Consider the following 47,307-nt stretch of genomic DNA (forward strand, 5'->3'; position numbering starts at 1 on the left):
GCGATAGGGCTCCTGCTCATCCTCGCCTATTCATTTTTCAAGTTCGGCTGGGCATATCGGCTTTTCAACTATGCAACAATCGTGATGGGCAGTGTGCCAGACACTTCTGGTCCCGAGGATGCTGTAGCCGTTGAACGGGCAGATCGTGCAGCGCGCTTGGTTACATTGGCTGGACGGCATTTCAGCCGAGGTCAGGCAAGTCTGTTTTTTTCGGTGGGGTATCTGGGCTGGTACGGAGGGCCAACCGTGTTTGTGCTGGCTACTTTGTTCATTGCAATCGTGCTCATACGGCGCCAGTTCTTCTCAAAAGCGCGCGACGCGTTCCTTTGATATCTCCACCTGGGAAAGCACAAAGCAAATCTGGAACAGGCGAGCGCCCGACACTAAGAACGGGCGCTTCCAATCTTCACTGATCGCAGTGCGCACCGAAGGCATCCCACGCCAATCGTCCGGCCTCTGAATGACACTCATGCCCACGCCCCGGGGCCGTGTAAACCGGTTGCGGCTCGTCGAAACCTTTCAAATAGTACGAGCCCAACGCACCCGCATGGCAATCGACAATATCGGCAAACTCCTCGGACGTCAGGATATCGCGATTGAGATCCTTCGAAAGCCCCGCAATGCGTGATGCCTTGTTGACGGTCGGGCCCACGACCGTGAAGTCCAATCTCGTTTCACCGCCAACATTGCCATAAAAAACATCCCCCGCGTGCAAGCCCATTCCAATACGAAGGGCCGGCAATGTTGGGCATGTTTCCTGATTGGCCTGCTTGATTCCTTCCATGGTTTCGCGCGCCGTAAGCAAAGCGCGGCGCGCGGCGCTTTGAGCCTCCTCAGGAGTGCTGTAAGGAAATACCGCCAATACTTCATCGCCAATAAACTTCAAAACCTCACCTTGATTGCGTTCCACCGCTTCTGACATGGCTCCGAAGTAAGCGTTGAGAAGTTCGATAATGCCGTGGCTGGGCAAATGGTTGGAAAGCTGTGTGAAGCCACGCAAATCGGCAAAGCCAACAACGGCAGAAATCGTCTCCCCGTCTCCGCGTTTGATGTCACCACTGAGAACCTTGGCACCAGCGCGCGCGCCAACGTAGGTATTCAGAACGGTTTCTGCTTTCTCTTTCAGAGTATGCGTTTCGCAAATCATGCTCAGAGGTTGGGAGATTGTCTCCAACGCTGCGATATCCGCATGGACAAACCCATCCACGGCACGTGTAGCAACGCTTAATGTGCCCGGTGTCGCTTCCGTGAAGACAAGGGGCAAGGCGATGTAGTCAGTAAACCCACCAGCCCGCAAATCCTTTATAATATCAAATTCTCCGGCTCTGGGGGCTGAGCCGATACGCACACGAACGGCCTGTTCAGTGTCATGGACAACCTTCAGGGGGCTGGCAAGATACTGGCGTTCCAAGTCAGGGCTACCGCGATAGGAACGCAACTCAATACCCGTTGCTGGGGTCCAGTTAATGCTTTTTGCCCGCAACGAGGGATGCAAGACCGGTATGCTGACCATCAAGCGGTCAATATCCATGCCGGCCGACCGCAAACGATCAACCAGCTCATGGACCACCTGACTTAGCGCCGGATAGAACCTTGCTCTCTCATAGAGCCAACTGACGATATCCGCCGAAAGAACTGCTCCATGCATGGACATGTCAGACTCCGAATTGCGTGTGCACATAAATACCCCACTGCTTACGAATGAAACGCCGCAGTGCTGTTGTGAGGCTGACTGTTTCTTTTTGGTTTTGCTGATGTCAGGGCGCCCCAAAGACAAGACCATAGCGCCTGTGGCACCATCGGCAAAACCAGCAAACTGACCTTAGGTCTAGATAGCTAGCCAGCTACAGGTAGTTAGTGCCAGGCCGTACCCGATACAAGAGCAAAGTATCGCTCCACGCTCCCCCAATCGAGTGCTGATGCAGTCAGGCAACAAAAAAGCGGCCGCAAAACGACGGCCGCTTTAATGAAACATCAAAAATGGATTGCCCTAGGAGACTTCGCTGGAGTGATTGACCACCTTACCAACGAGGCCGTACTCGATACCCTCATCTGGGCTCATCCAGTAATCGCGATCCGTGTCTTTCTCGATACGTTCAATCGGTTGTCCTGTGGCTTCCGAGAAGATCTTGTTCAAACGATCTCTCATGCGCAGGATCTCTTTGGCCTGAATCTCAATATCCGTCGCCATGCCGCCGGCACCGCCGGACGGTTGGTGCAACAAGAACCGGGTATTTGGCGTACAGAAGCGACGTTCTTTCGGTACCGAGACGTAGATCAATGCACCAGCACTGGCGACCCAACCCATGCCAAGAATACGCACTTCCGGTCCTATGAATCGGATCGTATCGTGAATCATGTCGCCGGATTCCACGTGCCCGCCCGGAGACGACACGATCACGGTAATCGGGTCATTGGATACCTGAGCAAGAGCAAGCAAGCGTGAACATACGTCCTGCGCTAGTTCCTGAGTAATCTGGCCTGTGATCAGGACGGTACGTGCATCAAAAAGATGCTTGTCCACCTGGATGGACTTTTCGGATTTCGTCTTGTCGCCGTTCTCTTCATCCAAGTGATGAGGCTTCGGAGAGGAATAGTCCGTCATACGAGTGACTTGCTCCCTTGAATCAATGTGCCGCGACAGGCGGCGTGTCTATTGAATGTATTCTTAGAAGATGGAAACAAACCTCGCAAACATCAAACGCTGAATCCATCGCTTAGTCCCTGTGAAAATATGGAGTGGGTGCCGGCTTTCAACAACCCCTGCCCCAAACCGGCATGAAGAAGACCGTCAACAAGAGAAAACAACCTGTCATTAGGGGACAATTAACCTACAACTAGGTTTTACCGATGAACGATTTGCAAAGAAACTTGCCCTATGAATGTATTAAGCAGTTTTAGCTAAAAACTTATTCGTTTCCGCATAGATTGTGAGCATCCCAAGACCAGAGTGGCAAGAGCGTGACAGATCACCCCCGAGGCAGCGACAACCAACAACCTGCGGCCCCTCAAGGATCAGTGATGAAGGGCGGCAAGCGCATTCCCCATGGCAAGATACCAGAGAGGGATGCGGCGATCCTGTCCAAGATCGAGATGCCACTGTATCTGCTCGATCTGGAAAATATCTGTATTGTCTGGGCCAATCCTCGTGGACTGGAGTTCATGAAGGAGGATCTCGATACATTCGAGAATCACTCTTGTTTGCCTTTGCCTGCACCCTTTTCAGATCCGGCGCACATTCATCGATTGCGAAACTACCTTTTGGCCAATCCCGACACGTCCGATCGCCGGGAGTCGGTGACAGTGGTCATTGATGGTCAGCCAACCAGCATCACTTGCGTTATGGCCGAACAGCCAATGCAGGACGGACGATTGGGGCTATTGGTTCAGATTACCTCGATTACCACGACGGACGTTTCTCAGCTCCGAATTGCTCAGGCGCTGCTTTTCACGAACTCCATGATCTCGATGTACAAAGAAAATGGAGAGCTGATCTATGAAAACCCGATGAGCCGACTTCATAGGCCCAAGCGTGCGGCAGACCTGCCTGATCGGTTTTGCAACGACAGAGATTACAATGCCATTCGGGAAGCTCTGAAAACACGTCTGCAAACGAACCTCGTCTGCTTGATGAAAGCTGCCGAAGGTCATCGCTGGCACGACGTGACAGCCAGACGAGGTCATGATCCGGTAACGGGTGAACGAACAATTCTGGTCAGCGCCATCGATGTGACCCAACGATTGGAAGCCGAGCACAAGGTGCGCTACCTCGCTCACCACGACACCCTGACAGGATTGCCCAATCGCACGCATCTGGAAATCGCAATCAACCGTCTTTTGGATGAATCCGAGCTGAACGAGACCACTGGTGCCATGCTGTTCATTGATCTTGATCGGTTCAAGACCATCAACGACACGCTGGGGCATTTGGTAGGCGACGAACTGTTGGTGCAGGTGGCCAAACGTCTGGATGCCATTGGCCGTGATCTGGGCTTTGTCGCACGATTGGGCGGCGACGAATTTGTGCTACTGCTCTCCAACTTTCCAGATCAGGATCTCGTGGAAGAGGTTGCGGAGCATCTGCGCACGGATCTTTCGCGTCCCTATGAAGTGCGCGGTCACAACTTGCAGATCACACTCTCTGTCGGCGTTGCACTCTACCCACAGCACGGGAGAGATCTCGACACGCTGATGCGCAAAGCAGATCTTGCCATGTACCGCGCCAAGGATCTCGGCCGGGACCAGTTTTGCTTCTTCAATACACGCATGGCGGAAGACGCCGAGGAACGCTTGAAGGTCGAGAATGCCCTTCGTAAAGCCTTGGATAATGATGAGTTCGAACTTCATTATCAGCCCCGTCTGGATGTCAAGACCAATCGCATTTCCGGTGCGGAGAGCTTGTTGCGCTGGCACCATCCATCACGCGGACTGATCTCGGCTGGTGCCTTCATCGACGTGGCAGAAGAGACCGGACTTATCACAACCATTGGCGACTGGGTGGCCGAACAGGCCATGTGCCAACAGCGGAAGTGGGAAGATGAGGGCTACCCTTTGACACTTTCCGTGAATCTGTCAGCAGCCCAGTTCAAGCGCGAAAAGCTACCTGAACGACTGATTTCGCTCTCAGCGCGCCATAACGTAAACCCCGCCCGTATCAAATTCGAAATCACGGAAAGCTTGCTGCTCAAGGAAGCCCCCCTGACGTTGCGCCAACTGAACACTTTGCGCAACGCCAACTTCCACCTTGAAATTGATGATTTTGGCACGGGATACTCTAATCTTGGCTACTTGCAGCGCTACCCCGTCTCTGCGCTGAAGATTGATCGATCCTTCATCAGTGATCAGAAGCGCTGGCCCATCATGCAGATGATCACGCAAATGGGGCGCCTCATGAACCTTTCGATCGTCGCGGAGGGAATTGAGACACTTGATCAGCTGGCACAGGTCCGATCGATTAACTGTCACGAGTATCAAGGTTTCTTGTATTCGCCGGCCGTTAGCGCCAATGATTTTGAGCACTTGCTCGAACAGGAACGCGCAGGATCACGGCGCACATACGCGCTGGCCTCAGACTAGTACATGGTGATTTGTTCAGGCACCGCCATCCGCCTTTAGGGAGTTGATAGCAGCAACAGCTTCATCGGCCATCTCTTCAGGCACGAACACGTGGTCATGATAGTAACCGGCGACAACATTGGCCGGAATACCCTGCTGCGCAAGCTTAGATGAAATGGCGGCCGTCAAACCAACGGCCTCCAAAGAAGAATGGACTGATAAACGGATATGGCGAAAGGCCGGTTCCGTTGGCGCGCCTGCAACGCCGGCATGCTCCACGGACAGAATGGCCGTCAACTGGTCGCCTTCCTGGAAAGTACCAATAGGCTGAAAGTCGAGCACATCCGCCAGCTTGGCACCCGGAAACACCGCAAACACATAGGCCTGCGGTTCAAGGATCGCCTCGATACGGCTGAGGATGACACCGAGGTCTCGAAGAGCTCCGTCCCGATTGATAGGCATCAATAATCCTCCCAGAAAGCGTCGCCTTGCCTAAAGGTGCAAGCCAGATTTGCACGCCATCGTGAACAACCCCGTCGCAACAGGTAGTTTACCGCCCTCTTCCGTGCATTCAACATCCGTCTGCACGACACATAATGTTCGGCCCGGTTTCAGCACTCGCCCGGTCGCACATATTAGAGAGCCTCGACCGGGATTGAGAAAATTCAACTTGAACTCAACCGTCAGAACCCCAACGTCCTCAGGCATCAACGATAGCGCCGCCCATCCGGCAGCAACATCAGCCAGTGTCGCAATGGCACCCCCGTGGAAAAAACCATGCTGTTGAAGCACGCCATCAGTTCTTGGCATCTGAAGCTGTACCACACCAGGCTCGACTGACCTCAGCCTGGCCCCGATCAGGCTCATCATGGGCTGCGCGGTAAAACTTTGCTCGACGCGTGCTTTCCAACCACCGAACTTCGGCTCGAACCCTGCCATAAACACTCCTCTCCCCCTTCAAATAGTGATCAGAGAGCCTATAGCGCCGTTTTCCGAATGTCTGTTGGCCTTCAGTAGGCCAACCTAAAACGGCAGGCCAAACCACCACGCTGCAAGGAACAAGAAGGAGAAAAAGCCGACAACATCTGTGATCATGGTAACAAAAACGGACGATGCCAATGCCGGGTCCACTCCCAGCCGGTTCAATGTCATGGGCACCAAGAGACCGAACAACGCCGAGCACACGGTATTCAGCAATACCGCAGTGGCAATCACCACACCCAGTTCTGGATTGGCAAACCAGGTGGCGGCGATGATACCGATCAGAATACCCAGACCAATACCGTTCATCAGGCCCACCAACAACTCGCGGCGCAAGACACGCCATAAATTGCGTTTATTCAAGTCCTGAGTCGCAATGGCCCGCACGGTCACGGCCATGGTTTGGGTTCCCGAATTCCCCCCCATCGAGGCTACGATTGGCATCAAGACCGCAAGAGCGACCATCACATCAATGGTGTTTTCAAACATCGAGATAACGGTCGCCGCCAGTAGGGCCGTAAACACGTTCACCACAAGCCAAGTGATACGCGAACGGGCGGTTTCGAAAACGCTGTCAGAGATTTCCTCATCGCCGACACCAGCAAGACCCATCATGTCTTCTTCAGCTTCTTCCTGAATAACGTCCACAATGTCGTCAACGGTGATGATACCCACCAGCCGATCCGCATCATCGGTCACAGCAAGTGAGACCAGGTTGTACCGCTCGAATTTACGCGCTACCGCTTCCTGGTCTTCGTTGACACGCACCAGATGCCGCGTTTCCTCCATGATCTTGGAGATTTTCTTGCTGCGCTTTGTCGCCAAGAGCTTGTCCAGCGACACAGCACCCAACAGTCGGAAACCGGGATCAACGACATAAATCTCATAGAACCGTTCCGGCAGATCCGTTGCGCTGCGCAGGTAATCAATCACCTGCCCCACAGTCCAGAACGGAGGTAATGCAATAAAGTCCGTCTGAACAAGGCGGCCTGCGGTATCCTCAGGATACTCAAGAGCGCGGCGCAACTGCGAGCTTTCAACAGACGGCAGCTCCGCAAGAATCATGTCCTGCTCGGCCTGCTCCATATCCTCAAGAATGAAGACGGCGTCGTCTGATTCCAGTTCGCCGATACCCTGCGCAACGGCATCCGGTGGCAAATCCTCCAGAAGCTGGAGACGCACCGGCTCGTCCATTTCGGTCAGAGCGGTATAGTCAAACCCCTCGCCAAGCAGCTGAACCAGCGCAACTCTGTCTTCGCGGGACAGAGTTTCGATCAGTTCACCGGAATCGGCAGCGTGCAAATCGCCCGCAAGTTCCTGCACATGCTCGGCATCGTTGGCCTTAACGGCAGTTTCAACCGCCTGAATCCAGTCAGCGTTCAGATGCCCGTTTTCGTCTCGTACCGCCAAATCTGTTGGAGCCGCCGCATCTGTCTCTTTCATCGTGTTTTCGACCAAGGGACCTCCTGACACCGGCAAACCGGTCTGACAGCAGTTAGGGGTAACGGATCCAGCACTCAGCAAGGTACGGCAAAACAACCATATTCCAAACTGAACACAACCTCTGCACAGTCGAATGACTGGCAATAAAGATCAACAGTTTAAGCGAAGAAGGGCGGCAAAACGAACCGCAGCCTGTATAATTATGGAGTTTGAAAAGCAAAAATCCCCGGCTCTTGTCAGAGCTCGGGGATTTTGGTGCGGCCGAGAAGACTCGAACTTCCACGGGTTTTACCCCACAGCGACCTCAACGCTGCGCGTCTACCAATTCCGCCACGGCCGCTAAACTGTGGCTCGGCAGGTCAGCGGTGCTGCCCTCGCCGTCGGTGAGCGGTGTATAGCCAACTGCTATGTACCGCGCAAGGGCTTCGTCACAAGATATTCACAACAAGCCCGCTTTTTATGTGTTTGCCCGCTGAACCAACGAGAGTTTTCCACCAGAGTGAGCGACAGCTAACGATCAAATCCGATCGTCGGTCCGAGCGGGGCGTACTTCCGGCGGTCTTTTCAATATCTTGGTGATCTTGATGCCAACCTTGTCACCCACCAGAGTAACCTGTCCCTTGGCCACAGGCATCTTGTTAGCGAGGATCTCAACCTCATCTTCCTCGGTCGCATTCAACTCGATCACGGCTCCGCGCCCCATGCGCAGAAGCTGATGAACCGGCATTTCCGACCGACCCAGCACGACGGAGATATCCACTGCGATCTTATCAAAGGTGGTCATTCGTGTAATCCAAGCCTAAATAGGAGCCGCGCATCCTTCATGCACGATGCCCGCACACTAATGGATTTTTGCGGGTACCGCCACGTGGGAATCAACGTGTTCCAGAACTGACAAAACAAGTGGGCACCATGGCAGACCGGCAAACCCTTACAACTGACTTTCACCCAAGCCCCGATACCCCACCGGTTGAGTGGGCGATCGATGACGGCCTCGTGGCCTATGAAGATGCAATTGCCGAGATGGAAGCCCGCGTAGCTGCCATTGCCCGTGGTGAAGCCCGCGAACGGGTCTGGCTTTTGGAACACCCGCCCCTTTACACCGCTGGTACATCTGCAGATCCTAAAGACCTGCTCATGGCTGATCGTTTCCCCGTCTATGAAACGGGGCGCGGCGGACAATACACTTACCATGGCCCGGGACAACGGGTTGCCTACGTCATGCTGGACCTCAAGCGCCGAACTCAAGATGTAAGAGCCTACGTAGCCGCACTGGAAGAGTGGATCATTTCCTCTCTATGGGACTATCATGTTCGCGGCGAGCGCCGCGAAGACCGTGTGGGTGTGTGGGTTCGACGCCCCGACAAGGGAGCGGATGTGGAGGACAAAATCGCTGCCATTGGCATCCGCTTGCGCAAATGGATCACTTTTCACGGTATCAGCTTCAATGTTGACCCGACCCTGGACCACTTTTCCGGCATCGTGCCCTGTGGCATCCAGAAGCACGGCGTTACCAGTCTGGTGGATTTGGGTTTGCCCGTTACCATGGAAGAAAATGACAGCGTTTTACAGAGCCAATTCGAACGCCTTTTTGGCCCCGTCGAACGCGTGGGCTCAACCGGATTGGCAAAGCCCTACAACTCAGAAGAGACAGCCTAAAACGCGACCTTGAACGGCCCCTCATGGACAGGGGCCGGCCCTACCCGCTCAATCGCCGTTACAGAGGCGAAGGCGGGACCGTCCTTGGCTACGTCCAACAGTGCATCGACACGATCCTCTTCTCCCGAGACCTCTGCCTCTACCCGGCCGTCGGAAAGATTTCGCACCCACCCGGAAACACGCAGGCTATTTGCTGTCTGCTGAAACCAATGGCGGTAACCGACACCCTGTACCCGGCCGGAAATCATCACACGTACACTGGTCATGAGCAGGCCTCCTCTGTTCATTTCGCTCAGCAGATCACAAAACTGTCCCGGTCAAGTCTAGCCATACCGGGACAGCCGGATCAACAGTCAGCCGGTCTTGCGTTCAGCCTGAACAATGAACAGTGATGCGCCAATGATCAGAGCAGCGCCGAGCCACAGGTTGCCCGGCGGCACCCATCCGAAAACGATGAATCCGCAAAGTACATTCAAAGGCAGCTTCAGGTGATCGAACGGCTGCAAGTACGCAGCATCGGTGCGTGCATAGGCCATCGCCAAGGTGCTATTGGCTACAGCACCGAGCAGACCTGCGGCAATAACGAGCCACCACGCCATGGCCGTACCCGGCAGCTCAAATCCAGCACCCAGAGCCAACAGAAGGTTGATAGGCGACAAGAACAACAAGAGATACAGCGTGACCGATTGCGGGCTTTCTTCCTCTTCCAGCTTTTTCATGCACAGGATTGAGCTGCCCCACAACACGGCAGCTGCAACCGGCAACAAGGCGCCCCAAACAAATGCCTCCGACCAAGGTGCCAGAATGATCATCCCGCCTATGAAGCCAAGAAGCGTTGCTCCCCATCGTCTGGAGGTGACACGCTCACCAAGCACCAATGCGGCCCCGATCGTCACAAAAAAGGGCGAGGTCATTAAAAGAGCAATCGCTTGCCATATCGGCACGGGATAGGCCAGAGCAGCAACCCATAATTGCACGCCCAGCGCGGCCAGTCCGACGCGAAGGATGTGCAGGCCGAGCCGTCTGGTTTTCAACCCGGAGAACCCGATCCGCCAAACGACTGGCGCCATGGCCACGAGAGAAACGAAATACTGCCAAAACGTGGCACTTGGCGACGCCAGGCCCAACGTCATGGTGAGGTACTGAATGGAAACATTCGAAAGCGCAAAACCAACACCGGCAAACACCATCCAGAACGCACCGGTAAGAGCAGCCTTGCTATTGGAAACAATTGTGGCGTCAGTCATTTGTACCAACTCCACAGATCTGGCTCGTCGCCAGCAATGAATTCAAACTGCATGATCACTGATCCAATTTGTCAAAAGACATTCAAAATTGAATCAGGACGAGTCCTTCCTCGGCTCTCCTTCAAGGAACAACCAAGACAGGTTTTTCTCTTTCATCCGGACTATGACCGTCGGTTCCGGAATCGCACCGGATCTGCTGACCTGCCGCTTGCACGACAGCGCTCGTGGACTAGAGCCGCGACCCATTACCACCGGTGGGGACTTTCACCCCGCCCTGAGAATCAGTTGCCCCGTCAGAGCGGGGCAACCTTAAGCACAGTTTTACCAGCAGGTTTCGAGGAGTGCGAGCTGTTTTTTAGTATCACTGAAAGCTATTGACGCCGACTTTCCCACCCCTTGAGTTCCTCAATGTAGGTTTTTGGAAAGCCCCAATGCGTGGCGCCTACCATCACGTCATGCCATATCTTGGCATGCGGTGACCCAGTGCGGGCCGTCTGACTGAAGTAGACCAAAGCGTTTCGGGTCACCGGACCGCTTCGAACTGGCAGGAAAACCTTGTGCTGTGCTTTGCGAAACAGCGCTTCAGCCCCATCAATTGTGGCCACGTGGCCAATGCGCACATCCCATAACACGCCATGAACACGCGAACCGGGCGCCTGCACCATTGAGGTTGTCCCTTCGCTGGTAACGATGAACCGATAGCCCTCCATGAATGCCGGACCGATCGCTTTTCCGCCAGGGCAGCGCTTCTCCATGCCGTCCGGGTTCATAAGCTGACCATATGCAAAGTAAAGTGCCATATTGTTCCTCCAGCCATACGCTACAGCGTTGCGTCACATCAGGCTTAGGCAGCTTCCTGCATCAATTCAGCCAGCTTTGCAGCCAGTTCATCAGGTGTCTGAACCACAGCAAGTGCCCCATGGGCAATCAGTTCTTCTTGGGAACCATGCCCCCACAGAACACCAACCCCAGTAGCGCCGTTCTGACGCGCTGCGTTCATGTCATACATTCGATCGCCAATCATCACGACATCGGAAACCCTTAGGCCTTCCTGCTTGACCAGATGAGCGAGCAGGTCAACCTTGTTGTTGAACGTTCCATCGGCTTCGGCGCCGTACACCTTGGAGAAAAAACCGCTCAAACCAAAATGCTCGATCACGATTTCGGCAACCGGCCTGAGCTTGGACGTACACACAAAAAGTTGCGCGCCGGTATTTTTCAATTGCTCAAGCACCGCCGGAATACCGTCGTAAAGATAGTTTTCATAGAGCCCTTCGACCCGATATCGTTCACGATAAAGACGCACAGCCTCGGCCAGCAAGGCAGGATCCTGCGTTTTCATAAGCAACGAAAAACTGTCTTCCAAGGGAGGCCCAATTGCAAAACGCAGGTCATCTGCTGCCGGCACATCATAGCCCAGCCCCTCAAGCGCATATTGAATGCTTTTGGTAATGCCGACGAATGGCTCCGTCAGCGTGCCATCAAGATCAAAAAGATAGGTATGCACAGCGCCCTCATGCAGGGTGCCGCCCGCACCCTGTCTATTCGAATTCCATTATCACCGCATCCACGGCCAGACTGTCGCCCGGCGCGGCCTTGATGGCACTTACCACACAATCACGTTCGGCGCGAAGCACGTTTTCCATCTTCATGGCTTCTACCACGGCCAGTTGTTCACCCACCTTCACCTCTTGTCCCGCAACCACATCAATGGAAACCACCAGTCCCGGCATGGGACAAAGCAACATTTTTGATGTATCTGGTTGCAGCTTCTCGGGCATCAACTTGTCCAGTTCTGCAAGACGTGGTGGAAGCACCACAACCTCGCATGAGTACCCTGACCAGTCCAGGCGATAGCCGTTGAGGATACGCCGAACCTGAACAGAGATCGTCTCGTCTGCATAGGTTCCCCGCCAGACGAGGTCGCCGGGCACCCAGTCGGACCGCACCGCGACCAACTCAGTCACCTCCCCCACACGAATATCCATGTCGATGGGCGTCGTTGGCATCCCATTGGCGAGTTCGACCGGAATGAGTTCCTTGTCGATCCGCACGACCCAATGGGGGCGAGTAATCCCTGAGTGCGGACGTAAACGCCCCGGAAGATGGTCCAGCCTTTCGCGTTCGATCAAATGCATCGACAACGCCACTGACGCCATGACCGCTTGGGCCGCCTCATCAGGCTTGACCGGCGCAAAGCCCTCCGGAAACTCGTCATTAATAAAGCTCGTGGAAAGGGCGCCAGAACGCCACCGGTCGTGCTTCATCAAAGCTGCCAAAAACGGCACGTTGTGTTGAATGCCGTCGACCAAAAACTCGTCCAAAGCCTTGCTCATGGCGTCAATGGCGATCTCGCGCGTGGGCGCGTGAGTAACCAGTTTCGCAATCATGGGGTCGTAAAACATCGAGATTTCAGAGCCTTCGACCACCCCTGTGTCATTGCGGATGGTGACAGCCCCATACGTGCCTTCTTGTGGAGGGCGATATCGGGTTAGCCGACCTATGGAAGGCAAAAAGTTCCGGAAAGGGTCTTCGGCATAGATACGGCTCTCAACCGCCCACCCCTTAAGCGCAACATCTTTTTGGGCAAGTTGCAGCTGTTCTCCCGCCGCCACACGGATCATCTGCTCAACAAGGTCAACGCCCGTGACCAACTCAGTAACCGGGTGCTCAACCTGCAGCCGGGTATTCATTTCAAGAAAGAAGAAACTTTTGTCCTGTCCAGCGACAAACTCGACTGTGCCGGCGCTGTCGTAGTCCACCGCCTGGGCCAGCGCAACGGCCTGTTCGCCCATCTTGCGACGGGTTTCTTCATCCAGAAGTGGTGATGGTGCTTCTTCGATTACTTTCTGGTTTCGGCGCTGAATGGAGCACTCCCGCTCCCCCAAGTAAATGACGTTGCCATGTTTGTCGCCAAGCACCTGAATCTCGATATGGCGAGGGTTTTCAATGAATTTTTCAATGAAAATGCGATCATCACCAAACGAGCTGGCAGCCTCAGAGCGCGCACGGGAGAACCCATCGGCCGCTTCTTCGGCCGTCCATGCGATACGCATGCCCTTGCCACCACCGCCAGCGGAAGCCTTGATCATGACCGGAAAGCCGATGTCTTGGGAAATACGCACCGCTTCCTCTGGTGTCTCTATCAAGCCCATGTATCCCGGCACCGTTGAGACCCCGGCTTCGGCAGCAAACTTCTTCGAGGTGATCTTGTCACCCATCGCCTCGATGGCCTGAGGATTTGGCCCGATGAACGTAATCCCCGCCTCCTTGAGGGCGTGAGAAAAAGCCGGCCGTTCCGACAGGAACCCGTATCCGGGATGAACAGCTTCAGCCCCGGTTTGCTGACAGGCCTCAATGATTTTCTCGATCACCAGATACGATTCCGAGGCAGCCTCAGGACCGATGTGAACGGCCTCGTCTGCCAGTTCAACGTGAAGGGAATCCTTGTCGGCCTCGGAGTATACCGCAACCGTTTTGATACCCATCGCTTTGGCGGACCGTATGACCCGAACTGCGATTTCGCCCCGATTTGCGATGAGAATTTTTTTAAACATTGAACGCATTCCCCCCTAGGACTCCTCTCCCAGCCCTAAACTATTCACTGGGTTGTATGCGGGGATCTACCTAAGCGCAACCTCGCAAAAGGGTGGAGATACCTTACGTTATCCTCTTGTTTTTCCTCAACAGCGCGCCTTTGCCCTGTTCAGCGCCCCTGTTCCGGGCATACCATGAAGGGAAACCGACCGTAGATCAGCGACCCACAACTGTATAGGACACCCCATGGACGCGATTCATCTTGAAGACCTCTCGTTCTTTGGCTTTCACGGTCTGTATGAAGAAGAGGCGAAACTGGGCCAGCGTTTCATTGTGGACCTCACCTGCTGGGCCGACCTTGGCGAAGCCTGTATCAGTGACCGTTATGAGGACACGATTTGCTACGGCACATTGGCCAAGACCGTCGAAGAAGTGGTAACCAAGACCCGTTTTCATCTCATTGAACGGCTCGCTGCCGCAATTTGTGAGGCCGTCTTTCAGCAAGACACCAAAATCCAACGCATTCGAGTGCGGCTGCGCAAGCCCAGCGCACCAGTGCCAGTGCATTCCGGCCATTTCAGCGTGGAGATCACAAGAGACCGGGTTGATATGCCCTCTCCGGCAAAGTTAACCGGCATGCGTCAGTTGACCAGCGATTGAAAGTAAACGGCGGCAGGGCTTCCAACCTCTTGAGCCGCTAGGAACTCACAAGGCACTAGTCTTCACGACGTTGTGTTCAAAACCCTGGCCAGAGAATGCGGACAAACCCGTGCAAGTGCCCTACCGTTGAAACCAACGAGGGACTAGCCGCGCTTTTTCATCAGTGGCGCATTCAGGAAACCCTTGTGGCTGATCTGGAGAAAAGGAAATGGCAAAAGCTCACATCCTCGGCCTGTGCAGTATCACACTGGTGGCTTCATTTCTTGCCACACCAGCATGGGCACGGCCCGACACAAGAACGATGACATGCCAGCAAGCCCGGGCCATGCTTAACCAGCAAGGGGCCGTGGTTTTTACAACGGGTGACCGCCTGTTCGACCGTTACGTTCGAGACCGCCGTTTCTGCCAGTTTGATGAAGCCCTGAAATCCGCTTGGGTGCCGACCAAGGACAACCCTCAATGCCGTATCGGCTATCGCTGTGTGCGTCCCTACAACTTCAGCATTTTTGATGACTAGGACAAAGCCGCGACAATAACGTTTCGCGACTTTGTCGATGCGCTAAAGAGGGATGTTGTCGTGTTTACGCCACGGGGTTTCCTGTTGCTTGTGGCGCAGCATGGCCAGAGCCCGAGAGATGCGCATGCGCGTCGCATGGGGCATGATCACTTCATCAATGTAACCGCGCTCCGCAGCAACGAACGGATTGGCAAAGCGATCTTCATAGTCTTTGGTTCGCGCGGCAATCTTCTGCGTGTCCCCAAGCTCTGAGCGATAAAGGATCTCCACCGCTCCCTTGGCACCCATCACCGCGATTTCAGCCGAAGGCCACGCGTAATTGATATCTCCGCGCACATGTTTGGAGCTCATCACATCATAAGCACCGCCATAGGCCTTGCGGGTAATCACCGTTATCTTGGGTACCGTTGCTTCGCCATAAGCAAACAGGAGCTTGGCTCCATGCTTGATCAACCCCCCGTATTCTTGCGCCGTGCCCGGCAGGAAACCCGGCACGTCAACGAACGTGACAATCGGAATGCCGAAACAATCACAGAAACGCACAAAACGTGCGGCCTTACGGCTGGCATCACTATCCAGAACACCCGCCAGAACCATGGGCTGATTGCCGATAATGCCAACTGTCCGGCCCTCAACACGACCAAAACCAACAACAATGTTTTTGGCAAAGCTTTCCTGAATCTCGAAGAAATCCCCCTCATCCACGGTTTTGGCGATGAGTTCCTTCATGTCATAGGGCTTGTTGGGATTATCAGGCACCAAGCTGTCCAAACTCATGTCCAGGCGAGCCGGGTCATCATAGACATCCAGTTCAGGCAATGGCGCTTGATTGTTCATGGGCAAAAAATCGACCACCCGCCTCACTTGCAGCAACGCTTCAACATCATTGTCATATGCGCCATCCGCAATGGAAGACTTAGTGGTGTGAATGGACGCGCCGCCCAATTGTTCCGCGGTCACGGTCTCATTGGTTACTGTTTTGACAACGTCCGGCCCCGTAACGAACATGTAGGACGTGTCGCGCACCATGAAAATGAAATCCGTCATCGCCGGACTGTAAACATCGCCCCCGGCGCACGGCCCCATAATTACCGAGATCTGCGGAATGACCCCTGAGGCCTGTGTATTGCGCCAGAACACCTCACCATAACCACCCAGCGCTGCAACGCCCTCTTGAATGCGGGCACCACCGGCATCGAAAATCCCAATGATCGGCGCTCTGTTCTGGAGCGCCATATCTTGAATTTTCATGATCTTCTTGGCGTGGGTTTCGGACAACGATCCGCCAAAAACCGTAAAGTCCTTCGAGAACACGTAGACTGTGCGCCCGTTGATCGTGCCACATCCAATGACGACTCCGTCACCGGGATAGTGCATCTCATCCATGCCAAAGTCGGTACAGCGATGCTGAACGAACATGTCGTATTCTTCGAATGAGCCCTCGTCGAGCAGCACTTCGATGCGTTCGCGCGCAGTAAGCTTTCCGCGCGCGTGTTGGGCCTCGATGCGCCGCTGTCCACCTCCCATGGCAGCCTCGCCGCGGCGTTTTTGAAGTTCCGCAAGTACTTCTTTCATGGATCCACCCAGCTCCCAAAAATATCACAGTGGTCTTAGCACGATGTACGTGGAAACAGCTAGTAATCCGTTGGTTCAACAGCCGCTGACGTTGCGGCGAGAGCACAGTTAGCGAGGCAAAGGAAACAAAAAAGGCGCCAGAGATGGCGCCAAGTTTGCAGTCAACTGATAGTGCGTAGTTTATTCGGCTTGATCCGCAGATCCAGAGTTCACGTGGGTGTAGGCCTCCGCCCCAAGCTTATCCATAAGCTCGAGTTGTGTTTCCAGAAAATCGCAGTGGCCTTCTTCGTCCGCAAGCACTTCTTCGAACAAGCGCATGGAAACATAGTCGCCTTCCGCTTCGCAGATTTCACGGGACTCAGCATAATACGCAACAGCTTCCTGTTCGCCCGCCAAATCGCCTTCCAGCACTTCACGAACCGATGTGCCAACATGCAACTTGCCAACCTCTTGAAGGTTAGGTTGGCCACCGAGAAACAGAATACGTTCGATGAAGCGTTCGGCGTGGCCACGTTCTTCCACCGACTCTTCCATTTCCTTGGCAGCCAGCTTGGTCACACCCCAATCCTCCAGCAACTTGCCATGCACCAGGTACTGGTTGATCGCCCCAAGTTCCATCTTCAGGGCTGTGTTGAGACGTTCAATGACCTTGGCATTGTTCTTCATGAGAAACCCTCTGTAACTTCACATCTCGGACAAGGTGTTTTCCGAGTTTCATAATTGGTTTGCAACGCTAAATAGGACTTTCACATAAGTCGACGCTTCAAATCAACGCAGTTTTATGATGTGTCCCCGCCAGCAAGAACGATCACAAACCAGCATCTTCCAGCAGGACCTCGTCGCCCTTCACCAATCTGTACGGTAATGATTTACCCCGCGGATCAACAAGAATGATGAGGGCAAGTTCCTCGGGATCAAGCGTTTCGATAGCCAGCCCCTCACCCTCCGGCACAAAAAAGGCATCAAGACCATATGAAAGTTGTAAAGATGGGGCACCGCTATCAGTCCCACGAACGCGGTCTACCGTGCCTTGGATCCAGAGTTCGCCATCCTCACCGGGTGGATTTGCTGCAATCAACACCGGCTTGGCAACTAGTCCATCTTCTGACTTGGACAGTTGCACCCAGACTGGATCCCCGACTTTGAGGCCTTCCGGCCATGACCCTGTCAAATCATCAGGGCGGATCGTGGTGATGGCCAGGTTCAAGATCACATAGTCCCCTCTGAACAGATCGCGAGGGTCTACGGGACGCAGGGCCAGACGGACAGGCTCACCTGCCATATGAACACTCAACCGATCAATCAACGGTGTCATAATCAACGCAACGAGTATGAGGCCCAAAGCTCCAAATCGGATCATTCTCTTAAATCTCTCGGTGTTCATGACTGGACCTCCCTTGCTGCCGCAAGTCTTGCTTTCTTGCGCCGCAACGCGCGCGCCGTGATCAAGCCAACGGCGATAAGAACCACGCCGCACACCAGGAAGAACAAAGACTGCCCAAGAAGGCTGCCAATGGTCTCGTAAAGCAGCCATAGCGAATTCCCGCTCAACGCTGCTATGCCAAGCAACAGCCAACCAGTTCGTTCTTCGTGAACACCTACCAAAAGGATCAAGAGAGCCACGCCAAGCGCGGCGACCGCCGTGAGTATCTCGGCATTTGGCACAGCGGCAAGCCAGACACCTGCCAAGGAGATGCAACTGATCGCCAGATGAAACCCGCTCACACGGCGCTGCCCCAGCCAATCCACAATGGCAACCAGCACAACACCAACTGCAGCTACGAACGCAATTGTCATCATCGGGGTTGAAATGAGCGCACCCCAATACTCAGCCAAATAACCCGCAATGCCAGCCCTCAGATAACTTGGTGTATCCAGGAAGGCTTCACCAGGCGCCACCATGCGCACATAGGTGAGAAAGCCCAAAAGAATGAGACCGGCGCTTTGCGCTGTCTGGCCAAAACCAATCACGCCCCAACTCATATGCCTCACCCGAACGCCGAGCACCTGAAGCAAGTTCCCGCCCAAAAGCAGAACAACACCGATAAAACCAAAGCTTTCAAGCAAAAAGAACCCTTCATTGGCCCCCTTTAGCTCAGTCAATCCGCGCACAAAAAACGCCAAACCAGTGACGATGAACAGCCATCGCCCCAACAGGTTGGGCCGTACGATTATCTGCCAAAGGGAAATTGGTAGTGTGGCAAGGGCTGCCCAAAGAACCCAGCCCGTCGGCATCGCATCAACCAAAAGCCAGAGCAAGATGACAAGAGCGGCCAGCATCGCCGCGCGGCTTCGCCCCAGAACAGCAATGCCCAGCGCCCCGAGCAGAGACAGACCCAAGCCACCCTGCCAGTCTCGTGGCAGGTTGTATATTTGTCCAACAAGCGCCAACGCGCTAAAAAAGACGAGGGCTGTGACCAGTCCCATCAAATCTGCCAGCAGGCCCCAGCCTCGGCGTTCGCAAAAAAACATGCCGCCAACGCCTACAAGTACGAGGGCCAACACACCAATGAGTTTGGTCGGCCGCGGAATCACTCCCCAATTTGCCGCAATAAACGCAACAACCGCGAGTGCGAGTGCAATCCCGCCCACACCAATGACCACCAAGGGCAACAGGTGAGACTTGGATACCCTATCATCCATTTCCACTTCAATGGCGCGCAAACCCTCTGCGCTCACCCACCCGTTTTGATGCCAGCGCGGCAGATCCTGCACCAGCTTTTGCCGATATAACCGTATAAGCATCTTTGGGGTTCTTTTCCCTTATCCGTCCGTTGTCACGCAAAATCTATCAAGTGAAAAAACATCTGCCGTTTTCAGCCAAACAAAAAAAGGCGCAGCAACCAGCCGCGCCTTCCCATGAGGATCCTGCGTTGTAGTTACCTTAGGCTTCTACCTGAACTTCAGGCTTGTTAAGAATAAGGCAAGCCGCCGAATACTCTTCATTCTTGTACTTGCGCACCCGCTGCGCTTCGCTGTCTTGGCCCCATTGTTCGATGTTCCAGTCCTCATCAACATGAGCGAAGTCCCAAACATCGTCCTCCGAAAAGGCCCGGTGAGCCACTGCCAAGGCCAGAATAGCCGAACCGCTGATACTTGTGATGGTATGCAATGCCGACAATTCAAGAGGAGTGAACTGGTTCAGACCTTCGCGAATATTTGCCTGCAAGGCTTCACTTTGCGGTTTGTGAACGAGCCCGGTTGTCAGTTCGAACCTGCCGTCGAACATATCCTCAGCCCAGGCGAGAACGGGATCCCACGCAGCTTGTTGGCGCGCCACTAACTCCTGTGGAGCTTCTGCACGGTAACAAAGATAGTCGTTACCAGCATAGCGAGCCACTTCGTCCGCCACATCAGAGAACCGATCAGCCACCGCATCGATTGCGGAATGGGAAATGCGGGTGAGCGGCATTGTTGCCGGATCAATATGTTTTTCCTGCAGTTCCCATTCGGCAGCCACGGCCTCCGCCAGATACTCCTCGTCAAACACAAGCGTTTTGCGTGTCGGTGTTTTGATCGTCCGCCCATCGAGCAGTACACCAAAGCGTCCTTCCACCTCGCCTACGCTGACCTGTTCATAAAACCGCTTGGGCAACTCGCGCCGCGACAGTTTCTGCGCACTTTCGACCGGATCCACCGGCCCTTTGGCCATGTCCTCTTCAATCTGTTCGAAAATATCCCGCATCAAGCAATTTCCTTATTCCAGCCCAGCACCTCTTCCAATGCCGGGATCAACTCTGGAAACCCGTCAACCACCCGCCGCGCACCAGCACGGCGCAGCTCCTGCGGGACATGGTACCCCCAAGTGACCCCAATGCCATGCACACCGGCATTGCGGGCCATTTCCATGTCAAACGACGTGTCCCCAATCATGACGGTGCGCTTAGGATCCGCGCCCGTCTCACTCATGGCTTGCAAAAGCATGCCAGGATGTGGTTTCGACGGCGCCTTGTCTGCCGTCTGAACCGTAATGAACTTTCCATGCAGATCATGCACCTCCACCATGTGCGCGACACCGCGGGAGTGTTTGCCCGTGGCGACACCCAGAAGCACATCATCGCGCCTGCTTAGCGTGTCCAGCACTTCGCGCGTACCCGGATAAAGCGGATCATGATCAAGAGCGGCAATACGGCGGGAAACCTTCGCGGACCTGTAGGCCTCACACATCCTAGGCACCAGATCTGCGTTTTCCCGGCCCACCAGCTGCAAGAAAGCCGGCTCCAGGGACAGCCCGACAATGGAGAGCGCAGTCTGGCGGTCTGGCATTTTCAGCCCCACAGCCTCAAAGCCCACTTCCAACCCGTGCAAGATGGTATGCTGACTGTCGACCAGCGTGCCATCACAATCAAAAACCACCAGATACATGGATGTGCTCTATCCTTTGTTGCCCGCAGAGCCCCTATCGGGTTATTGCGGCTCGGCAATCTCCGGGTCGTACTCGCTGACGTCAAACCCGAGTAAGTTCCAGGTTTGTTGCATGTGCGGCGGCAAGGGCGCCGAAACGTCGATCATCCCTGTGCCGGATGGATGCGGTATCACGATCCGCCGAGCCAGAAGGTGCAACTTGTTCTGGATGCCACCGGGTAAATCCCAGTTCATGATGTTGAAGTATTTGCTATCGCCAATGATCGGATGACGAATATGGGCTGTGTGGGCCCGAAGTTGGTGTGTGCGACCTGTGACGGGCTTCAGCGTGACCCAGGCTAGTTTTTGCCCTGATTGCTCCACCACGTTGTAAAGGCTGACGGCATGTTGTGCCTCGTCTTCGCCATGGCGGGCAATGCGCATGCGTTCGTCTTCTTCGCTACGCGCAAGAAATGTAGAAATTCGGCCCTGCCGCGGCTTTGGCACCCCTGCAACAACCGCCCAGTAAATCTTCTGCGTGTTGCGATGCCGGAAGGATTTGGTCAGTTCCTGTGCGGCTTTGCGTGTACGCGCCACCAGGATTATGCCAGAGGTGTCTCGGTCCAGTCGATGGACCAGACGCGGCTTGTTTCCCTTGCGATCCGTAAAGGCATCCAGCATGCCATCCAAATGCCGTTTAAGACCCGAGCCTCCCTGAACTGCCAGCCCTGCCGGCTTGTTCAGAACCATGACATCCTTGTCTTCATAGAGCATCATCTGCTCAATGGCGGCCTTGTCGTCGGCAATCAATTTGCTGGACCGCGGCTTTGCATTGGGCCGGTCATCCGCAGCCACTTCAACCGAGATGGGAGGAACACGGATCATCTGCCCGCTGACAATCCGGGTAGAGCTTTCTGCCCGCTTGCCATCCACACGCACCTGTCCTGTGCGCAACAGCTTTTGTAACCGGCCAAATCCCAAATCAGGGAAGTGCGACTTGAACCAGCGGTCCAGACGCATGCCGTCTTCATCTTTGTCGACTTTGATTGTTTGAATGCCACTCATGGGCTGGAGTTCCGGTCTGTTCACTTGGACGGGCCGGTCAGCACAGATGCAAGGCCACGTTCTCTTTGTTCATTTGGCTTCCATGTGACAGCCCCGGCCTCCGAATGCAAGGGTTAGACACTAAAACACCGTAAAAACATGATGAAACTGCCGTTTAGTCACATATGAAAGGCCGCATCAAGGTACAGCCCTTTCCTACCCTAAGCCAGAACCTGGCGTGCAAGCGCCAGCCCCCCAAACAATGCTCCAATGGATAGTACTACGGACACCAGCGCGTAGGTCACCGCAAGCCACATCTCCCCTCGCTCCCAAATAACAGCCACATCAAGTGAGAAGCTGGAAAACGTTGTGAACCCGCCCAAAAACCCGGTAGCGATCAATAACCGCAGTTCAGTTGAGCCTTGCAACTTTTGAGCTAGCAACTCGATGAACAGTCCCATAATCAGGGAGCCCAGAACGTTGACCGTCAAAGTTCCCCACGGAAACGAAGGCCCCATCAACCTGAGTCCGGCCAGAGAAATAAGGTGACGGCAAACGGCGCCTGCCCCGCCACCTGCGGCTACGAGTAGAAGATGCATCATGGATCCGGATATCTCTGCTGATCACTTTGTAGTTTCGAGTAATCCCCCACATCAGTGGATACAAGCAAAAACTGGCTACTTGCGTGGAAGAACTTAACCGCACCGAGAACGGGAGAAGCTTCTAAACATCCAGAGATGATAGCGACCTTTGGCCAACTTCAGCCTCAATCAAACGGATATCGATCAGACTACGAAGGTCGACAATCAAATCCTGGTCTGCCTTCAACTGATCTTCTTCTTCGTCCAAAATGGACTCGAACAAACCACGGAGCTGACTGTTGGCAAAGCCCACGGCGTTGTTGTCGCTCACCACGTTTGCGAGCAAGCTGGCAAGTCGCTCGGCAGCATTCAACCGCCCCCAAAGATAGTCATGCTCACGCCAACTGCGGTTGAAAAATGCGCCGAATGTCTGCAATTGCGCCCCCTTCAACGCCGTTCCCTCCGGTTTCAGAACGCCGGGGTCTTTGGGACTTATGCGACTGACAGACACCTCCCCCAGTTCAGTGTGGTCAAGGGTTTGCTGAATGGGCAACATGACCGCATCATAAAAGGGAAAGCCTAGATATGCTCTCAGGAGCGGCCGATCCGGAAACCTTGAAGACAGCTCGCTATCCGCTGTGCAGATCACCTCATCGGTAAGATGGTCGAGGTCGATCAATCCCATCCTCTCCTGCAGCAGAATGATGACAGTCTCCATCCTTGCTCTGTCTCTATTCAAGATATCCATGGGTCCACAAGCCTCACGCGTTTCCCGCCCATAGAACTGGCGGCTCCAGCGATACTGCAAATAGGTAATGATCTCATAGAGCCGCCCCTTCAAATGCCCGAGCCGTTCCACTGTACCGGTATCCAGTCGCTCGTCGGCATAGAGGCTGTTGACCTTGCGAATTACAGATCGCAAACATCTGATGCGGTAATCTACATCGAGATAAAGGGGATTCACGGACCCGTCTTCACTGGAGCTTGGAACAAATGCCTCACGAACATCTGGCATGAGAGGTCGGATTGCCTGTTCCAGCCGTTCTGTCGCTCTTGGTTGATTATCATTTGCACCCAGCCGCTTCACCAGCTTTGCAATACGGTTCACCAAACGACTCAACCGTACTTGGGCGTAGCCCGGGTGGACAAAACCTGAATGTTGACGAGCCATTTCCATGGCCCCTTCCCGCGCTCGCCTGACCTGTTCGGCTGGGGGGTGCCGTGGGTCCATTACGGCCAAAAGAGCATGCACTTCGCGATCTACATCCGGCTGAACGGAACCAATAACTTCGCGCAACCGACGGCTACGAGCATTCATCCGTTCAATTTCCTTCAGATTGTCACCTACCGGTTCGTTACGCGGGATATAAGCTAGTGACGCCAGAATGCTGCGAAAGAAACCGGGCGGTGAGAACTCTGCCGTGTCGCCGTTGGCGGGCTCTCCGGGAATTGGATCAACATACAATAACCGGCGCACCACTTCCCGAGAGGCAGCCCTTTCGTCAATGCTGTCGATAATCGGTTGAAACGGTTTGTTCATGACCACGCTACCATCAATGAACAAGCGAGGTTCTCCCGTGTCCAATGGGCCCTGTAAAACCTCTTGCACAAATCGTTCGCGATCCGGCCACTGCAAGTTGAGTTCTTCAACCACTGCGGCTACTTCTTCAATTGAGGCAGGTGGAAACGCGCCCGGGAAAGAGGCCGTAGCCCTTGCTGCGAAAACATTGCTTGCGGCGCAATCTGCGCTCAATTGAGATTTCAAGCCCTCAACGCCGTCATTGCGCGCGGAAAAACGAACCATTCGGCGATGCTCGATTTCCTCTAGCCGCACCTGATGGTAGAGCGGAACGGCATGTTTTTTACCAAAATAGTCGGTCAGAGTAACGAACAACTCCAGCTTCTGCCCAACGGGGATCAAAGTATTTCCCTGATCGCATGCATCCATCGCCTGACAGGCTTCAAGCATCCAACGAGAAAAACGCTCTCCCGAGAACGGAGGTTTGAACCAGCGAGAGGACATGAACCAATGCAATTTGCGGCGCGCCTCGGTCGATCCGGGGTCCTGGTCCAGAACCAAGCCCAATGCCCGGCCAACAACCGGAGCAACAAGTCGCTTCACCCAACGGCTCGCGCCATGTGGCGGACGGGCCAACTCCGTCACATCTGCCTTTTCCAGCCAGAACGCGCGATGCGGATCCAATGGCAGGTCATGGGCAAGCGCCCGCGCCAGCATGATGCCATTGATGCCCCCTGCCGATGTGCCGGAAATGGCATCAATCACAACCCGCAGATCGAGTTCTGCCCGCAAGTCCCGCAATAAACGAAAGTAGTGAACGGCCGATCCGGTGAGCCCCTGCTCAACTTGTGCCAGGTCGGCACCAGAGCTCAGCGCCTTGTCCAGCGCTCGGGATGCACGCTGCAACCCAAGTAATTCTCTGGTCACACCATGCATGTAGATGGCCAGAGACACCCCGCCATAAAGAACGACAGCCAGCCTGAGTTCAACCTGTCGCATACACGCACCCTCATGTTGGACGTAAAGTGTGCGGGCGAAGGCCATCACAAGGCAACCACGACAATGGGCGGTCAGCTGTCTCCTGCTTTGTGTCGTTCCTGCCTCAGCCGCTCCCAATAGGACAAACGCTTGCGAATTTCCCGTTCGAAACCCCGCTCTGGAGGATCATAATAGCGCTGTCGGCCCATTTTTTCCGGGAAAAAATCCTGGCCTGAGAAACCGTCCGGGGCATCATGATCATACTGATACCCTTCGTTGTAACCCATTTCCTTCATCATCTTGGTAGGTGCATTCAGAATGTGTTTCGGCGGCACCAACGATCCATTGGATTCTGCAGCCTTTCGGGCTGCCTTGTAGGCGACATAGACGCCATTGGACTTTGGGGCTGTCGCCAGATACACACAGGCTTGCGCCAGAGCCAGTTCGCCTTCTGGAGATCCCAGCATCTGATAGGCATCACGAGCTGCATTTGCCTGTACGACAGCGTTGGGATCAGCCAGCCCAATATCCTCTACAGCCATACGCACGAGGCGACGGGCAATGTACATGGGGTCTTCTCCGCCATCGAGCATTCGGCACATCCAGTAGAGAGCTGCATCGGCGTCAGATCCACGCACAGATTTGTGCAAGGCTGAAATCAGATTGTAATGACCGTCCTTGGTCTTGTCATAGATTGGTGCGCGCCGTTGGACGATCTCCGTCAGACGAGTGCTATCAAACACCTCGTCCTCACTTGCTGTACGCCAGACATCCTCCGCCAATGTCAGCGCTGAGCGGCCATCTCCATCAGCCATGCCAATCAAAGTTTGGCGAGCCCCTTCATCAAGCGGCAGTGGTCTGTCCATTTCCTTTTCGGCCCGAACCAGCAAGTCTTCCAGTGCATCTGCATCCAGACTCTCAAAGACAAGTACATGAGCACGTGACAACAGCGCCGCATTCAACTCGAAACTGGGGTTCTCAGTCGTCGCTCCGACCAAAGTGATGGTGCCGTCTTCCATCACCGGCAAGAAACTGTCCAGTTGGGCGCGATTGAACCGGTGAATCTCATCAACAAACAAGAGGGTGCCACGACCTGAAATCCGTCGCGCACGTGCCGCCTCGAAGCACTTCTTCAGATCCGCAACACCCGAAAAAATCGCGGAGATCTGCTCAAACGCGAGCTCGGTTTCATGAGCCAACAGCCGTGCCATGGTGGTCTTTCCGGTGCCTGGAGGCCCCCAAAAAATCAAGGAACCCAGAGACCCCGAGCGCAGCATGCGTGTAAGGATACCATCTTCGCCGATCAGATGCTGCTGACCAACGACTTCACTGAGACGGGCAGGTCGCAACCGGTCTGCCAACGGACGATTACCGCTCTGATCCAGACCGGCGGAAGAAAACAGATCACTCATATCGAGACTTTTAGCAAAAACAGAAAAGGACCGGCACCTGATTGCCGGTCCTTCCCCAAATTAGCCCCGAACGGATAGTCGGCGCAACTTTCCATCTCGTTGTATTTCAATCAACCATCGGCGTGGACGCTCTCTGGACACCCTTTGCAGGAACTGTGCACTCTCAATCTCGACGCCGTTCACAGCCACAACGATATCACCACGCCGAAGGCCGACGTATTGCGCTGCCGAACCATTCTCAACTTGCGAGATAATAACGCCCTCATACTCATCGCGAACCCGAAGTTCTTCAGCCACCGCTGGAGAGAGGTTCATCACGGTTGCGCCGGCAAATGGAGAACGGCCACCAATCTGGCGCATATCCCGTGGCACTGTTTCCGGCGCTTCCTGCAGCGCGATTGTCAGCGCCACCTCTTCCTGTCCCCGCAGAACACGGAGGGTCGCGCTCGATCCAATTTCCCGCGTTGCAAGGCGATAACCAAACGAATTGGGATCATTGATCTCATTCTCACCCACAGCAACAATGAGATCACCTACTTCAAGGCCCGCCTGCTCCGCCGGGCTGTCCGGGAATATGCGCGTCACCAAAACGCCACGCGGTCGATCCAGTCCAAGCCCCATGGCGATATCACTGCTTACAGGCTGCAAGCTGGCGCCAATCCACGGCCGGCGCACATAGTCCCCATCACCCGCAGCGCTCGCCACGACTTTCACCATGTTGGCAGGAATTGCGAACCCAATCCCGTTGGAGCCACCCGAGCGAGAGAAAATGGCTGTATTAATCCCCACAAGATTGCCATGCACATCAATCAACGCACCACCTGAGTTGCCAGGATTGATGGCAGCATCCGTCTGAATGAAGAACTGATAGTCCGAGACCCCAACCTGTGTGCGCGCAACTGCCGAAACGATGCCTTGCGTAACGGTCTGGCCAACGCCAAACGGATTACCGATGGCGAGCACGAGATCTCCCACCTCCAGTTCGTCCGAGTTGGCAAACGAAACATGCGGAAAGTCCTCATCCGGCGCATCAATCTTTAAAACCGCCAAATCCGTTCGCTCATCTTTCAGCACAATCTCCGCATCAAACTCGCGGCGATCAGCAAGCGCGACCCGCACCTCGTCTGCATTCTCAATAACGTGGTTATTGGTGATGATAATACCTTGTCCCGAGATTATGACACCAGAGCCCAGAGAACTCTGCACACGCCGTTGGGTTCTTGGCTCCCCGAAAGCTCGATCACCAAAGAACCGGCGAAAAAACGGATCGTCAAAGAACGGGGAAATCCGCTGCCGCCGCTCCACCGTCCGACTTGCGTAGACATTGACAACAGCCGGCGCGACCTTCTTGACCAAGGGTGCAAAGGACAGCTGAATTTCCGCGTTGTTTGAGGGAATTTGATCTGCAGCATGAACGGGAGGCGTTCCGCCCACAACCGAGCCGACAAGCACACCTGTAACAAACAGGGCTCCGGCGAAATAAGCTCTGAAATCAATCATGATGTTACCCTGAAATTATCTTGATCCGTCAATGGATCAGGCAAACGCACTGTCACAGATAAGAAGGCAATGTGGTCATGAAAAGGCCGATCACCGGTTGTGGAAAGCAATTCCGGTAATCGGCCTCACCGAAGGATATCAACCCTAAGGGTTTATGCATGGACAATACAGCAGCGTTGAAGTCAGCCTGCCTTTGTTTCCCTCAAATATCCATCAACCAACTCGGTCACCCGGTGAGCGCGCTGTTCCAGATGAGAAATGGCTTGCCGCACCTCCTCAACACCCTCACCGGTGGTCACAGCCATATCGCTGACCTTGTTAATAGCTTGAGCCACTTCCGAGGAGCCGCCTGTGACTTGCTGAATGTTTTGCGAAATCTCTCCAGTGGTCTTGGCCTGTTCCTCAATGGCACTGGTCACGGCAGCAGCTACCTCATTCATCTCGCCAATCACCTGAATCACCTCATGGATCGCGCCGACTGCCGCTCGTGTTTCAGATTGAACTGCTTGAATCTGGCTGCTGATTTCTTCTGTTGCCTTGCCGGTCTGGTTGGCCAGTTCCTTGACCTCGGAAGCAACAACCGCAAACCCCTTCCCGGCCTCACCAGCGCGCGCCGCCTCGATGGTTGCATTCAGCGCAAGCAGGTTGGTTTGCTCGGCAATATCGCTGATGAGCGATACAACCTCATTGATGCGCCCCGCAGCGGTTTCCAATCCATTGATAGTAGTCTGGGCCTGTAGCGCCTTGTCACCTGCCTCCTCGGAAATACGGTTGGATCTTGCCAGGTCCCGATCTATTTCCTGAACCGTGGCAGTAAGTTCCTCGGTCGCGCCGGCAACGGCCTGCAGGCCCTGCAATGACTGGTCAGAGGCGGCCGCCGCAGTTTGCGCTTCGCTGGCTGTTTGCTCAGATACGCTTGTCATCTGGTTCGATGCGCTTTCCAACTGACGCAAGGCGGCGTTCACATCGGCAATCACAGCAGTCACATTGTTGTCGAAAGCGGCGTTCAGATGCACCAGCCGCTCTGCCGTTTCGCGCTGTTGCGCCCTGTCAGCCTCCTGATCCGCCGCAAGTTGGCGTTCGCGCCGAAGGCCGTCCTGAAAGGCATCCACATTACGGGCAATGTCTCCAATTTCATCACGGCGATGTGTGCCGGGCACGCGTGTATCCAACTTGCCCGCACGAATGCGGGTAATCGCAGATGACAGGTGAGCCAAAGGCCGGGAAATGTACAAGGCAACAGCCAAGGCGGCCCCAAGAACCAATACCAGAACGCTCACGGCAACCGTAAGTATGGAATAAAGTACGTTCGAAGACGCTGCACTCACTTCGGCACGGCTGATTTCCGTTGCAACGACCGCAGGCTGTCCAAACAGGTCGATAGGTGCCAACTGATAAGCTTTGCTATCAGTGTAAAGGGTTTGAGAGCCAGAGCGTTCATCGCCAATGCTGAGATCAAGCCCCCCAAACGGCTGCAGCAGCGGCGCACTAGGGGCTCTTACCGGCTTGGAAAGCAAAAGCCCCTTGTCATCCAGAAGATAGCCCTGCGCACTCTCCCCAATCAACAATGGTTGGCCCAGAATTTCGTTGAAGAAGGAATGCGTGATCCGCAACATCACGACACCGCTCAGTTCCACACTGCCAAAGCCTTCCGTGTAAACCGGCGTTGCAACAAACTGGCTGGGAACACCCCCTGCAGGTCCATAGGCTGCAAATTCGGATGACAACACCTGACCCGGCGCTGCCTCCAATGCCGCGGTGTAGAGGTCAGGAACAGGCGTGGTCTCGAACACCTTATCCTCAACTGACAGCAAAAAATCTCCGGACTTGGTTACGCTGTAGAGCACCAAACCATCCAGGTCGAAAAACAGCATATCCGCATAGCCGCCAGTCTGCCATTGTGCAAAGAAATCGCCGTGTATGCCCTCATGTTTCGAGCCATAAAGGTTGTCCGCACCCTTCATGACCTCGGCCCGCTCTGCAGGGCTATCGCTTGTGTTGTGATATGCGTCTCTGATTTCGCCGGGATCCCCTGACAACTCAACCGCCAATGGCAATTCCGCAACCAGTTGTTTCATGGTGGCGCCGCTTGCCATGGCTTGCAAGTCCGTCTGCGTATCCGTCACAACCCGTTGCAATTGCCTCGCGGTATTTTGAGAGGTCAGCGTCAATTGTACTTCGGCACCATGGCGCAAGCCCGTCTCTGCCTCACGCAACGCAAAGTAGCCTACAGAGCCACTCGCCAGAACACCAAGACAGATCACAATCGTCGGGATGATGACCCGAAGCGAAAACCCTTTGGCAGTTTTGCCCTCTGCAAACGCACCGTCGTTCGTACTACGCACAATTCCCTCCGTAATTCAGCGGAGGACAGTGTGCTCTGGAACTTGTTAAATAGAGGGTAAAGGGTGACTACTACTTATGGTTTAGTATAGACCAACTGAGCCGCTCCAAATTAAAAAGGCCAGAGCACCGAACGATGCTCTGGCCTTCTGTTTTTAGTTCCGGCGTTTCAACGAGAACGCGGCCGGATCAGAGTTGTGCAGCAACTTTGCGGACTGGTATCAAGCAGCCCTGATATCGTTCAAGTAGTTTTCGACCAGCACACGCAGTGCATCCGATTGTTCCGCCAGATGCGTGGAGGCCGAAAGCACATTGCCCGCTTCCGTCCCGGTGTCGCCCGCAATGGAGCTCACCTTGGTGATCGCTTGTGTAACTTCGGTAGAACCGGCAGTCACCTGCTGGATATTACCGGAAATGTCAGTTGCCGTAGCAGCCTGTTCCTCGACCGCACCCGCAATAGCTGTCGCTACTTCGTTGATAGTACCGATCACCTGAGAGATTTCCTTGATGGCCATAACGGCTTTTTCAGTTTCAGACTGAACCGCCTGAATCTGGACACCGATCTCACCAGTAGCCTGTCCGGTCTGGTTCGCCAGCCCCTTCACTTCCGCTGCAACAACAGCAAACCCTTTGCCAGCTTCGCCGGCACGGGCAGCCTCAATCGTCGCATTCAACGCCAGCAGATTGGTCTGATCAGCAATGTCGTTAATAATCGAAACGACTTCACCAATCCGCTGGGCCGCCTCCATCAGGCCTGTCACAGAGCCTTCTGCATTCACGGCCATCTCGGCCGCCTGAGCAGAAATGTCCGCCGACCGTCTCACTTCACGGTCGATTTCACCAACTGTTGCAGACAGTTCTTCTGCAGCACCTGCGACGGCTTGCAGGTTCACCAACGACTGTTCAGAGGCTGAGGATACAGTTTGCGCTTCGGCATTGGTCCGTTCGGACATGCTGGCCATGGAATTGGCGGTCGTCTGCAAGGTAGACCCGGCATCGCGAACCGAACCAAGGATCTGACGTACACTTTCATCAAACTTGTGCGTCAGCTCGTCAACATATCGGCCACGCTCAATGCGTTCCTGCTGGGTCCGTGCTTGCTCGGCATCAAGCTCCCGTGCCCGTTTCAGGCCGTCTCGGAAGTTCAACACTGCACGACCAATGTCACCAATCTCGTCTTTGCGAGCTGCCTCTTGCACATCGATCTCCAAATCCCCTTCTTCGATCTTCTGGATCGTACGACCCAGATTGCCAAGGGGGGAAGAAATCTGCCGCGCAAAGAAATAGCCAACAATTGCAATTGCGACTAGGACACCAATAGAGCTCCAGAAGACAGAGGAAGCCAACTGATAAACACCCGCCAGCGCCTCATCAACGCTCGCCTCGGCAACAACAATTGCATGCTTGTCAGATGCTTCCAATGGTGCTCCGACCATGAACTTGCCATCTGCCTGTATGAAGCGATCTACAAGACCTTTCTGGTTGTCGTTCCCGTCATGAAGAACCTTGAGAACATCGGCAGACAATGTTTCCTTCAGCGCTGTCGGCTCAGCAGAAAGCGGCTTGTTGGAAAGGACGACACCTTGGTCCGAAACCAGATAAGACTGACCAGTCTCACCAAGGCCGTTCCGATCCGCTAACACGGAATCAAAGAAATCGACATTCAAACGGATGACCACAACGCCTTCCCGACTTGCACCCGCCATGCCATGCAAGAACACCGGTGTTGCGATGAACAGAGAAGGTTCTCCTCCGGCGAGGTCATAAGCCGCATACGAACTCATGATGACCGAACCGTCTTCGGCCTCCGCAGCTTTGCGATACACCTCACCCAACCCGCTCTTGTTAATCTCCGGGTTGTTGATGCTTTCGAATAGCTCGGCCGATTTTGTGACAGTGTAGAGGATCTCGCCGTCATTATTGAAAACGAGAATGTCCGCATAACCACCATTCTGGTAGTTCGTTACGAAATCCCCATGCACATTCGCGTGACGCCAGGAATACATGGTGGAGTTGCCATCGCCATTGACGGCCAGCCGATCTTCTACCGTGGATCCGTCAGGACGATAAAACTCAAGAACCTCGGCACGGTCCTCCCCCACATTCCGATAGGCTGTCTGCAAGTCTGTCATTGCAGTCTGCATCGCCGTACCGGTTGCGATCCGCTTGATATCCGCCCGAATTTGCGTCAATCGCATGTCGAGCAAGTTTCGGCGGGACTCAGCCAGCAATTTCAATTCGCCCTGCTGCGCCTCCGTCAGCGACGCCTGGCCACTATTGTAAGCCAGGAAACCGATGACAAGACTTGAGACAATCGCAAGACCCACCATCACAATTGGCAGACGGAAACCGATTTTATAAAATCTATTCTGACGTGTTGAGCCGCCAGATCCGCTCGTTTTTGCAGTATTCTCCCGCATAGCTATGCCCCACTGTAATACATGGGTCAAAAGTACGAGGTTGACCTTAACTGAAGCTTAAATCCCAGTTTAATTTGATAAATCGCTACACCTTAGAGCTGCACATCCGCCATCCAACAGACACACAAGGTTGGCGAACGTAGGCGCATGCCTCTTTCCGACGCGAAAGCCTTCTCACAAAAACACTCACTCAGGCAGCCCAAAAAACAAAAAACGCCCCCGGTCAACGACCGGGGGCGTCTTTAAAAGCTGTTTGTTGAGGCTATTAAGCCGCGTTTTCTGCAGCTTCTTCAGCTTCAACACGTGCGCGGTCGCCCGCACCACGTGCTTCAACATCGCGATCAACAAACTCAATCACGGCCATTGGTGCACTGTCACCATGGCGGAAGCCTGCCTTAAGAACGCGGGTGTAGCCACCCTCACGATCCTTGTAGCGCTCTGCCAGAGTTTCGAACAGCTTGCGAACCATGACAACGTCGCGAACCTGAGAGATCGCCTGACGACGTGCGTGCAGGTCGCCCCGCTTGCCGAGGGTGATGAGTTTATCTGCAATTGGACGCAGCTCTTTTGCCTTCGGAAGCGTCGTAACGATTTGCTCATGCTGGATGAGCGCAGCAGCCATGTTGGCAAACATTGCCTTGCGGTGGCTTGACGTCCGATTGAGCTTGCGGCCGGATTTTCCGTGGCGCATGGCCCTCTCCTTCAATTAACTACGCAGCGGTCGCAACGGACCACTTGGGGCACAAAGCCCCGTTTAGCTTAATACTGGTGGTCTTCGTAGCGCTTGGCGAGCTCATCGATATTTTCAGGCGGCCAATTGGCCACTTCCATACCGAGGTGCAGACCCATCTGCGCCAGAACTTCTTTGATCTCATTCAGAGACTTACGACCGAAGTTCGGTGTGCGAAGCATTTCTGCTTCAGTCTTCTGGATCAGATCACCAATATAGACGATATTGTCGTTCTTCAGGCAGTTCGCAGAACGAACAGACAATTCAAGCTCATCAACCTTCTTGAGCAGAGCCGGGTTAAATGCCAGTTCTGCAACGGTTTCTTCCTGAACTTCACGAGTTGGCTCTTCAAAGTTCACAAAGATCGACAGCTGATCCTGCAGAATTCGAGCCGCATACGCGATCGCATCTTCAGGAACAACGGAGCCGTCCGTTTCTACAGTCAGTGTAAGCTTGTCATAGTCCAGAACCTGCCCTTCACGGGTGTTCTCGACCTTGTAGCTCACCTTCTTGACCGGAGAATAAAGGCTGTCCACCGGAATAAGGCCAATCGGCGCATCTTCCGGGCGGTTTGCTGCCGCAGCAACATAGCCCTTACCTGTGTTTGCCGTGAACTCGATGCGCACTTCAGCGCCCTCGTCCAGGTTACACAGCAAGAGATCCGGGTTCAGAACTTCAACATCACCAACGGTCTCGATATCGCCAGCATATACAGCACCTGGCCCTTGCTTGCGCAGAACCATGCGCTTTGGACCCTCATTGTCCATACGCAGAGCGATTTCCTTGATGTTCAGAATGATGTCAGTCACATCTTCACGTACACCAGGAATGGAGGAGAACTCGTGCAGCACGCCATCGATCTGGATCGCGGTAACCGCAGCACCTTGAAGCGAGCTGAGGAGAATACGACGCAGAGCGTTGCCCAGGGTGAGGCCATAACCACGCTCAAGAGGCTCTGCAACAACAGAGGCCTTGAAACGCGGATCATCACCCGGACGCACGTCCAGCTTGGTTGGTTTGATCAGTTCTTGCCAGTTTTTCTGAATTGTCACGTTCTAATCCCTTCGGCTTTCTCGTTGGTCATGCCTGAAAGGCAGCCAACCATCCTTTGCCATGGGTTGAAAACATGCCCGACGAAATGTCAGACGCGGCGACGCTTGCGCGGACGGCAACCGTTGTGCGGGATCGGCGTAACGTCGCGAATGGACGTAATGACGAAACCACCGGCCTGCAGAGCACGCAGAGCAGATTCACGACCGGAACCAGGACCACGAACTTCGACCTCAAGGGTGCGCATGCCGTGTTCGGCAGCCTTGCGACCAGCGTCTTCGGCTGCGACCTGTGCGGCGTATGGGGTAGACTTACGAGACCCCTTGAAGCCGAGCGCGCCAGCAGACGACCAAGAGATCGCATTGCCCTGAGCATCGGTAATGGTGATCATGGTGTTGTTGAACGTAGAGTTCACATGCGCGATGCCGGAAGTAATATTCTTCCGCTCGCGGCGACGCACACGCGTCGAATCCTTAGCCATTCTTTTTTCCTTCGATATCTACACCGCCGTAATCGCCGGCGGCTCCACCTGACAAACGCCGGTGAAATTACTTCTTCTTACCAGCGATCGCCTTTGCAGGACCCTTACGGGTACGTGCATTCGTGTGGGTGCGCTGACCGCGAACCGGCAGGCCACGACGGTGACGAAGACCGCGGTAGCAACCAAGGTCCATCAGACGCTTGATGTTCATCGCTGTTTCACGACGCAAGTCACCTTCAACCAGGTATTCTGCATCGATCGTTTCACGGATCTTCAGGACTTCTGCGTCCGAAAGTTCATTGACGCGAGTATGAGCAGCAATGCCGACCTTCTCGAGGATCTGCTGCGCAAACTTCGGGCCAATACCGTGAATGTACTGCAGCGCAACCAGAGTGCGCTTGTTCGTCGGAATGTTGACGCCAGCAATACGAGCCACGTTATTTCTCCTTTACGAGGGAACGACCATCGTACCCTCTATCCTTCTGTACGGCCGCTCGCGAGCGAGACAACCGGTTACAGCACTAATGTTAACCTTGGTATATCCAAGGAAAACCGGCGCAAATCGAAACAGTATCGATGTGCGCCGGCTTTTACTGTATTCCAAAGGACAGCGCAAGCGCCGCCTTGAAATTCCGCAGATTATTCCGCTGTCAAAGCAGCATCGATCTGGGAAGCAACTTCATCGACGGACTGCATGCCGTCAACTTTCTTGAGCATACCGCGGGCCTCGTAGTACGCGACCAAAGGTGCAGTCTGCTCATTGTAAACCGCCAACCGCTTCTTAAGCGCATCAGCGTTGTCGTCGGAACGCACTTCCGCGCTCTCACGAGCCCGTTTTTCAATGCGCTCCAACAGGATTGCTTCATCGACTTCAAGCTGAACAACGCCGTCCAGCTTGAGCGCCTTTTCTTCAAGCAGGTCACCCAAAGCATCAGCCTGGGCAATGGTCCGTGGGAAGCCGTCCAGAATGAACCCATTGGCGCAATCCGGCTCTTCAATACGTTCCGAGATGATTTTGCAGATCACGTCATCGGAGACCAGCTCACCGCGGTCAAGAATACCCTTGACCTGAAGACCCACTTCACTCTCCGCTGCGACAGCCGCCCGCAGCATGTCACCGGTGGAAAGCTGGACAATACCATGCTTTTCAACCAGCCGTGCTGCCTGCGTGCCTTTCCCCGCACCCGGAGGGCCCAACAGAATAAGCCTCATTTACGTTTCCCCCTCAACTTTGTCTTCTTCACGAGCCCTTCGTACTGATGCGCCAGCAGATGCCCTTGAACCTGTGAGACAGTGTCCATTGTTACGCTAACGACAATCAAGAGGGAAGTACCACCAAAATAGAACGGCACACCCGTAGCTGAGATGAGGAACTCTGGAAGCAGGCAAATGAGCGTGATGTAAATTGCGCCTACCACCGTGATGCGTGTCAGAACGTGGTCAATATACTGTGCAGTCCGTTCGCCCGGACGAATGCCCGGAATGAAACCACCATGCTTCTTCAGGTTGTCCGCTGTATCCGTCGGATTGAAAACAATCGCGGTATAGAAGAAACAGAAGAAGATGATAAGGCCCGCGTACAGAACCATGTAAGCTGGCTGACCATGACCCAAGAGGGCTGTAATGGTCGTCAGCCACTCGTTGCCACCGGAAGCATCCGCGCTTTGAAAGCTCGAAAGCGTCGCTGGAACGAGAAGAAGAGAGGACGCAAAAATCGGAGGAATCACACCGGCGGTGTTCAGCTTGAGCGGAAGGAACGAGGTGTTCCCTTCGTAAAGCTTGTTACCGTGCTGCCGCCGCGGATACTGGATCAGAAGCCGGCGCTGCGCCCGCTCCATGAATACAATAATTCCGATGACGACAACCGAGAGGATGATCACTGCCAGAATGATTGGCGTTGCAAGAGCGCCCTGACGACCAAGCTCCAAAGTAGAAGCGATCGCAGACGGCAAACCTGCAACAATGCCCGCAAAAATGATAAGAGAGATACCATTACCGACGCCGCGAGAGGTGATTTGCTCACCCAGCCACATCAGGAACATGGTACCGCCAACAAGCGTGATAACTGCGGAAATGCGGAAGAACATACCCGGATCGATCACCACATTGGCAGATTCAAGCCCCACGGAAATACCGTAGGCTTGGAAGGTCGCCAGGATGACCGTACCGTAACGGGTATACTGGTTCATCTTTTTCCGCCCGCTCTCCCCTTCCTTCTTCATCTGTTCCAATGAAGGAACAACCGAGGTCATCAGCTGGATGATAATGGAAGCAGAGATGTACGGCATGATGCCGAGGGCGAAAATTGCCATACGTTCAACGGCACCGCCGGAGAACATATTGAACAGGCCAATGATGCCAGACTGGGCCTGACCAAAGGCCTGCGCCAGCGCTTCAGGATCAATACCAGGCAACGGAATATAAGTACCGAACCGGTACACCAAAAGCGCACCTAGCGTAAACCAGATCCGCTTCTTCAGTTCCTCAGCCTTGGCAAAGGCAGAAAAGTTAAGATTTGAAGCAAGTTGCTCGGCAGCAGATGCCATTCCGCGCTCCGGTCAGTTTGGATACACCAAAAAAAAGAGCAAGGCCTATTCGGCCTTTGCTCCCTTGATTACGACCTTGCCGCCTGCTTTTTCAACTGCTTCAACAGCAGTCTTGGAAGCGCCGGCAATTTCGAAAGTCACAGCAGCTTTCAGCTCGCCATCGCCCAAGAGACGGACACCGTCCCGAACGCGCTTGACAACGCCTGCTGCCTTGAGTGTCTCAACTGTAACCGGTGCGGAAGCGTCGAGCTTGCCCGCGTCGATTGCAGTTTGTACACGTCCCAAGGACACAACATTGAAGTCCTTAGCAAAGATGTTCGTGAAGCCGCGCTTTGGAAGACGACGATGCAATGGCATCTGACCACCTTCAAAGCCCTTGATGGCTACACCCGAACGGGACTTCTGACCTTTGACACCACGGCCGCCAGTCTTACCCTTGCCGGAACCGATACCACGACCAACGCGGACACGGTCCTTAACAGCTCCAGGATTGTCCCGGATTTCGTTAAGTTTCATTTGTTTTACTCCCGGCTCACGTTACGCTTCGTCGACGACGCGAACGAGATGCTTCACCTTACGGATCATGCCGCGCACTTCAGGAGTATCCTTCAGGGTGCGACGACGATGCATCTTGTTCAGTCCCAGACCAATCAGCGTGGCACGCTGATCCGCAGGACGGCGCAGCGGGCTGCCGATCTGTTCGACCGTTACGGTCTTTTCAGTATTCGCCATGACATTAACCCTTGTTCATGTCTAGAACGGTCCAAACCGGGGGATCAACCCTCGGACGGAGCCGCTGCCGCATCGTCGGTGTCGCGACGACGAGCCTGAATGGTGGATACCTTAAGGCCGCGACGTGCCGCAACAGAACGCGGGCTGTCTTCCTTTTTCAGTGCTTCGAACGTAGCGCGTACCATGTTGTACGGGTTCGAAGTACCAGTTGATTTCGCAACCACGTCCTGAACGCCAAGCGTCTCGAACACAGCACGCATCGGACCACCTGCGATGATACCAGTACCCGCAGGTGCTGCACGCATCATGACCTTGCCTGCGCCATGACGGCCTTCGACGTCGTGGTGAAGGGTGCGACCTTCACGAAGTGGTACCCGGATCATTGTCCGCTTCGCAGCTTCCGTTGCCTTGCGGATTGCTTCAGGTACTTCGCGGGCTTTGCCGTGACCAAAGCCTACGCGGCCCTTCTGGTCTCCAACAACAACCAATGCTGCAAAGCCAAAGCGACGACCGCCCTTGACCACTTTTGCAACGCGGTTGATGTGAACGAGCTTATCGACAAATTCGCTGTCGCGCTCTTCGCGATCCCGGTTGTCCTGTCTCGCCATATTTTCGTCTTCCGTTCTCTTTCTTTGCACCGTGAGATGCAGATCAGAAATTCAGTCCGCCTTCACGAGCAGCATCTGCCAGGGCCTTTACACGGCCGTGGTACAGATAACCGCCACGATCAAACACGACGTCCTTAACACCAGCAGCAATTGCGCGCTCTGCGAGCAGCTTGCCTACGACTTCAGCCGCGGACTTGTTGCCACCGTTCGCCAAGGTGCCTCGTACATCTTTATCAAGCGAAGACGCCGCACACAGGGTGAAGCCCTTTGTGTCGTCGATGATCTGAGCGTAGATCTGCTTGGACGAGCGGAAAACGGACAGACGAGGACGCCCATTCGCTACCTTTTTGATCGAACGGCGGACGCGAGCGCGACGACGTTCGAAAGAATTGTTCGCCATGGTCGGTTCCGTTACTTCTTTTTGCCTTCCTTACGGACGATGTATTCGTCCGCGTACCGAATACCCTTGCCCTTGTAGGGCTCAGGCGGACGATATTCGCGAATGTTCGCGGCTACCTGTCCGATCTGCTGCTTATCGATGCCGCTGATTACGACTTCGGTAGGCTTAGGGCAAACGATGTTGATCCCCTCAGGAATGTCAAACTTGACATCATGAGAGAAACCGAGGGCCAAGTTAAGGGTCTTGCCCTGAACCTGAGCACGGTAACCAACACCCTGGATTTCCAGTTTTCTTTCGAAACCGGAGGTCACACCAGTGATAAGGTTAGCGATCATGGTGCGGCACATACCCCACATTGAACGCGCTGCCTTAGTCTGGTTGCGCGGATCAACGCGGATGCCATCATCAGTCATCTCGACCAGAACAAGGTCATTGGCCACGAAGGAGAGTTCCCCCTTCGGGCCTTTGACCGCTACTTCCTGGCCGTTGATCGTTGCCGTTACCCCGCTAGGCACGGGGACTGGCCTTTTGCCAATTCGAGACATAGGATCAACCTGTCAGTTATTATATTGTACGTAGTGGCAGTGCCGCATCAGAAGACGCGGCACAAAACCTCACCACCCACGTTCTTGTCGCGGGCTTCATGGTCTGCCATCACACCCTGAGGTGTGGACAGAATAGATACACCCAGACCGTTAGCAACGTGCGGGATGTTCTTGACTGAGGAATACACGCGACGACCTGGACGGGATACGCGCTCAATCGTGCGGATCACCGGCTCGCCGTCAAAGTATTTCAGTTCGATTTCGAGTTCGGACTTGCCGTTGTCATAGGACACAGCGGTATAGCCACGGATATAACCTTCCGAAGCCAATACGTCCAGTACCCGTGCGCGCAATTTTGAAGCAGGTGTTGCCACCTTGCTCTTGCGACGCATCTGTGCATTACGAATGCGTGTCAGCATATCGCCGACTGGATCGGAAATCGACATAACAGTAACTCCTTACCAGCTCGACTTCACGAGACCCGGGATCTTGCCCAGGGAACCCAGCTCACGCAGCGCAATGCGCGACATTTTGAGCTTGCGGTAATAACCGCGTGGGCGACCAGAGACTTCACACCGGTTGCGTACTCGTGTTGGCGCGGAATTGCGCGGCAGCTCTGCAAGCTGCAAACGCGCATTAAACCGCTCTTCCAGAGACAGGCTTTCGTCTTTGGCCTTTGCCTTCAACTCAGCGCGCTTAGCAGCGTACTTTGCTACAAGACGCTCGCGCCGCTTGTTTTTCTCGACCGCGCTTTTCTTCGCCATCGTCTGTCCTCGTTCCTTTCCCGTATACCGCTATTATTTGCGGAACGGGAAGTTGAACGCGCGCAGCAGTTCACGCGCTTCGTCATCGGTTTGTGCCGTGGTGCAAACCACGATGTCCATACCCCGCATGGCATCGACCTTATCGTAGTCGATTTCAGGGAATACGATGTGCTCCTTCAGACCCATGGCATAGTTGCCACGCCCATCAAAGCTCTTCGGATTCAGACCGCGGAAGTCACGTACGCGCGGCAGCGCGATGGTGATGAGACGGTCGAGGAATTCGAACATCTGGTTACGACGAAGGGTTACCTTAGCACCGAGCGGCATGCCTTCACGAACCTTGAAGGTCGCGATAGACTTCGTCGCACGGGTAATAACCGCTTTCTGACCAGCAATCAAGCTCAACTCTTCTGCTGCAGAGCGAGCCTTCTTGCTGTCACCGACAGCTTCTCCAACACCCATGTTCAGAACGATCTTCTCAAGAGAAGGGATCATCATTGGGTTGGAGTAGTTGAACTTCTCCTGGAGCTGACCACGCACTACGTCAGAGTAGTGCGTTTTCAGCCGTGGGATGTAATTAGCGTCAGCCATCAATCACATCTCCCGAACGCTTGGCGATACGTACAGTAACGCCATCTTCGTTAGTCTTGAAACCGACGCGCGTCGGCTTGCCATCCTTAGGATCAGCGATGGCAATGTTGGACAGCTGGATGGGAGCTTCCTTGGAAACGATACCCCCCTCGCTCTGCTGGGTCTGGCGTTGGTGACGACGCACCACATTAACGCCACGCACGACAGCGCGATCTTCCTTTGGGAGGATCTGGATAACTTCCCCAGTCTTGCCCTTGTCACGACCGGCGATTACGACGACCTTGTCGCCCTTTTTAATCTTCGCAGGCATCAGAGCACCTCCGGCGCAAGCGAAATGATCTTCATGTGATTTTTGCCACGCAGTTCACGAGGAACTGGGCCAAAAATACGAGTTCCGATCGGTTCTTTGTTGTTGTTGATCAGCACGGCCGCATTGCGGTCGAAACGGATCACGCTGCCATCGGCGCGGCGGATATCCTTAGCCGTGCGCACGACGACTGCTTTCATCACATCGCCCTTTTTAACACGGCCCCGAGGGATCGCTTCCTTGACGGACACCACGATGATGTCGCCAACAGCTGCGTATTTCCGCTTGGAACCGCCGAGCACTTTGATGCACTGGACACGACGTGCGCCGGAATTATCGGCCACATCGAGGTTAGTTTGCATCTGAATCATGACTCGTCGCCTTGTTCTTTTCTCAGCGTCCTATGAAGGAACACCGGATGCGTCAATCAGCTTGCTGCTTCCTCGGAAACAACAACCCAACTCTTATTCTTCGAGATCGGAGCACATTCTTGAATGAGCACTTTATCGCCGACCTTGTAAGAATTATTTTCGTCGTGTGCACGATACTTCTTCGTACGGCGCACAGTTTTCTTCAACAGTGGGTGCGTAAAGCGACGCTCCACTCTCACCGTCACTGTCTTGTCATTCGCATCGCTAACAACGACGCCCTGCAAAATACGCTTTGGCATCACTGTGCTCCTTATGCGTTATCAGACACGCGCATTTCGCGCATAATTGTCTGAATCCGCGCGATGTCCCGGCGAACCTGGCGAACACGTGCGGTGTTTTCGAGCTGACCGGTCGCCCGCTGAAAGCGCAGGTTGAACTGCTCTTTCTTCAAGCTTTCCAGCTCCTCGCGGAGCTGGTCGACCGTCTTGGCTCTTACGTCACTAGCCTTCATGGCCTATTCCTCTCGACTGTCCGATCACTCGCCGATGCGCTGCACGAAGCGGCACTTAATCGGGAGTTTGGCGGCTGCCAGACGCATCGCTTCGCGAGCAACTTCTTCCGACACACCATCAATCTCAAACATGATCCGGCCAGGCTTGACCTTACACGCCCAGTATTCCGGGCTACCCTTACCTTTACCCATACGAACTTCGGCCGGCTTGGAAGAGACCGGAACGTCTGGGAAAATACGGATCCACACACGACCTGCACGTTTCATGTGACGGGTCATAGCACGACGAGCCGCTTCAATCTGCCGAGCGGTAACCCGCTCTGGCTCCTGTGCTTTCAGACCGAAAGCACCGAAATTGAGCTCATAGCCACCCTTGGCCTTGCCATGGATGCGGCCCTTGTGCTGCTTGCGGAACTTAGTTCGCTTTGGCTGCAGCATCGTAACTCTCTCGCTTCTCTAATCTGTCACGGAGACCGTGCAGCAATTAAGCTGCACGTTCCCGGCGACCGCCGCCCTGGCGTTCGTTCTTGCCACCGCCTTCGGTCGCACGACGTTCGGAGGCCATTGGGTCATGATCAAGGATCTCGCCCTTGAACACCCAAACCTTCACGCCGCAAGCGCCATAAGCGGTATGCGCGGTTGCAGTACCGTAGTCGATATCCGCACGCAGCGTGTGCAGCGGAACCCGACCTTCGCGATACCATTCAATGCGCGCGATTTCCGCACCACCAAGACGACCGGAGCAGTTGATCCGGATGCCCTGGGCACCAAGACGCATAGCGGACTGAACCGCACGCTTCATGGCACGACGGAAAGCAACACGACGTTCCAGCTGCTGAGCAATGGAAGCTGCAACCAGCTGCGCGTCCGTTTCCGGCTTGCGCACTTCAACGATGTTGAGGTGCACTTCGGAATTGGTCATGGAGGACAGCTTCTTGCGAAGACGCTCGATGTCTGCACCCTTCTTGCCGATTACCACACCCGGACGACCGGAATGAATGGTGACACGACACTTCTTGTGCGGACGCTCGATGACGACCTTGGAAACTGCCGCCTGCTTCAATTCCTTCAGCAGGTATTCGCGAATGCGGAAATCTTCATGCAGAAGATCACCGTACTCATTCTTGTTAGCAAACCAACGAGAATCCCAGGTCCGGTTGATGCCAAGACGAAGGCCGATTGGGTTAATTTTCTGTCCCATCAGGCGGTCTCCTCAACTTCACGGACAACGATAGTCAGGTTGGAGAACGGCTTCTGGATCCGCCCTACCCGACCACGGGCACGTGGCTGGAAGCGCTTCATCACAAGCGCCTTGCCAACATAAGCCTCGGCGACGACAAGATTGTCGACGTCGAGATCATGATTGTTTTCCGCGTTTGCAACGGCAGACATCAAGGTCTTCTTGACGTCGCCGGCAATGCGCTTGCGAGAAAAGGTCAGATCAGCAAGTGCCGAGCTAACTTTTTTACCGCGGATCGATGCTGCAACGAGGTTGAGCTTCTGCGGGGAAACCCGCAGCATGCGGCATACTGCCTGTGCCTCGTTGTCGGCGAGCGTCCGCTCACGCTTCTGCTTGCCCATCGTTATTTCCTCTTCGCCTTTTTGTCAGCGCCATGACCATAGTAGGTACGAGTCGGTGAGAACTCACCGAGCTTGTGACCAACCATCTCTTCGCTGATCAAAACAGGAATGTGCTTCTGACCGTTGTAGACGCCGAAGGTCAGCCCCACGAAGTTCGGAAGAATGGTGGAACGGCGGCTCCAGGTCTTGATGACCTCGTTACGGCCGGACTCACGAACCTTTTCCGCTTTCTTCAGGAGGTAACCGTCGACAAACGGGCCTTTCCAGATCGAACGTGTCACGATCCGTCCCTCTTACTTCTTACGCGCATGACGCGAGCGAACGATAAACTTATCGGTTGCTTTATTGCGACGTGTGCGCTTGCCTTTGGTCGGCTTGCCCCATGGGGTAACCGGATGACGTCCGCCGGAGGTACGACCTTCACCACCACCGTGAGGGTGATCGATCGGGTTCATCGCAACACCGCGAACATGTGGACGGCGACCAAGCCAACGGGACCGACCAGCCTTGCCGTGGTTGACGTTTGCGTGGTCAGCGTTGGAAACCGCACCGATCGTAGCCATGCAGGTACCGAGAACACGGCGCTGCTCGCCAGACAGAAGGCGGACAACGGTGTAACCGGAGTCACGACCAACAACCTGAGCATAAGCACCGGCTGAACGCGCAATCTGCGCACCCTTGCCTGGCTTCAGCTCGATGTTGTGCACAACAGTACCGACCGGAATGGAAGCCAGCGGCATAGCATTGCCCGGCTTTACGTCCACAGCCTTGCCAGCCACAATCTTGTCCCCAGCAGCAAGACGCTGCGGAGCGAGAATGTAAGCCTGTTCACCGTCGGCATAAGTAACCAGAGCGATAAACGCGGTACGGTTCGGGTCGTACTCAAGGCGCTCTACCGTACCGACGACGTCGAACTTGCGACGCTTGAAGTCGATGATGCGGTAGGTGCGCTTGTGACCACCACCAATGTTGTTTGCGGTCTTGCGGCCGGTGTTGTTACGACCGCCGGACTTGGTCAGGCCTTCGGTCAACTTCTTGACCGGCTTGCCCTTCCACAGACCTGTACGGTCAACCTGGATCAGCTGACGACGGCCAGGTGATGTGGGATTAAATGTCTTTAGTGCCATTTTTTCCTACCTCGCCCTTAGAGACCCGTCGTCACATCGATGGACTGTCCGTCCTCGAGCGTGACCACAGCCTTTTTGAAGTCGCTCTGACGACCGAGGATACCGCGGAAACGCTTGGTCTTGCCCTTACGAACAAGAGTGTTTACCGCTTTGACCTTGACGCCAAACAGAGACTCCACAGCAGCCTTGATCTCAGGCTTTGTAGCAGTCAATGCGACCTTGAAAACGACCTTGTTCTCTTCAGAAGCAAACGTTGCCTTCTCGGTAATCACCGGAGAAACGATCGTGTCGTAGTGAACAATCTTGCTCATTAGAAACGTTCCTCCAGAGCAGCAACTGCAGCCTTGGTCAGAACCAGCGTGTCACGACGCAGAATGTCGTAAACGTTGATACCCTGAACCGGCAGCACATCCACATTCGGGATGTTGCGTGATGCCAAACCGAAGTTTGCATCGACTTCAGAGCCGTCCACCACCAGGGCGTTGGACAGACCCAGACCGGAAAGCTGAGCTTTCAGTGCCTTGGTCTTGGCTTCAGATGCCTTTGCTTCTTCAAGTACAATCAGGTTGCCAGCAGCTGCCTTAGCAGACAGAGCATGCTTCAGGCCCAGAGCACGTACCTTCTTGGGCAGCTCATGCGCATGAGAGCGCACTTCCGGACCAAACGCACGACCGCCACCGCGAAACTGCGGAACCTTGCGGTTACCATGACGAGCGCCGCCAGAGCCTTTCTGACGAACAAACTTCTTCGTGGTGCCGCTGACTTCAGAACGACCCAGGGTCTTGTGCGTACCAGCCTGGCGTTTCGCCAGCTGCCAACGTACAACGCGCTGAATCAGGTCTGTGCGTGGCTCCAGTCCGAAGATCTCTTCAGACACGGTGATCGAACCGGCCGCACCGCCGCCGAGGGTCTTGACCTCGAGTTCCATCACTCACCTTCCTTCCCGGTTTCGGCCGCAGCATCAGCAGCAGCCTGACGGATCGCACCTGGAACAGGTACATTTTCCGGCAGTGCCTTCTTGATGGCGTCACGGACGAGAATCCAGCCACCCTTGGAACCAGGAACAGAACCTTCAACCAGGATCAGGCCGCGCTCTGCATCAGTGCGCACGATCTTGAGGTTCTGAGTGGTAACGCGTTCATCACCGAGGTGACCGGCCATCTTCTTGCCCTTGAACACTTTACCTGGATCCTGACACTGACCCGTTGAACCGTGAGAACGGTGTGAAATGGACACACCGTGGGATGCCCGACCGCCACCAAAGTTGTGACGCTTCATGGCACCCGCGAAACCCTTACCGATAGAAGTGCCGGTAACGTCCACATACTGACCGTTGACGAAATGGTCTGCAGTGATTTCTGCACCAACGTCGATCAGGTTGTCTTCGCTTACGCGGAACTCGGCAAGTTTACGCTTCGGCTCAACCTTCGCTACTGCGAAGTGGCCGCGCATTGCGCGATCCGTATTTTTAACTTTAGCTGCACCTACGCCCAACTGAAGCGCAGTGTAGCCGTTCTTTTCTTCCGTCCGGTGGGCAACAACCTGACAGTTGTCCAGACGCAGTACCGTTACCGGCACATGCTCACCCGCTTCATTATAGACGCGAGTCATACCCACCTTCTGGGCGATCACTCCAGAACGCATCTGCGTGTCCCCTTTGGCCGCCTTAGAGCTTGATCTCGACGTCTACACCTGCAGCCAGGTCGAGCTTCATAAGAGCATCAACTGTCTGAGGAGTAGGATCGACGATGTCGAGAAGACGCTTATGGGTGCGCATCTCAAACTGATCACGACTCTTTTTGTCGATATGCGGTCCGCGAAGTACGGTGTACTTCTCGATCCGCGTCGGCAACGGCACGGGTCCGCGCACTTGCGCGCCGGTCCGCTTCGCCGTGTTGACAATTTCCTTAGTGGAAGTGTCGAGAACACGGTGATCAAACGCCTTCAGGCGGATCCGAATATTCTGACCGTTCATGACTTTTCCCTAATGAGAAAGAGCAGCAGCAGCTGTTCGTTGTTTTATGAGACCAGCTGCTGCAGTCAAACTCGCTTATTATTCGATGATTTCAGCAACGACGCCAGCACCAACGGTGCGGCCGCCTTCGCGGATAGCGAAACGCAGACCATCTTCCATTGCGATCGGAACGA

General features: G+C 54.6%; 57 protein-coding genes, 1 tRNA gene and 1 riboswitch (1 of these 59 running past the window's edge). Of the genes, 5 read left to right on the plus strand and 53 right to left on the minus strand.

The window, feature by feature from the left end:
• A protein-coding gene (locus G512_RS0111760) for a DUF599 domain-containing protein (protein ID WP_028481890.1) crosses the window boundary here: on the plus strand, positions 1-330 show its 3' portion. 348 nt of this gene lie to the left of the window's left edge; 330 of the gene's 678 nt are visible here — the last part of the coding sequence; its start codon lies beyond the left edge, outside the window; its stop codon occupies positions 328-330.
• A 76-nt stretch (positions 331-406) separates the two neighbouring features.
• On the opposite strand, the gene G512_RS20930 is transcribed toward G512_RS0111760, so the two are convergent.
• Together G512_RS20930 and G512_RS0111770 are read right to left on the minus strand one after the other, a co-directional pair.
• The gene (locus G512_RS20930) at positions 407-1,654 is read right to left on the minus strand and encodes an adenylate/guanylate cyclase domain-containing protein (protein WP_051269269.1); all 1,248 of its coding nucleotides are present in this window, start codon (positions 1,652-1,654) and stop codon (positions 407-409) included.
• Between the two features lie 336 nt (positions 1,655-1,990).
• Complete coding sequence (locus G512_RS0111770) at positions 1,991-2,605, minus strand: ATP-dependent Clp protease proteolytic subunit (RefSeq protein ID WP_028481891.1); 615 nt, start codon at positions 2,603-2,605, stop codon at positions 1,991-1,993.
• 356 nt (positions 2,606-2,961) lie between these two features.
• Between G512_RS0111770 and G512_RS20935 the strand changes: the two genes are divergently transcribed.
• Positions 2,962-5,076 carry a putative bifunctional diguanylate cyclase/phosphodiesterase gene (locus G512_RS20935; RefSeq protein ID WP_143181439.1) on the plus strand — a complete coding sequence of 705 codons (2,115 nt, stop codon included), beginning with the start codon at positions 2,962-2,964 and terminating at the stop codon, positions 5,074-5,076.
• A gap of 15 nt (positions 5,077-5,091) precedes the next feature.
• Here the strand turns inward: G512_RS20935 and G512_RS0111780 are convergent, their stop codons facing one another.
• From G512_RS0111780 to G512_RS0111800, 5 genes are all read right to left on the minus strand, one after another.
• On the minus strand, positions 5,092-5,517 hold the full coding sequence (locus G512_RS0111780) for an ACT domain-containing protein (RefSeq protein ID WP_028481892.1): 426 nt from the start codon (positions 5,515-5,517) through the stop codon (positions 5,092-5,094).
• A 30-nt stretch (positions 5,518-5,547) separates the two neighbouring features.
• Complete coding sequence (locus G512_RS0111785; protein WP_028481893.1) at positions 5,548-5,994, minus strand: PaaI family thioesterase; 447 nt, start codon at positions 5,992-5,994, stop codon at positions 5,548-5,550.
• A gap of 84 nt (positions 5,995-6,078) precedes the next feature.
• Positions 6,079-7,479 (minus strand): magnesium transporter, encoded by a 1,401-nt coding sequence (mgtE, locus tag G512_RS0111790; protein ID WP_028481894.1) that lies wholly within the window; start codon positions 7,477-7,479, stop codon positions 6,079-6,081.
• A 253-nt stretch (positions 7,480-7,732) separates the two neighbouring features.
• A tRNA-Leu gene (locus G512_RS0111795) sits at positions 7,733-7,819 on the minus strand.
• 177 nt (positions 7,820-7,996) lie between these two features.
• Entirely contained in the window at positions 7,997-8,263 is a 267-nt protein-coding gene (locus G512_RS0111800) for a FliM/FliN family flagellar motor switch protein (protein WP_028481895.1), read from the minus strand.
• A 128-nt stretch (positions 8,264-8,391) separates the two neighbouring features.
• On the opposite strand from G512_RS0111800, the gene lipB reads away from it, so the two are divergent.
• Positions 8,392-9,138, plus strand: coding sequence for a lipoyl(octanoyl) transferase LipB (lipB, locus tag G512_RS20940; RefSeq protein ID WP_036489666.1), 747 nt, complete (start codon positions 8,392-8,394; stop codon positions 9,136-9,138).
• Here lipB and G512_RS0111810 read toward each other — a convergent pair.
• The 5 genes from G512_RS0111810 to G512_RS0111830 form a co-directional block, all read right to left on the minus strand.
• Positions 9,135-9,404: an acylphosphatase gene (locus G512_RS0111810; protein ID WP_028481896.1), complete on the minus strand. Its 270-nt coding sequence runs from the start codon at positions 9,402-9,404 to the stop codon at positions 9,135-9,137. The two genes, lipB and G512_RS0111810, sit on opposite strands and share 4 nt — an antisense overlap.
• A gap of 87 nt (positions 9,405-9,491) precedes the next feature.
• Positions 9,492-10,385 (minus strand): DMT family transporter, encoded by an 894-nt coding sequence (locus G512_RS0111815; protein ID WP_028481897.1) that lies wholly within the window; start codon positions 10,383-10,385, stop codon positions 9,492-9,494.
• 140 nt (positions 10,386-10,525) lie between these two features.
• Positions 10,526-10,671, minus strand: a riboswitch (FMN riboswitch).
• Between the two features lie 85 nt (positions 10,672-10,756).
• Positions 10,757-11,185, minus strand: coding sequence for a gamma-glutamylcyclotransferase family protein (locus G512_RS0111820; protein ID WP_028481898.1), 429 nt, complete (start codon positions 11,183-11,185; stop codon positions 10,757-10,759).
• A gap of 44 nt (positions 11,186-11,229) precedes the next feature.
• Entirely contained in the window at positions 11,230-11,892 is a 663-nt protein-coding gene (locus tag G512_RS0111825; protein ID WP_028481899.1) for an HAD hydrolase-like protein, read from the minus strand.
• Positions 11,893-11,926: 34 nt separating this feature from the next.
• Positions 11,927-13,942 carry an acetyl-CoA carboxylase biotin carboxylase subunit gene (locus G512_RS0111830; protein ID WP_028481900.1) on the minus strand — a complete coding sequence of 672 codons (2,016 nt, stop codon included), beginning with the start codon at positions 13,940-13,942 and terminating at the stop codon, positions 11,927-11,929.
• 226 nt (positions 13,943-14,168) lie between these two features.
• On the opposite strand from G512_RS0111830, the gene folB reads away from it, so the two are divergent.
• Both folB and G512_RS20950 read left to right on the plus strand, forming a co-directional pair.
• Positions 14,169-14,582 (plus strand): dihydroneopterin aldolase, encoded by a 414-nt coding sequence (gene folB, locus G512_RS20945; RefSeq protein WP_051269271.1) that lies wholly within the window; start codon positions 14,169-14,171, stop codon positions 14,580-14,582.
• A gap of 208 nt (positions 14,583-14,790) precedes the next feature.
• Positions 14,791-15,099 (plus strand): hypothetical protein, encoded by a 309-nt coding sequence (locus tag G512_RS20950; protein WP_036489668.1) that lies wholly within the window; start codon positions 14,791-14,793, stop codon positions 15,097-15,099.
• 42 nt (positions 15,100-15,141) lie between these two features.
• Here the strand turns inward: G512_RS20950 and G512_RS0111845 are convergent, their stop codons facing one another.
• The 41 genes from G512_RS0111845 to G512_RS22420 form a co-directional block, all read right to left on the minus strand.
• Positions 15,142-16,674 (minus strand): acyl-CoA carboxylase subunit beta, encoded by a 1,533-nt coding sequence (locus G512_RS0111845; RefSeq protein WP_028481901.1) that lies wholly within the window; start codon positions 16,672-16,674, stop codon positions 15,142-15,144.
• Between the two features lie 180 nt (positions 16,675-16,854).
• The gene (bfr, locus tag G512_RS0111850; protein ID WP_028481902.1) at positions 16,855-17,340 is read right to left on the minus strand and encodes a bacterioferritin; all 486 of its coding nucleotides are present in this window, start codon (positions 17,338-17,340) and stop codon (positions 16,855-16,857) included.
• 142 nt (positions 17,341-17,482) lie between these two features.
• Complete coding sequence (locus G512_RS0111855) at positions 17,483-18,034, minus strand: GDYXXLXY domain-containing protein (protein WP_051269272.1); 552 nt, start codon at positions 18,032-18,034, stop codon at positions 17,483-17,485.
• A gap of 20 nt (positions 18,035-18,054) precedes the next feature.
• The gene (locus G512_RS0111860; protein ID WP_028481904.1) at positions 18,055-19,419 is read right to left on the minus strand and encodes a DUF2157 domain-containing protein; all 1,365 of its coding nucleotides are present in this window, start codon (positions 19,417-19,419) and stop codon (positions 18,055-18,057) included.
• Positions 19,420-19,558: 139 nt separating this feature from the next.
• Positions 19,559-20,359 (minus strand): ATP12 family chaperone protein, encoded by an 801-nt coding sequence (locus G512_RS0111865; RefSeq protein ID WP_028481905.1) that lies wholly within the window; start codon positions 20,357-20,359, stop codon positions 19,559-19,561.
• The gene (locus G512_RS0111870) at positions 20,359-21,039 is read right to left on the minus strand and encodes an HAD-IA family hydrolase (RefSeq protein ID WP_028481906.1); all 681 of its coding nucleotides are present in this window, start codon (positions 21,037-21,039) and stop codon (positions 20,359-20,361) included. Before G512_RS0111870 ends, G512_RS0111865 begins: the two co-directional genes overlap by 1 nt.
• 42 nt (positions 21,040-21,081) lie before the next feature.
• Entirely contained in the window at positions 21,082-22,083 is a 1,002-nt protein-coding gene (locus tag G512_RS0111875) for an RluA family pseudouridine synthase (RefSeq protein WP_028481907.1), read from the minus strand.
• A gap of 200 nt (positions 22,084-22,283) precedes the next feature.
• Positions 22,284-22,664, minus strand: coding sequence for a fluoride efflux transporter CrcB (crcB, locus tag G512_RS0111880; protein ID WP_028481908.1), 381 nt, complete (start codon positions 22,662-22,664; stop codon positions 22,284-22,286).
• A gap of 121 nt (positions 22,665-22,785) precedes the next feature.
• Positions 22,786-25,161 (minus strand): patatin-like protein, encoded by a 2,376-nt coding sequence (locus G512_RS0111885; RefSeq protein ID WP_028481909.1) that lies wholly within the window; start codon positions 25,159-25,161, stop codon positions 22,786-22,788.
• Positions 25,162-25,232: 71 nt separating this feature from the next.
• Complete coding sequence (locus tag G512_RS0111890) at positions 25,233-26,552, minus strand: replication-associated recombination protein A (protein ID WP_028481910.1); 1,320 nt, start codon at positions 26,550-26,552, stop codon at positions 25,233-25,235.
• A gap of 60 nt (positions 26,553-26,612) precedes the next feature.
• Entirely contained in the window at positions 26,613-28,052 is a 1,440-nt protein-coding gene (locus G512_RS0111895; protein WP_051269274.1) for a DegQ family serine endoprotease, read from the minus strand.
• Between the two features lie 182 nt (positions 28,053-28,234).
• The gene (locus tag G512_RS0111900) at positions 28,235-30,397 is read right to left on the minus strand and encodes a methyl-accepting chemotaxis protein (protein WP_028481912.1); all 2,163 of its coding nucleotides are present in this window, start codon (positions 30,395-30,397) and stop codon (positions 28,235-28,237) included.
• Between the two features lie 219 nt (positions 30,398-30,616).
• On the minus strand, positions 30,617-32,815 hold the full coding sequence (locus G512_RS0111905; protein ID WP_028481913.1) for a methyl-accepting chemotaxis protein: 2,199 nt from the start codon (positions 32,813-32,815) through the stop codon (positions 30,617-30,619).
• 265 nt (positions 32,816-33,080) lie between these two features.
• Positions 33,081-33,506, minus strand: coding sequence for a 50S ribosomal protein L17 (rplQ, locus tag G512_RS0111910; protein ID WP_028481914.1), 426 nt, complete (start codon positions 33,504-33,506; stop codon positions 33,081-33,083).
• 68 nt (positions 33,507-33,574) lie between these two features.
• On the minus strand, positions 33,575-34,597 hold the full coding sequence (locus G512_RS0111915) for a DNA-directed RNA polymerase subunit alpha (protein ID WP_028481915.1): 1,023 nt from the start codon (positions 34,595-34,597) through the stop codon (positions 33,575-33,577).
• Between the two features lie 89 nt (positions 34,598-34,686).
• Complete coding sequence (gene rpsK / locus G512_RS0111920) at positions 34,687-35,076, minus strand: 30S ribosomal protein S11 (protein WP_028481916.1); 390 nt, start codon at positions 35,074-35,076, stop codon at positions 34,687-34,689.
• A 67-nt stretch (positions 35,077-35,143) separates the two neighbouring features.
• Complete coding sequence (gene rpsM / locus G512_RS0111925) at positions 35,144-35,512, minus strand: 30S ribosomal protein S13 (protein ID WP_028481917.1); 369 nt, start codon at positions 35,510-35,512, stop codon at positions 35,144-35,146.
• 203 nt (positions 35,513-35,715) lie between these two features.
• A complete protein-coding gene (locus tag G512_RS0111930; protein WP_028481918.1) occupies positions 35,716-36,288 on the minus strand; it encodes an adenylate kinase in 573 nt (190 codons plus the stop codon).
• A complete protein-coding gene (secY, locus tag G512_RS0111935) occupies positions 36,285-37,622 on the minus strand; it encodes a preprotein translocase subunit SecY (protein ID WP_028481919.1) in 1,338 nt (445 codons plus the stop codon). Before secY ends, G512_RS0111930 begins: the two co-directional genes overlap by 4 nt.
• Positions 37,623-37,667: 45 nt before the next feature.
• Positions 37,668-38,138: a 50S ribosomal protein L15 gene (gene rplO / locus G512_RS0111940; RefSeq protein WP_028481920.1), complete on the minus strand. Its 471-nt coding sequence runs from the start codon at positions 38,136-38,138 to the stop codon at positions 37,668-37,670.
• Between the two features lie 21 nt (positions 38,139-38,159).
• On the minus strand, positions 38,160-38,354 hold the full coding sequence (gene rpmD / locus G512_RS0111945) for a 50S ribosomal protein L30 (protein ID WP_028481921.1): 195 nt from the start codon (positions 38,352-38,354) through the stop codon (positions 38,160-38,162).
• Positions 38,355-38,398: 44 nt separating this feature from the next.
• Positions 38,399-38,962 carry a 30S ribosomal protein S5 gene (rpsE, locus tag G512_RS0111950; protein WP_028481922.1) on the minus strand — a complete coding sequence of 188 codons (564 nt, stop codon included), beginning with the start codon at positions 38,960-38,962 and terminating at the stop codon, positions 38,399-38,401.
• A 43-nt stretch (positions 38,963-39,005) separates the two neighbouring features.
• Positions 39,006-39,362 (minus strand): 50S ribosomal protein L18, encoded by a 357-nt coding sequence (gene rplR, locus G512_RS0111955; RefSeq protein ID WP_028481923.1) that lies wholly within the window; start codon positions 39,360-39,362, stop codon positions 39,006-39,008.
• 11 nt (positions 39,363-39,373) lie between these two features.
• Positions 39,374-39,907 (minus strand): 50S ribosomal protein L6, encoded by a 534-nt coding sequence (gene rplF, locus G512_RS0111960; protein ID WP_028481924.1) that lies wholly within the window; start codon positions 39,905-39,907, stop codon positions 39,374-39,376.
• A 47-nt stretch (positions 39,908-39,954) separates the two neighbouring features.
• Positions 39,955-40,353, minus strand: a complete 399-nt coding sequence (gene rpsH / locus G512_RS0111965; RefSeq protein ID WP_028481925.1) for a 30S ribosomal protein S8 — start codon at positions 40,351-40,353, stop codon at positions 39,955-39,957.
• 12 nt (positions 40,354-40,365) lie between these two features.
• Positions 40,366-40,671 (minus strand): 30S ribosomal protein S14, encoded by a 306-nt coding sequence (rpsN, locus tag G512_RS0111970; RefSeq protein WP_028481926.1) that lies wholly within the window; start codon positions 40,669-40,671, stop codon positions 40,366-40,368.
• Between the two features lie 33 nt (positions 40,672-40,704).
• Positions 40,705-41,262: a 50S ribosomal protein L5 gene (gene rplE / locus G512_RS0111975; RefSeq protein ID WP_036489674.1), complete on the minus strand. Its 558-nt coding sequence runs from the start codon at positions 41,260-41,262 to the stop codon at positions 40,705-40,707.
• Complete coding sequence (gene rplX, locus G512_RS0111980; RefSeq protein ID WP_028481928.1) at positions 41,255-41,572, minus strand: 50S ribosomal protein L24; 318 nt, start codon at positions 41,570-41,572, stop codon at positions 41,255-41,257. The genes rplE and rplX overlap by 8 nt, the downstream gene beginning before the upstream one ends.
• Positions 41,572-41,940: a 50S ribosomal protein L14 gene (gene rplN / locus G512_RS0111985; RefSeq protein WP_028481929.1), complete on the minus strand. Its 369-nt coding sequence runs from the start codon at positions 41,938-41,940 to the stop codon at positions 41,572-41,574. The genes rplX and rplN overlap by 1 nt, the downstream gene beginning before the upstream one ends.
• Positions 41,941-41,996: 56 nt before the next feature.
• Positions 41,997-42,239: a 30S ribosomal protein S17 gene (gene rpsQ, locus G512_RS0111990; protein WP_028481930.1), complete on the minus strand. Its 243-nt coding sequence runs from the start codon at positions 42,237-42,239 to the stop codon at positions 41,997-41,999.
• A gap of 11 nt (positions 42,240-42,250) precedes the next feature.
• Entirely contained in the window at positions 42,251-42,451 is a 201-nt protein-coding gene (gene rpmC / locus G512_RS0111995) for a 50S ribosomal protein L29 (protein WP_028481931.1), read from the minus strand.
• Between the two features lie 24 nt (positions 42,452-42,475).
• Positions 42,476-42,889 carry a 50S ribosomal protein L16 gene (gene rplP / locus G512_RS0112000; protein WP_028481932.1) on the minus strand — a complete coding sequence of 138 codons (414 nt, stop codon included), beginning with the start codon at positions 42,887-42,889 and terminating at the stop codon, positions 42,476-42,478.
• A gap of 46 nt (positions 42,890-42,935) precedes the next feature.
• Positions 42,936-43,652, minus strand: a complete 717-nt coding sequence (gene rpsC / locus G512_RS0112005) for a 30S ribosomal protein S3 (RefSeq protein WP_028481933.1) — start codon at positions 43,650-43,652, stop codon at positions 42,936-42,938.
• Positions 43,652-44,032, minus strand: a complete 381-nt coding sequence (gene rplV / locus G512_RS0112010) for a 50S ribosomal protein L22 (protein ID WP_036489676.1) — start codon at positions 44,030-44,032, stop codon at positions 43,652-43,654. Before rplV ends, rpsC begins: the two co-directional genes overlap by 1 nt.
• Before the next feature lie 2 nt (positions 44,033-44,034).
• A complete protein-coding gene (rpsS, locus tag G512_RS0112015) occupies positions 44,035-44,313 on the minus strand; it encodes a 30S ribosomal protein S19 (RefSeq protein ID WP_028481935.1) in 279 nt (92 codons plus the stop codon).
• Between the two features lie 12 nt (positions 44,314-44,325).
• Positions 44,326-45,159, minus strand: a complete 834-nt coding sequence (rplB, locus tag G512_RS0112020) for a 50S ribosomal protein L2 (protein WP_028481936.1) — start codon at positions 45,157-45,159, stop codon at positions 44,326-44,328.
• Positions 45,160-45,176: 17 nt separating this feature from the next.
• Positions 45,177-45,470: a 50S ribosomal protein L23 gene (locus tag G512_RS0112025; RefSeq protein ID WP_028481937.1), complete on the minus strand. Its 294-nt coding sequence runs from the start codon at positions 45,468-45,470 to the stop codon at positions 45,177-45,179.
• On the minus strand, positions 45,470-46,087 hold the full coding sequence (gene rplD, locus G512_RS0112030) for a 50S ribosomal protein L4 (RefSeq protein WP_028481938.1): 618 nt from the start codon (positions 46,085-46,087) through the stop codon (positions 45,470-45,472). Before rplD ends, G512_RS0112025 begins: the two co-directional genes overlap by 1 nt.
• Positions 46,087-46,803: a 50S ribosomal protein L3 gene (gene rplC / locus G512_RS0112035; protein WP_028481939.1), complete on the minus strand. Its 717-nt coding sequence runs from the start codon at positions 46,801-46,803 to the stop codon at positions 46,087-46,089. The genes rplD and rplC overlap by 1 nt, the downstream gene beginning before the upstream one ends.
• Positions 46,804-46,825: 22 nt before the next feature.
• Complete coding sequence (gene rpsJ, locus G512_RS0112040; RefSeq protein ID WP_028481940.1) at positions 46,826-47,134, minus strand: 30S ribosomal protein S10; 309 nt, start codon at positions 47,132-47,134, stop codon at positions 46,826-46,828.
• Between the two features lie 78 nt (positions 47,135-47,212).
• A partial coding sequence (locus G512_RS22420; protein WP_208975009.1) for an EF-Tu C-terminal domain-related protein occupies positions 47,213-47,307 on the minus strand: 95 nt, incomplete at its 5' end.

The sequence above is a fragment of the Pseudovibrio exalbescens DSM 16456 genome, assembly GCF_000422785.1.
Taxonomy (GTDB): Bacteria; Pseudomonadota; Alphaproteobacteria; order Rhizobiales; family Stappiaceae; genus Pseudovibrio; species Pseudovibrio exalbescens.

What these genes read in the sequence shown, in the direction of transcription:
- rplQ (WP_028481914.1), bottom strand. Translation starts at nt 33,506, where the DNA reads ATGCGCCACGGAAAATCCGGCCGCAAGCTCAATCGGACGTCAAGCCAC.
- lipB (WP_036489666.1), top strand. Translation starts at nt 8,392, where the DNA reads ATGGCAGACCGGCAAACCCTTACAACTGACTTTCACCCAAGCCCCGAT.
- rpsQ (WP_028481930.1), bottom strand. Translation starts at nt 42,239, where the DNA reads ATGCCAAAGCGTATTTTGCAGGGCGTCGTTGTTAGCGATGCGAATGAC.
- rpmC (WP_028481931.1), bottom strand. Translation starts at nt 42,451, where the DNA reads ATGAAGGCTAGTGACGTAAGAGCCAAGACGGTCGACCAGCTCCGCGAG.
- rplN (WP_028481929.1), bottom strand. Translation starts at nt 41,940, where the DNA reads ATGATTCAGATGCAAACTAACCTCGATGTGGCCGATAATTCCGGCGCA.
- rplO (WP_028481920.1), bottom strand. Translation starts at nt 38,138, where the DNA reads ATGAAACTTAACGAAATCCGGGACAATCCTGGAGCTGTTAAGGACCGT.
- rpsJ (WP_028481940.1), bottom strand. Translation starts at nt 47,134, where the DNA reads ATGAACGGTCAGAATATTCGGATCCGCCTGAAGGCGTTTGATCACCGT.
- rpsE (WP_028481922.1), bottom strand. Translation starts at nt 38,962, where the DNA reads ATGGCGAGACAGGACAACCGGGATCGCGAAGAGCGCGACAGCGAATTT.
- G512_RS0111875 (WP_028481907.1), bottom strand. Translation starts at nt 22,083, where the DNA reads ATGAGTGGCATTCAAACAATCAAAGTCGACAAAGATGAAGACGGCATG.
- bfr (WP_028481902.1), bottom strand. Translation starts at nt 17,340, where the DNA reads ATGAAGAACAATGCCAAGGTCATTGAACGTCTCAACACAGCCCTGAAG.
- rpsK (WP_028481916.1), bottom strand. Translation starts at nt 35,076, where the DNA reads ATGGCTAAGGATTCGACGCGTGTGCGTCGCCGCGAGCGGAAGAATATT.
- crcB (WP_028481908.1), bottom strand. Translation starts at nt 22,664, where the DNA reads ATGATGCATCTTCTACTCGTAGCCGCAGGTGGCGGGGCAGGCGCCGTT.
- G512_RS0112025 (WP_028481937.1), bottom strand. Translation starts at nt 45,470, where the DNA reads ATGAGCAAGATTGTTCACTACGACACGATCGTTTCTCCGGTGATTACC.
- G512_RS0111785 (WP_028481893.1), bottom strand. Translation starts at nt 5,994, where the DNA reads ATGGCAGGGTTCGAGCCGAAGTTCGGTGGTTGGAAAGCACGCGTCGAG.
- rplB (WP_028481936.1), bottom strand. Translation starts at nt 45,159, where the DNA reads ATGGCACTAAAGACATTTAATCCCACATCACCTGGCCGTCGTCAGCTG.
- rpsC (WP_028481933.1), bottom strand. Translation starts at nt 43,652, where the DNA reads ATGGGACAGAAAATTAACCCAATCGGCCTTCGTCTTGGCATCAACCGG.
- rplD (WP_028481938.1), bottom strand. Translation starts at nt 46,087, where the DNA reads ATGGAACTCGAGGTCAAGACCCTCGGCGGCGGTGCGGCCGGTTCGATC.
- G512_RS20930 (WP_051269269.1), bottom strand. Translation starts at nt 1,654, where the DNA reads ATGTCCATGCATGGAGCAGTTCTTTCGGCGGATATCGTCAGTTGGCTC.
- rplV (WP_036489676.1), bottom strand. Translation starts at nt 44,032, where the DNA reads ATGGGCAAGCAGAAGCGTGAGCGGACGCTCGCCGACAACGAGGCACAG.
- G512_RS0111830 (WP_028481900.1), bottom strand. Translation starts at nt 13,942, where the DNA reads ATGTTTAAAAAAATTCTCATCGCAAATCGGGGCGAAATCGCAGTTCGG.
- rpsN (WP_028481926.1), bottom strand. Translation starts at nt 40,671, where the DNA reads ATGGCGAAGAAAAGCGCGGTCGAGAAAAACAAGCGGCGCGAGCGTCTT.
- G512_RS0111865 (WP_028481905.1), bottom strand. Translation starts at nt 20,359, where the DNA reads ATGCGGGATATTTTCGAACAGATTGAAGAGGACATGGCCAAAGGGCCG.
- G512_RS0111870 (WP_028481906.1), bottom strand. Translation starts at nt 21,039, where the DNA reads ATGTATCTGGTGGTTTTTGATTGTGATGGCACGCTGGTCGACAGTCAG.
- G512_RS0111845 (WP_028481901.1), bottom strand. Translation starts at nt 16,674, where the DNA reads ATGAAAGAAGTACTTGCGGAACTTCAAAAACGCCGCGGCGAGGCTGCC.
- mgtE (WP_028481894.1), bottom strand. Translation starts at nt 7,479, where the DNA reads ATGAAAGAGACAGATGCGGCGGCTCCAACAGATTTGGCGGTACGAGAC.
- rplC (WP_028481939.1), bottom strand. Translation starts at nt 46,803, where the DNA reads ATGCGTTCTGGAGTGATCGCCCAGAAGGTGGGTATGACTCGCGTCTAT.
- G512_RS0111860 (WP_028481904.1), bottom strand. Translation starts at nt 19,419, where the DNA reads ATGCTTATACGGTTATATCGGCAAAAGCTGGTGCAGGATCTGCCGCGC.
- G512_RS0111905 (WP_028481913.1), bottom strand. Translation starts at nt 32,815, where the DNA reads ATGCGGGAGAATACTGCAAAAACGAGCGGATCTGGCGGCTCAACACGT.
- G512_RS0111815 (WP_028481897.1), bottom strand. Translation starts at nt 10,385, where the DNA reads ATGACTGACGCCACAATTGTTTCCAATAGCAAGGCTGCTCTTACCGGT.
- G512_RS0111855 (WP_051269272.1), bottom strand. Translation starts at nt 18,034, where the DNA reads ATGATCCGATTTGGAGCTTTGGGCCTCATACTCGTTGCGTTGATTATG.
- G512_RS0111930 (WP_028481918.1), bottom strand. Translation starts at nt 36,288, where the DNA reads ATGAGGCTTATTCTGTTGGGCCCTCCGGGTGCGGGGAAAGGCACGCAG.
- G512_RS0111800 (WP_028481895.1), bottom strand. Translation starts at nt 8,263, where the DNA reads ATGACCACCTTTGATAAGATCGCAGTGGATATCTCCGTCGTGCTGGGT.
- rpmD (WP_028481921.1), bottom strand. Translation starts at nt 38,354, where the DNA reads ATGGCGAATACTGAAAAGACCGTAACGGTCGAACAGATCGGCAGCCCG.
- rpsH (WP_028481925.1), bottom strand. Translation starts at nt 40,353, where the DNA reads ATGTCGATTTCCGATCCAGTCGGCGATATGCTGACACGCATTCGTAAT.
- G512_RS0111895 (WP_051269274.1), bottom strand. Translation starts at nt 28,052, where the DNA reads ATGATTGATTTCAGAGCTTATTTCGCCGGAGCCCTGTTTGTTACAGGT.
- G512_RS0111890 (WP_028481910.1), bottom strand. Translation starts at nt 26,552, where the DNA reads ATGAGTGATCTGTTTTCTTCCGCCGGTCTGGATCAGAGCGGTAATCGT.
- G512_RS0111780 (WP_028481892.1), bottom strand. Translation starts at nt 5,517, where the DNA reads ATGCCTATCAATCGGGACGGAGCTCTTCGAGACCTCGGTGTCATCCTC.
- rplP (WP_028481932.1), bottom strand. Translation starts at nt 42,889, where the DNA reads ATGCTGCAGCCAAAGCGAACTAAGTTCCGCAAGCAGCACAAGGGCCGC.
- G512_RS0111885 (WP_028481909.1), bottom strand. Translation starts at nt 25,161, where the DNA reads ATGCGACAGGTTGAACTCAGGCTGGCTGTCGTTCTTTATGGCGGGGTG.
- G512_RS20950 (WP_036489668.1), top strand. Translation starts at nt 14,791, where the DNA reads ATGGCAAAAGCTCACATCCTCGGCCTGTGCAGTATCACACTGGTGGCT.
- G512_RS0111820 (WP_028481898.1), bottom strand. Translation starts at nt 11,185, where the DNA reads ATGGCACTTTACTTTGCATATGGTCAGCTTATGAACCCGGACGGCATG.
- rplF (WP_028481924.1), bottom strand. Translation starts at nt 39,907, where the DNA reads ATGTCTCGAATTGGCAAAAGGCCAGTCCCCGTGCCTAGCGGGGTAACG.
- rplR (WP_028481923.1), bottom strand. Translation starts at nt 39,362, where the DNA reads ATGGCGAACAATTCTTTCGAACGTCGTCGCGCTCGCGTCCGCCGTTCG.
- rplX (WP_028481928.1), bottom strand. Translation starts at nt 41,572, where the DNA reads ATGCCTGCGAAGATTAAAAAGGGCGACAAGGTCGTCGTAATCGCCGGT.
- G512_RS0111770 (WP_028481891.1), bottom strand. Translation starts at nt 2,605, where the DNA reads ATGACGGACTATTCCTCTCCGAAGCCTCATCACTTGGATGAAGAGAAC.
- rplE (WP_036489674.1), bottom strand. Translation starts at nt 41,262, where the DNA reads ATGGCTGACGCTAATTACATCCCACGGCTGAAAACGCACTACTCTGAC.
- G512_RS0111810 (WP_028481896.1), bottom strand. Translation starts at nt 9,404, where the DNA reads ATGACCAGTGTACGTGTGATGATTTCCGGCCGGGTACAGGGTGTCGGT.
- secY (WP_028481919.1), bottom strand. Translation starts at nt 37,622, where the DNA reads ATGGCATCTGCTGCCGAGCAACTTGCTTCAAATCTTAACTTTTCTGCC.
- folB (WP_051269271.1), top strand. Translation starts at nt 14,169, where the DNA reads ATGGACGCGATTCATCTTGAAGACCTCTCGTTCTTTGGCTTTCACGGT.